The following is a 57,671-nucleotide window of genomic DNA, read 5'->3' as shown; positions in this document are numbered from 1 at the left end:
AGAATTTGACGGACGAGCAGGCAACTGAATTGATCGGCGTGGACCGTGAATCTCACCAACGGGATTTATTAGAGAGCATCGATAACTGCAACTTCCCGAAATGGAAAATGTATATCCAAGTGATGACTGAAGAGCAGGCATTGAATATGCCTTATAACCCGTTCGACTTGACGAAAGTCTGGTATAAAGGCGACTTCCCTCTTATCGAGGTTGGCGAATTCGAATTGAACCGTAATCCGGATAACTACTTTGCAGAAGTGGAACAAGCCGCGTTTACACCAGCAGCGATCGTACCGGGCATCGGCTTCTCACCTGATAAAATGTTGCAGGCACGACTATTCTCTTATGGTGACGCCCAGCGTTATCGCCTCGGCGTTAACCATCATCAGATTCCGGTCAACGCTCCAAAATGCCCGTTCCATAGCTTCCATCGGGATGGCGCGATGCGAGTGGATGGCAACCACGGCAGCAGAACTTCCTATGAACCGAACAGCTTCGGAGAATGGAGAGAACAGCCTGATTTCAAAGAGCCGCCGCTTAAAATCTATGACGATGCAGCACACTGGGATTTCCGTCAGGATGACGATGATTACTTCACGCAACCGGGCAAGCTGTTTAATTTGATGGACGATGAACAGAAGGAATTATTATTCGGTAATACCGCCCGCAACCTTGGCGATGCCCCAAATGAAATCAAATACCGCCATATCCGCCACTGTTACCAAGCAGATCCCGCTTATGGCGCAGGCGTGGCTGCTGCACTCGGCATATCAATGGACGATGTATTGGTTAAACAAGAAGTTACAAGCAATTGAGATTAAAAAATGCCAACGAAAGGATTTCTCCTATCGTTGGCATTTTTCTTGCCGCAAATCAATATTTATATATGACCGCAAAATCTTCTGTAGCTCCATTGAATAAATCGGCCAACCCCTCCATATCCTAGGGGATATACGCCAATTATGTCAGGAGTGATACATATGGAGACGGTCAAGGCGATGCCAACATCTAAGGACAGGTTATTAAATACGTGCTTTCTTCTATTTTGCCTATGCATGATCGATGCAATCTTTACTGATTTCGGCATCCGTTACGGTCATATTGAAGAAGCGAATCCATTAGTCCGTTCCCTGTACGATATAAATATCATTGCATTCTATTTGATGAAGTCAAGTCTTCCAATTATACTCTTCCTATTTATGAAATACATGAAGCCGTCAGTAATAGTAAGAAATCTACTCATTGTTGCATTGATCATCTATACAATCGTTATCTTCATCCACATTTCCTGGATCATTATCGTCACTGCATTCATTTAGCAGATGGGCTAATTGCATTGAATATATTTGCAACGAGCAAACCGGTGATGAGAGCGATGACGCTCATTACAAACGGCGTCCCGCTTTCAGGGATGCCCGGGTAAATGACAAATATCGAACCGATGATCAAGCCGATAATGATTGCAAACATGGCATGAGTGAATTTATTTAATAAATAATGGATTGCCTTGCTGCTAATAATGAAGCCAACAATGACTCCAGCCCCTATAACGATGATGATTGGAATGTTAAAGGTGGAAAGTGCATTAATTGCCGTCGAGTAAACACCGAGCAGCAGTAAAACAAACGAACCGCTCACGCCCGGCAACAGCATCGCCATGCTTCCTGCCCATCCTGCCAAAAACAATCCGACCGTGTTCTGTAAGGTTAACGTTGTAATGGTTCCCGTTTCTGCCGGCTTGATGAATACTGTTGCAGCCAAAGCGGCACCGACTAGCAGCAAGAGGATGAAATGGCCGATTTTAAAGTTCTTCCTGACACCCGCCTGCCTTGAAATGTACGGCACGACACCGATAATCAGGCCCAAAAAGAAAAATTGCGTAGGTTGGGGGTATTCTTTCAACAAGAAGTCGATGACCCTGCTGAAGAGCAACAATGTCAAGCCGACGCCGATGCCTAACGGTAGTAAAAAGCCGATATGCTTTTTCCACTCACGGCTGAAAAAGCCGCTGATTGCAACTAATAATCGATCATATATACCAAGAATGAACGCGATTGTCCCCCCGCTCACTCCCGGAATCAAGTCGCTGATTCCCATCAGGAAGCCGCGATAAATATTTTTCCATTCCATACTGCAGTTCCTCCAATATCTTTTCACTGATAGTAGTATACCATTTACCGTTTGCCGTAAGCCATATAAAGTCCATTCCAATGTTTTTTAATACTCCAAAAATCACCCAAAATTACTCTGAATAAAAAACGCTCGGGCGTAATACCACACCCAAGCGTAAATAATTTATTATAGAGCAGCAGTTGCCTCGTTGCGTTTAGCTGCAATCGCTTCAATTCTGTTGTTGAATTCATCCACCGTCAAATTCTGTTCAACAAAATAGCGGTTGCGCGGATGTGTTCGGCATTCGTCCGAACAGCTGCGCATATAGAAATGCTCATTTTCTTCTGAGCATAATATTTTTGCATTGCACTCAGGATTGGCACAGTTCACATATCTCTCGCAAGGTGAACCGTCAAAATGATCGCGACCAACGATGACATGTTCAACTTGATTGATCGGAACCGCAATCCTTTCGTCGAATACGTAGCATTGACCGTCCCAAAGCTGGCCTTTCGCTACTGGATCTTTGCCGTAAGTGACAATTCCGCCCTGTAGATGGGCAACGTCCTCGAAACCTTCACGCTTCATCCAGCCTGTGAACTTCTCACATCTGATTCCGCCTGTACAGTACGCAAGAACTTTCTTCCCTTCAAACATTTCCCTGTTTTCTTGGACCCATTGCGGAAGGTCACGGAATGTCTCAACATCCGGTCGAATAGCGCCTCTGAAATGACCAAGATCATACTCGTAATCATTTCTCGTATCCAACACAATCGTGTTTTCGTCTTGCATCCGCTCCAGGAATTCTTCAGGCTTCAAATATTCGCCAGTCAATTCCAACGGGTTGATGTCTTCCTCCAAGCTCAGGTTTACAATTTCCTGACGATAGCGGACGTGCATCTTCTTGAACGCATGTCCATCTGTTTCATCGATCTTGAACCAAAGATCTTTGAAGCGTTCATCGCTATGCATCTTCTCCATATAAGCATCCGTCTGTTCAATCGTACCGGAACATGTACCGTTGATGCCTTCTTCGCCGATTAAAATACGGCCTTTCAATCCCAATTCCTTACAAAACTCCAAATGTTCGGCAGCAAATGTTTCTGGGTCTTCAATGTGTACGTATTTATAGTACAACAATACCCGATATGCTCCTGTTTCCATTTCTTCGACCACCTTCTGTTTGTTTTCTTTGCAGTAGAAATAACAGCTTGATCGGTTTAACAATATTTGATTGTAAACACTTAACAGCTCACCCGCATTTGCAAGATCCGGGCATCAGACAGTATACCATATAATCGTGCTTCAAAAAAGAAGTTTTCCTTCTTCTTTTTTATGCGGCAACTCATTTCAATTGCCCTTATTTACCCATCCACAACCAGGACATAAGTGTTGTATACTACTAGTATGAAAGATTCGACATTTTTCCCGATTATCCGAAACTATCCATAGATTTGCTCCGTCTAACTTTACAGGAAGCTCAATCAGGAAGGTTGATAGAATTCTTACTAGAAAATAAAAAAGGAGCCTCACAAAATGAACAGAAAGCGTCAAAATGCACGATCTGTATGGATTGACATCACTTTTTCCACCGCCATTGTCCTATTGACAGTAAGCGCCATACTTCTCGTTTTCATGACAGAGAATGGCAGCACCGCTTCACAGCCTGATGAGAAGGAAACGACTTCCTCCATTCCTGTGGAAACGGAACAAATAGATTCCAACTATCCAGGCATCAAAATCATTACAAAAACATCAAACGACAAAAACGCTCCTTATGCCATCCAATATCCGCAAAGCATACATACTATTTTCAATACGGAAGTCAAAAACTATATTGAGGAAGTCCAAGATAGATACCTTGAAACGATCATTGAGAAAAAACGGCTTGATGAAAAAACGTCAGGGGAACTGAACGTCTCCTATGAAACTCTGCCCCATGCTTCTGGGAATTACTCCTTTGTCTTTCTCAATAGCAGCAGCTTCAGCGATTCGGAATCAGGCAAAATGGAAATCCGCTCATTCCATTTGAACCCCGAGACGGGAGAAAGCTTTTCCATTAGGGACTTATTTGCAGGAGATTCCAACCGTCTGCAGACACTCGCTTCATCAGTGCGTCGGGCAATTCAAAAAGATGATTCGTTGCAGGAACATATTATTGAGGATGCATTGGAAAAATATACAGAGCCAAGATGGATGAATTACCGAAATTTCGCCATTACGGATGATGCACTCATCATCTACTTCGATGAAAACACGATAGCGGATAGATTGGTTGGACCACCAATCGTCTCCGTTCCTATCGATGCTATAGACGAATTGCTAGCTTCGGCGTTCAAGCCCGAAGACGTGGAAGATGCGATTGAAAGCCCAAATCAAGGTTCAATGGATTCATCGAATGAAGAACAAAACGACGGGCATTCCGACAAATCAACAGAATCGGATATAGAAGGCGATGAACAATCTAAGGATTCTCCTCTAGAGGGAACCGTTGGTAAAAAAGTCGCTCTGACATTTGATGATGGTCCGGATCCCAAAGTGACGAGACAAATTTTAGAAATCCTTCAAAAGCACGATGCAAAAGCAACCTTCTTCATGCTCGGCAGCCGTGTCGAATATTATTCTGATATTGTCAATGAAATGAAGGAAGCCGGACATGAATTAGGTAACCATACTTGGAACCATGCAGATTTGACAAAGTTAAGCCCTGAGCGCATTGCAAAAGAGATTGATAAGACCTCCGCAATCATCGAGGATGTGACCGGACAAAAAGTCGAAGCATTCCGACCTCCCTATGGAGCCGTCAATGACGCCGTCCACAATATTACCGGATTGCCGATTGTATTATGGGATGTAGATACGCAAGATTGGAAGTATCGCGATTCCGCTAGAATTCTTCAAGTCGTGAAAGAGAATGTGAAGGATGGCAGCATTATACTAATGCATGACATCCATCAATCGACTGCCGATGGACTTGATGCCGTTCTGACGTATTTGAAAAATGAAGGTTTTGAATTCGTTACTGTTAAAGAATTGGAAGAGACAACCCCCTGAACAGATATTTGTTCAGGGTTTTTTCTATGCTTCATGTATATTTTATTTCCGATTACTGTTATAATGATATTAGAACAGAATGGAGGGTCTTACATGTTCATTCAAATCGAACCGACCTCAGAAATACCGATATATACCCAATTGGCGAATCAATTGATTGAGTTGATTGCTTCAGGGGCAATAAAGGCTTCCGAAGCTTTGCCTTCCGTCAGATCCCTAGCAGCAGATCTTGGCGTAAATATGCATACAGTGAACAAAGCGTATCATGAACTGGAAAAGAAAAATATAATTGAAATCATTCCAAAATCCGGAGCTATCATCAATTCGATATCCGCAAACGGTCCGACCGATATGCAAATGGACCTTATCAAGCTGCATCTGAAACCGCTTATTGCAGAATCAATCGTATATGGCATGGACAAGGAACAGATTTTATCAATCACTTCTTCTATCATTTCGGAAATTACGGAGGGATGAACAATGGTACTTTCATTATTCTTGGTAATCATCTTATTTTTGACCGTTATGCAGGCAGCTATTCCTTACCTTTTGAAAAATACGATTGTTTTCGGAGTGACGATACCTGAGGGTTATACGGATGACAAAGCGCTCGTAATGTTCAAAAAAACCTATTCTGCAACAATTTTCAGCATTGGTTTGATAGGTCTCCTCATTTATGTATTTTGGACACTCGGGAATCATTTGCCAGAAGAAAAGATCGTTTTCATCGGATTGATCCTTCAGTTCGGAATCCTCTTGATCAGCATGGGCCTTTACTTGTATTTTCATATTAAGACGATGAAAAGAAAACGGGAAAATAAATGGGGAGACAACTTAAAAAGAGTGCGTGTCGCAGATTTGACGAGCCGTTCCAATGATGAGATGCTCCCTTCCCTCATGTTTGCATTGCCTATACCCATTACACTTTGTTTGATCGTCTATACAGCGATTCAATACGGCGCCATGCCGGATATGATACCGACCCACTGGGGCCCTAACGGACAACCGGACGCATTTACTGTGAAAAGCCCTTTTTCCGTTATTGCGATGCTGCTCATTCTAGCAATCATGCAGGTTATGATGCTTGCAATCAATTATTTTACAAAGAAGTCCGGTGTGAAATTGAATGCGTCAAAGAGGAGTACTTCGCGCATCCAACAATTATCGTTCAGAAAGTACACAAGCTGGCTACTGTTTTTGGTATCCATTTCAATGACGGTCCTTTTCGGCTTTTTCCAATTGACAACAATCCATGAAAATTTGGGAGGGCCTACCCTCATGATGGTGATGCCTTTAGGATTTCTTTTTATTATGCTAATCGCAACTGCAGTTTACGCATTCAAAGTCGGCCAAGGGGGTTCTCGTGTCCAACTGGAATTTGACGAGGAACCAATCGAAGGTGTAACGGATTATGACGATGACGCCTATTGGAAAGCAGGCGTATTCTATGTAAATAAAAATGACCCCTCCATCTTTGTAGAAAAAAGATTCGGGGTCGGATGGACGTTGAACTTCGGAAATCCGATCGGTTATTTGATCATCATCGGTCCATTGCTTGTCATATTGGGAATTGCATTTTTACTCGATTAAAAAAACCGGCTTTCGCCGGTTTTTTTAGTTGAAGACACTTGTACTGTGCAATGGCTGCAGTCTTGCTTTCGGATCGATGAATGCTTTCGCATGGTTCACGGCTGTTGGAGCTTCCCCTAAACCGACAGCAATCAGCTTCACTTTTCCGTCATATGTCGTGACGTCCCCTGCTGCATATATGCCTTCTATATTCGTTTCCATTCTGGAATTGACGACGATTGAGTTGCGGTCCATTTCAAGCCCCCACTCCTTGATTGCTCCGAGGGATGAAATATTTCCATAATTAACAATGACGTGATCTACGTGCAATGCTTCTTCCGAACCGTCCTTTTGGGCGATGATCACTTCATTGACGATGCCATCTTCCCCGACAATCGACTTGACAGCACGGGAAGTGAGAACATTGACTTTCGATGACATCAATTGGTTCACGCTAGTTTCATGTGCGGTAAACCGCTCGCGCCGGTGGACAAGGGATACATTCGAGGCGATATCTTCAAGCATCATTGCCCAGTCTACTGCCGAATCACCGCCGCCGCATACAAGCACGTCTTTTCCTTTGAACATGGATAGGTCTTTAATTCCGTAATGTAATGTCTTTCCTTCAAACTCAGCTTCTTCAGCCAATCCGATTTTACGTGGTTGGAAAGCGCCGATGCCTGCTGTCAAAAGGATTGTGCGTGTCAAATGGACTCCTTTATCCGTTTGGAGGATGAAATGGTCCCCATCACGTTTCACGGAAAGCGCAGTTTCACCTAGATGGATTTCAGGTTTTGAATAATGTGCTTGCGTAACAAGGTTTGCGACAAGATCCTTCGCAAGGATTTTTGGGAAGCCGCCGACGTCATAAATGAACTTATCCGGATACAGCTCAATTAACTGTCCGCCAAGCTGCGGCAAGCTGTCAATGATTTTAACCGACATTTCCCGCATGCCCGCGTAGAACGAAGCAAAAAGTCCTGTTGGTCCCCCGCCTATAATTGTAATATCGACTATCTCATTGCTCATCTATAAACACTCCAATGTACTTTGAATTTGGATGGATGTAAGATAAATCCGTTTAATCAGTTTCCCCTACATATCTACTCTACACATTATCTATTATTTTTCAATAAAAAACACATAATTTGACTTGATGTCATCGGATTTCAAACCGATAAATTCATTGATTCGTTGAAAAAGCACCCATCGTAAGAAGGGAGCCGTTTCAACGATTTTTTCTTACTCTTCTTCTAATTGTTCCTCACAGAAGGCGCCTAGCTGGACGATTTCTTCATCATCAAGATCAAAATCAATCATCGCCTCTGTCGACCGTTCGAAAAGATGATACGATGCCACTTTCCCTACTTCCCCATCGACGACATAAATGACCCGAATGCCAGTCCCCTTTTCATTATAAAGCTCATCTTCTTCGTCGAATTTTACATATATGCGAAATTCGTATCGATTTCCTGTTAGTATGCCTGTCGGATCGATGAGTTCGATCATGCTATATTCAATTATTTCCACTTGGTCTCATCCTCACATAATGTATTCATAATCCATCTTACAGCAAACTGGACGAAATGGTCACGTAATCACTTTCATCAGATAATCTATACAGACCTGCAAAATTTCTTTTGCATTTTCACAATGATTAGTTAACAATGAAGAGAGTGAATTATATTCACATTATTAAATCACGGGGGAATGACGATGCTTACTTTTGAAGAATTTGAGTACAAAAGACCTGACATGAACAGCATCAAACAAGAGTTCAATGGTCTGCTGGAACAATTCAGTTCAGCAAAGTCCTTTGAAGAACAGAATGGTGTAATTGAAAAGCTGAATGCCATCGGAAGCGATTATTCCACGCAATCAAACCTGATGTACATCCGTTCATCCATCGATACGAATGATGAGTTCTATCAAAAGGAACGGGAGTATTTCGATGATATAGGACCTGAATTCCAGGAACTCGGGACCGCATTCTATAAAGAGTTGGTGAAGACACCTTATCGGAAGGAATTAGAAGAAAAATGGGGTACCCAGCTGTTCGCCCTTGCGGATAATGCAATCAAGTCCTTTTCGCCGGAAGTCCTTCCCCTTCTTCAACAAGAGAATAAACTTACTTCCGAGTATGCAAAGCTCGTCGCTTCCGCTCAAATCGAGTTTGATGGAAAGATATTGACCCTAGCGCAGCTCGGCCCGTACGCTGAGTCAACTGACAGAGGCGTCAGGAAGTCTGCAATGGAGGCTTCCTATTCGTTCTATGCGGAAAACGGTGATGCGTTTGACCGCATCTATGATGATCTCGTCAAAGTGAGACATGAGATCGCAACAAAATTAGGATTCAAGAACTTTGTGGAGCTAGGTTATGCGCGGATGAACCGGATCGGCTATGACGCAGATATGGTGAAAAACTTCCGTGATCAAGTGCGGGATTATATTGTTCCCCTCGCTTCGAAGTTATACGAGCGCCAGGCTGATCGTATCGGTGTTGATGAATTGAAGTTCTACGACCAGTCCCTTAACTTTTTGAGTGGGAATGCCACACCTAAAGGTTCCTCCGAATGGATCATTGAAAACGGAAAAAAAATGTACGAAGAACTTTCACCTGAAACTGATGAATTCTTCAAGTATATGACGGAAAAGCATCTTCTCGATCTTGAAGCGAAGAAAGGGAAAGAGTCTGGCGGATATTGCACGTTCATCGATAATTATGATTCACCTTTCATCTTTTCGAACTTCAATGGTACTTCAGGTGATATCGATGTGCTCACTCACGAAGCCGGGCATGCTTTCCAAGTGTATTCAAGCCGTAATATCGGTATTCCTGAATACGTCTGGCCGACGCATGAAGGAGCCGAAATCCATTCCATGAGTATGGAATTCTTCACTTGGCCATGGATGGAGTTGTTCTTTGAAGAAGATACAGATAAATATAAGTTTGCCCACTTGAGCAGCGGTCTGTTATTTTTACCATACGGCGTGGCGGTAGATGAATTCCAGCATGCCATATATGAAAATCCTGAAATGACGCCCGAAGAACGTAAAGCGGAATGGAAGCGGATTGAAAAGTTGTACTTGCCGATGCGTGATTACGATGGCAATCCTTATTTGGAGGCAGGTTCTATCTGGCAGCGCCAATCGCATATTTACGAAGTTCCATTCTACTATATCGATTACACGTTGGCTCAAATCTGCGCGTTCCAATTTTGGAAGCGTTCGTTTGAGGATCGCGATTCTGCTTGGAAGGATTATTTGCATTTATGTAAGCTTGGTGGATCGAAGCCGTTTACAGAGTTGGTGAAAGAGGCTAATTTGCTATCGCCTTTTGAGGATGGCTGTGTCGAATCAGTAGTTGGTACGATCGAAACGTGGTTGAATTCAGTGGACGATAAAGCTTTATAAAATTCGAAAGGGCTGCCGGAATAGGCAGCCCTTTTCAAATCGGATTACATCAATCCGATCGCATTCCCTTTTTCGTCTATATCCATTTGAAGAGCCGCCGGTTTTTTTGGCAATCCCGGCATCGTCATAATATCTCCCGTCAGGCAGACAAGAAATCCTGCGCCGAGCTTCGGAATGATTTCACGGATAGTAATTGTAAAATCTGTAGGCCTACCGAGTTTCTTAGGATCATCCGAGAAGGAATATTGGGTTTTCGCCATACAGACAGGAAGGATATCCCACCCATTTTGTTCGATCTGCAATAAATCTTTCCTCGCTTTATCAGTGAGGATGATTCCCTTTCCTCCATAAGCCTTTTGAACAATCGCCGTTATTTTATCAATGACAGGCTGTTCCACATCATATAGAGGTGCAAATTCATTCGGTTCCTCCAACATTTCTAAAACGTGCTTCGCCAAATCCTGGCCGCCTGCTCCGCCCTGTCCCCAAACGTCCGTCAGCGCCGCACGGACACCTTTCCCTGCACACCATTTCAGAATGAAATCAAGTTCAGCTGCAGAATCTGTAATGAACCGGTTCAATGCGACGACGGGCTGTACACCGAACGAACGGACTGTCTCCACGTGTTTTTCCAAATTGACAATGCCATCCATGACTGCTTGGACATTTTCCTTCCCAAGATCTGCCTTCGCGACTCCGCCATGCATTTTTAAAGCACGGATCGTCGTCACTAGAACGACCGCATCCGGTGCAAAACCGCCTTTACGCGCTTTGATATCCATGAATTTCTCGGCGCCGAGATCTGATCCGAATCCCGCTTCGGTCACAACGATATCAGCCAATTGTCTAGCCGTATTCGTTGCCATCAATGAGTTGCAGCCATGCGCAATATTTGCGAACGGTCCGCCGTGAATCAAAGCTGGCGTCCCTTCAATCGTCTGCACTAAATTTGGTTTGAATGCTTCCTTCAACAATAAAGTCAAAGCGCCTTCTACACCCAAATCCCTCACGGTGACCGCTTCTCTCTCATACGTATACCCGACCACCATCTGAGATAGGCGTTCCTTTAAATCTGTCAAACTTGTCGCCAAGCAGAACACGGCCATTATTTCGGAAGCGACGGTAATATCGAAGCCATCTTCCCTCGGCACACCTTGCCCGGGACCTCCGAGACCGATTGTAATATGGCGCAAGGCACGGTCATTCATGTCCATTGCTCGCTTCCAAGTAATCCTGCGCGGGTCGATCTGCAATGCGTTTCCTTGATGGATATGATTATCGATCATCGCACTAAGAGCGTTATTCGCAGTCGTGATTGCATGGATATCGCCGTTGAAATGCAGATTGATTTCTTCCATTGGCAGCACTTGTGCATACCCGCCGCCCGCAGCGCCGCCCTTCACACCCATGACAGGCCCCAGGGATGGCTCACGGAGAGCGATCATCGATTTTTCACCCAGTCTTGCCAGGGCATCCGCAAGCCCTACTGTCACTGTGGATTTCCCTTCACCCGCAGGCGTTGGACTGGTTGCAGTCACGAGCACGACTTTTCCAAAGGATTTTGCGGCAGGCAATTTGGATACATCAATTTTCGCTTTGTACCGTCCGTATGGTTCGACTGCCTCTTCGGGAATTCCCGCATTCCTTGCGATATCGCCTATCGGCTGCATCACAGCAGAAGCAGCAATCGCTAGATCCGTTAATGGTTTTGCTTTTTCAGTCAAAATGTCCACACCCTTCTCTATGCCTTAACTATTAATTGATTTATAATTATAGCTTCAATTTGCTTACTCTTTTATGCGTAAAACAAGCTTTCCAAACTGTTCACTGTTCTCCAAGTCCCTGAAAGCTTCCAATCCATCCTCGAGACGATATATTTTGTCAATGACAGGTTTTATCCCATATTCTTCGACATGTTCCAACATCTCCCGAAGCTCTTCCCTGCTGCCCATCGTCGAGCCAAACAACTGGTATTGTCCATAGAAGAACTTTCGAAGATCCAGTTCAATGACGTCTTCCGTCGTGGCACCGAATACAACAATCCTTCCTCCAGGTTTTAAGACGTCTAATGACCGGTTGAATGTTGCCTTACCGATGCTTTCTATTACAAGGTCAATCGTTTCATCCGCCAGAACCTCTGTCCAATCACCATTCGTATCTATTGCTACATCAGCGCCGAGCTCAAGTGCCTTCTTACGCTTTTCTTCAACACGTGAACTGACGATGACGCGAGCTCCGGCATTTTTAGCAAACTGGATAAGATATGTCGCAACTCCGCTACCGGCCCCCGGAATAAAGACGGTATCCCCTTTCTTCAATTCCCCTTGTGTAAACAAAGCCCGATAGCCTGTTAATGCGGCTAATGAGAGAACTGATGCCTCTTCCATTGATAGATTTGCTGGTTTCTTTTCAATCTGCTCAGCAGAAATGACAATTCTCTCAGCGAATGTACCATGATCGGGCATGCCTAAAATGTCAAACCCTTCAGGCGGGGCAGCACTTTTCCCGAACCAGCGCAGTGATGGATTGATGATCACTTCATCACCGATCTCCCAGCTGTCCACCCCTTCACCTAAGGACTCGATAACGCCAGCCCCATCAGAGCCGAGAATTAAAGGCTCCTTCATATCGCCACGCCGTTCAGGTATTTTAATATCCCTCCGATTCATACCAGCGGCATGCAATGTTACGACGACTTCACCTATACTTGCAATCGGCTCTTCCATCTCATCGATTTTCAATTGACCATTTACATGAATGAGCGCTTTCACAACACAACCCCCGTTTAAAATATTCTATGAATTGTATACTATTCCATCATACAACATCCACCAGTTATTTTCATATGGATAATAAAAAACGCAAAGAAGAAATCTTCTTTGCGTTTTATGGTTTGATATTCAATTTGATGATTTCATTGTAACGACAATCACTTCGGGGCGATTGAATACCCGTATCGGAGCAATGCTGTTACCTAGACCTCGGCTTACAACCATGGACGTTTTATCCATTTCATAGACGCCTGACGTGTATTTCGGAAACCACCCTTGACCAGGTGCTACCAATCCTCCAATGCCCGGTATTCTCAGCTGTCCACCATGGGCATGCCCGCTGAAAACTAGATCGATTTGACAGTCTACATATACATCAAAATGTTCCGGCCTATGCGAGAGAAGAATCTTATACATATCATCAGGAACATCCTTAAAAGCATTTCCTATGACTTGTTCCACATAAATTTGCTCATCAAGATTGCTGGACAATGGGTCTTCGATTCCACCGATGGCAATCTGTTCACCTTTTTGACTGCTAATTGTCACCGATTCATTTGATAATACCTTGACACCTAATCCCGCCAGTTCACTTTTAATGCGCTCTTCGTCGTTTGTAGAAATTTCATGGTTTCCGGTTACGAAATAGAAAGGCGCTACATCATATAACTGCTTGATGATTTCTAAACTATGCTCCAAGTCATATCGGTTACCATCGATGAAATCCCCGGTAATGAAAATGGCATCAGGAGACATGGCTTTAACCTTATTCACTAAGTCCAGATTATTAACCCCAAACTCTGAATCATGGATATCGGATAGTTGGACAATTCGATATTGATCGAAGCTCTCGGGGAGACCAATAGCGTTAATCTCCACCAAAGTCACTCCGATTGTCGTATTCTCTTTATAAATATATATGCCGAAGAGCAGGAAAAGAATGAAGAATAATATGATGCCTTTGTATTTCCTTCGTTTGCGTAAGTGCATTTATATTACTGCCAACGTTTCTTAATTTTAGCAAGCTCCAATAATTCGAGTACATCCTTTTTTGGTAATTCCGTCAATATGGATAGGAGTTCACGTTCTGCTAATCTTCTTCCTCGGCCGCTGCGATAACGATCTTTATTCTCAGCGTCTACAGAGTTATATAGATCATCCAGCTTTTCGTCCTGTTCATCCGTATCTTTAGCGATGATCAAGTTTTCACGCAGTCGCTCATAAAGCATATCTACGTTCGATGAGTTGTTTGCAGTAAATGCCCTAGATGTTTTAGGGTCCCCTAGAATCAATTCATCAGTTGAGACGTTGAATCTCTCAGATATTTTCGCAATCCAAGCGGCGGAAGGGGCATTCTTACCTTTCTCCCAGTCTTTTATTCTACTGGCGGATGTACCGATTGCTGCTCCAAAAGCCATCATAGAAAGGCCTCTCTGTTCTCTCAAGGTCTTTAGTCTTACGCCGAAATCTTCTTTACTCCAATCATTCACGGTGATGCCTCCTCCTATTTACTTATCTCTATATTATTTTTCTTAGTTCCTTATGTCAATCTTAATTTATATTTCTATTAAATTATTAGTAGCCTGTTTGTTGACGCTTGTAATTCTCCTCATTTTTATCAACATAAGCTTTCATTATTTCTTCATATGAAATTTCAAGCCGGTTCGCTATAGCACCATAATGAATCCAAATATTTTTATAGCTTTGCATATCAGTTGCCACTAAAAATTCTTGAATTGCATTTACCGTTTGTAAGAAGAGTTCCGTCAAATCCCCATCAACTTCAACTATCGGCCATACCTCTAAACTGTCTAGCTCTTTTTCAATTCCGAGCGACAGAAGAAAATGGATGGAGTCGACATATTCTTCTAAAATAACGTTCCGCTCTGATGGTCCTTTTGAGCTCCAAAACTTAAAACACTTTGTTTCGTTGGCCAGTTCTGCAAGCTCGACGAGAAGAGCCAACCCTTTTTCTTTGAAAACATCTTCGGTTACAAATTGATTCTTTTGAATGTAAGCGTCAAGTTGTCGCTGCATAGTGAATAATGTTGCCAATTCCATAAAAAAACCTCCAAAATCATAAGTATCTTGAAACCAAACTGAATCTCATCCGTATAAGTAGAAGACTATATCTATTTTTAGTGAGGGGATGCTGTTATGGGATTGTTGATTCGCTTTGTCATCATTGCATTCATCGTCTATTTATTTTATCGCGGTATCCGTTATTTATTGGATCCGAAACGGAAATTGGACGAGGCGTATGAACAAGAGCAATATTACTTCTATGATGATGTGAAAAATGTAAGAAAGAACTTTTTCATCACATATAAAGGTGCCCTCTTTGAAGGTGAAAAATATTTAGGAACTACGGAAAATTCCTTTGATGTTGTGTCCATTTTCGTTTGGGTGAAGGATGAGGCAAAGCTTCAAGGGTTTACGAAAGATGATTTTTACTTCTTGGCCTCTGAAATCAGTTCCAATTATCCCAAGGCTGAAATCAGTTGGAAAAACCCGATTGAAGCATTAATGAATGCCCGTTGATCTAGCGGGCTTTTCTTATTTTCAGACCCTATCTATTCCGAATGGATCAATGCCTAACAGATAAATGATGATCCCTATGTAAAATAGCGCGAGCAGTAGAAAACCGATCCGGAATTCTGTGTGGCGTGTTTTATGGCTGAATGCCATCATCCCCAAATATGAACCGATTCCTCCGCCCACAATGGCAAATAGCCATAATGTTTTCTCCGGCACTCTTCGTCCCCGCTTCTTCGATTGTTTCTTATCATAGCCCATCATTATAAATGACCAAATTGATATAAATGTAATCCATGTGATTAGTAGTGCATTCATATAGTCAACTCCCTATCTTCTATTCTACACTTTATTGATTGGACATAGGAAGAAGAACTATGATAAGTTCATTAATTTTCTTTTATTTTTTAAACCACAACAAAATGCCCCGCTGCCGATTGACGGCGCGGGGCAATATGTTGGTAAATCGCTTATTTCGCGACTGACTGTTTTGCTGTTTCTGCAAGTTGTGCAAATGCTTGTGCATCTGTCACTGCAAGATCAGCAAGCATTTTGCGGTTCACTTCGATGCCAGCCACTTTAAGACCGTGCATCAATGTGCTGTATGAAAGACCATTCATACGTGCTGCTGCGTTAATACGTGTAATCCATAGTTTACGGAAATCACGTTTTTTCTGACGGCGGTCACGGTATGCATAGTTGAATGATTTCATGACCTGTTGGTTTGCTACTTTGTAAAGTCTATGTTTTGATCCAAAATAGCCTTTAGCTAATTTCAATACTCGATTACGGCGCTTGCGCGTCACTGTTCCACCTTTTACGCGTGGCATAGTTCATTACCTCCTGCTATTCCTAAAGAATGTTTTAATAGTTAAAAGATTATTTCATGTATGTGATCATTTCACGGATACGTTTGTAGTCGCCAGAAGAAACAAGTGAAGCTTTACGCAAGTGGCGTTTCGCTTTTGTAGACTTGTTGGCAAAAAGGTGACTTGTGTACGCACGGCCGCGTTTCACTTTACCAGTTCCAGTTTTCTTGAAACGTTTCGCGGATCCGCGGTGAGTTTTCATTTTTGGCATGATCTGTTCCTCCTAAATCGTTCGCGTTACTTTTTTTCGGCAGTCGGGGCAAGTATTAGGAACATGCTCCGGCCTTCCATTTTCGGTTTTACTTCAACCGTTGAAACTTCTTTACATTCTTCTGCGAAGCGGTCCAAAACACGTTGACCGATTTCCTTGTGCGTAATTGCACGACCACGGAAACGGATTGACGCTTTCACTTTGTCCCCTGCTTGCAGGAATTTGATACCGTTACGAAGCTTCGTTTGGAAATCATGTTCGTCAATAGTGGGGCTTAACCGCACTTCTTTGAGGTTGATGATTTTTTGGTTCTTTCTAACTTCGCGTTCTTTCTTTTGTTGTTCAAACTTGAATTTGCCGTAGTCCATGACACGAGCTACAGGCGGCTTTGCTGTTGGAGCGACAAGGACAAGATCCAAGTTCGCGCGTGTTGCAATTTCAAGAGCCTCGGTGCGTGTTTTGATTCCAAGCTGGTCGCCGTTGTGGTCAATCAGACGAAGCTCGCGGGCACGGATGCCCTCATTTACGTACATGTCTTTGCTAATAGTAATCCACCTCCGAATGTTGTATCGCGAATACACGGTTTGGGTATACCGTCTGGCATTGCGACGGTCCCATGGTTCATTCGTTTAATAAGAGCCGGACAATAAAAAAAGTAGACAAAAGTAACTTTTGTCTACCCGCTTATGTGTACATGCAAATAATTGCACGGCACGTTCACTTATGTGCAACCTGTCAACAACGTTATGCGTCGATCAGGTGAGAAGCGGGCAGCTCCTTCTTATACCACAAACTGTATTCATTAACCTTAATAAGTCTACCATCTTGAACTTTCGTTGTCAACAAAAAACTTATAAACAAAAAATGCAATACAGTTGATTTCCGCTTCGGGCGGACGCTTTCCGGGGGGCACGGCTTCAGCCTCCTCACTGCGCTTCGCTTCGTTGCGGGGTCTTCAGCTCATGCTGATCCCCCAGGAGTCGCCGCCCTCCGCTTCAATCAACGGAAAGTAATCTTACTGAATATCCCTGTTTTAAAGTCTTTCTAAAAACGCATAAAACAGTTCAAACGTTTAAAAATGCCCGTCAACATGCATAAATGCTACTTTGATAATAATTTTTAAGTGCTTTTATTTGTTTAAAGGCATTTGGCGCGTTTTTGGGTGTTGATTTTACTATTTACATGCCCGCGTCCAAGGATTAGCTATCGTGGGATACGTCTGCTTTCAATAACTTCAAGAAATCTGCAAATGGCATGCTTTCGGATTTTTGTTCGCCGTATTTTCTTACGTTGACTTCGCCGGATTCGACTTCTTTGTCTCCAAGGACGAGCATGTAAGGGATCTTTTGGACTTGGGCTTCGCGAATCTTGTAGCCGATTTTTTCGTCACGGCTGTCTAAGTCGATTCGGAATCCTGCTGCCATTAGTTTTTCGCGCACTTCATTCGCGTAGTCGAAATGTGCTTCCGGGGAAACTGGAATTACTTCTACTTGAACTGGTGCCAGCCATGTCGGGAATGCACCTTTGTATTCTTCGATCAGGAATGCGACGAATCTTTCCATTGTCGAGACGACACCGCGGTGGATGACGACTGGGCGATGTTGCTTGCCGTCTTCTCCGACGTACGTGAGGTCGAATCGCTCAGGAAGAAGGAAGTCAAGTTGGACAGTTGAAAGTGTTTCTTCCATGCCGATAGCTGTTTTCACTTGAACGTCGAGTTTCGGACCATAGAAAGCAGCTTCACCGTCCGCCTCCACGTAAGGAAGTCCCATTTCGTCCATCGTTTCTTTCAACATGCTTTGTGCGCGTTCCCACATTTCGTCATCGTCAAAATATTTTTCAGTATCTTCCGGATCGCGATACGATATACGGAACGAGTAATCTTCAATGTTGAAGTCTTTGTAGACGTCGATTACGAGTTGAACGACACGCTTGAATTCTTCTTTGATTTGATCCGGGCGTACGAAGATATGGGCATCATTCAGCGTCATGCCACGGACACGTTGCAGACCGGATAAAGCACCTGACATTTCATAACGGTGCATCGTACCGAGCTCCGCAATCCGGATCGGCAAGTTCCTATAGGAATGGATGCCGTTTTTGTAGATCATCATATGATGCGGACAGTTCATCGGACGGAGGACGAGATCTTCATTATCCATGCTCATGACAGGGAACATGCCGTCCTGATAGTGCCCCCAGTGTCCTGATGTCTTGTAAAGCTCGACACTTCCAAGCACCGGTGTATAAACGTGATCATAACCGAGCTTTTCTTCTTTATCGACGATATAGCGCTCGATGATGCGGCGAATTGTGGCGCCTTTCGGAAGCCATAGCGGAAGTCCTTGGCCAACCTTTTGGGAGTTCATGAATAAATTCAGTTCTTTTCCGATTTTCCGATGGTCGCGTTCTTTTGCTTCTTCTAACATGCGAAGATGTTCTTGAAGCTCTTCCTTTTTGAAGAAGGCAGTACCGTAAATCCGTTGAAGCATTTTGTTTTTCGAGTCGCCGCGCCAATACGCACCCGCGATGCTCAATAATTTGAACTCTTTCAGTTTGCCCGTCGAAGGGACGTGAACGCCACGGCATAGGTCGAAGAATTCGCCTTGCTCATAGATGGATACTTGCTCGCCATCCGGAATTGCTTCCAACAGTTCGATTTTGTATGGATCATCAATTTGCTTGAAGCGCTTTTCGGCCTCGTCGCGAGACACTTCAATGCGGTTGATTGGTAGATTTTCACCAATGATTCGCTTCATTTCCTTTTCAAGTTCGGGAAGGTCTTCTGCTGTAATCGGTGTTGGTGAATCGATATCATAATAGAAACCGTTATCGATGACTGGGCCGATGCCTAGTTTGGCGTCCGGGAATTTCCTTTTAACTGCCTGTGCTAATAGATGTGCAGTACTATGACGTAGGATTTCCAACGCCTCAGGTGATTGCGGTGTAATGATTGCAATATCACCATCTTCTTCAATCGGTGTTTTCAAGTCGATGAGCTGTTCCCCGACTTTTCCTGCAAGTGCGCTTTTTCGCAGCCCCGGACTGATAGAGCCCGCCACGTCTTCTGTTGTTGTGCCTTGCGGAAACTCTTTTATCGCTCCATCCGGAAATTTCAATTGAATATTTTCTGCCATTATAAACACTCCTCACTTATTTTTTTGAACAAAAAAAGGCCCCATCCCTATAAAGGGACGAAGCTGTTGCTCGTGGTTCCACCCTTCTTCCTTCCATCCGGCCATATAACCGGAAAGATGAAGCTTGAAACGGCTAACGGGCCGGGGTCCGTCATCGGCTATGGAAATTCATTCACCGATGCTGCTCCAAGGTGGTAAATCAATCCTCTGCACTTCAGGGCTTCCAGCCAAATGACCCTGATCTCTGTTAGTGGATGAATTGATTCATGTCCTCTTCAATGCATTTGCATAAATAATTGTAGATATAATATTCATTAGTATAAGGAAAGACTCAGACAATTGCAAGTGGATAAATTCCCCTCACCCGTTTCTTCGGTTTTTCCCTTTCAATTGGACGGGTTTGCTGATCATTTTAATCCGTTCCATGAGCCTCTGCGCTTTGACAGCTTCCTTTTCGCCGCGTTGTGTATAAGTCAAATGATGTTCAAGCTCGTCGTGGTTAAGATTCGAGGTGAAGAATGTCGGCAATTTTTCAGCCATGCGATATTGCAAGATCGTGCCGAGCACTTCATCTCGCGCCCATGCGGACATAGATTCGGCACCGAAGTCATCCAGCATGAGTACGTCCGCCTTTTTTACAAAGTCGATTTTTTCGTTCAACGTCTGATCTTGGATTGATTGCTTGATTTCTCTTAAAAACTCAGGAATATACACAACAACCGTCCGGATGTGTCGGTTGGCAAGTTCGTTCGCCAATGCTCCGAGCACATACGATTTGCCGGTTCCGAACGGTCCATGGATATAAAGGCCGCGTTCGGGCAATTTGTTTGTGCTGCTTAGTTCATTCAAAAACTTCCATGCTTCCTCTACAACAACGATCCTGCTCGTATGATGCCCCAAATCGACATCTGGAAGGCGCGCATCCATGACATCTTTTGGCATATACATACTATCGATCATATTCGCGATATTTCGGCTTTCATCGTCAATCAGCTTATTCGGGCATTTTATGTAGTCGATGTCGATGAAACCTTGTGTGAGAATAAGTTTCGGCTCGAATCCCTTCATCACATTTATACAGCCATTGATATTGGGGCATTTGTCGCATTTGTGTGATGCGGAAACATATTCGAATAGTTTTCCTAGGCTTTTTTCTACGACGGATTTGTCGATTTCATCGGAATGTTCCTCGATGAACTTCTGGACTCCAGGAGATTCCATCACTTCATTGCGCACTTGCTCATATCTTGCGGCCAAGTCCGAAGAATTGATAACACGCTTCAATGTATTTCCAATTCGTTCCATCTTATTTTCCCTCCAATCTCATGGCATCTAACTTAGCTTGCAGTTCACGGCGCTTTTCATCAATAGCAGGATCCGCCTCATCCTTCGACACATTCTGCTCCTCTGGCTTGTTGAACCATTCCGGCACCTTCTCTTCCCTCACCGGTTTCCGGCCACTTGTTTTTCGGCTGCCTTCCTTCTGCCATTTGATATATTGATCATGCTCTTTGCGGGAGATTTCCATCGCCTGTTTTGCGGTTTCTATCTTTTTATTCGCCCAGTGCGAAGCGATCCTCTCCGCGTAGTTCTTTGTAATCTTCCCGTCATTACGGATGATTACGTAATGCAATAAGACATTTACAACTCCAACTGTAAACCCGTGCACCGTCACAAGCCTTTCAGCTAGCTGGACATCCACCGGGAGCGGTTCATTTCCCGTATAGTCTTTCAGCATTTCACGGGGTGATGTGTTCTCCATATAAACGAGCAGTTCATCTTCCCTAGTGAGAGGCTCGGAAGTGACATGTTTCTTTTCCTTCTGGAATGTCTTTTCAATAGACGGGACATTTTGAGAAATGTTCATCTTATAAAAATCGACAGCCGCTTTCCGCAATCGGTCTTCTGGTAGCTTCAAGTTTTCATCAAGCGCCATCATAACGACCTTTTGCATATCGAGTGGTGTCAATGAATAGAGGAATGCTAATTTCTCGATCAATTCCTTCGATACTGAAGCGAGGGCTGATTTTGGCACCATCTGTTCTGAAAGTCCCGCACGGAATAGATTGAAATCGAAATCGGAATAAGCGAACGGGATGCCGGTCGGTTCGTTGCGTCCCGACATTTGACCTCCCTCATCCATCCCTTCCGATGAACTGTACCGAATAGGCTTGAACACATCCAAAAATGTGCGTGATACTTCTTTATATTGCTCATCCATCGGATCATCAACCAGAAAACGGGATCTTAGACTTCGATACGCCTGCTCACCGATTTTACTGAAAAGAAATGTAGATAATAGCGGATCATCAAAAAATGACTTCGCATCCAATGGCGGCAAAAGCTCGTAACAGAAAGTGCGATCCTGATCCATCTGTTTACAATAGGTACGAAGCAAGCCGATCGCCTCAAGGGAGATTCTAGCCTCAAATACTTTAACTAAAGGCATTGTTAATAAATTCATTAAATAATAATGGCTGAATTCGCTTTCCGTTTCGCGCTCTGCATCAGCCCAAAGAGACATGAAAAGACTCATGGCATCAGGACCGATCAATGGTTGGTAGAACAAAGTGAGGAGTTGCCGGTCATAATCCGAAAATGGGTGAGACAACTTGATTGTAAATGTATCGACTGGTTGCAATTCCTGGTACAGCATAATTTTTCGGAACCCCTCTTTCCTTCCTTAATTCAAAATCAGTTTTCATCCTTTTTCTTCTGCAAGCTCTGCAGTTCATCGATAAAAACGGTAATATCCTTGTATTGCCGGTAGACAGAAGCAAACCGGACGTATGCGACTTCATCCACATCGGCCAATTTCTCCATAACCATTTCGCCGACATCCTTGGAATCGATTTCGACAGTCCCTGAGCTTCGTAATTCTTTTTCTATCAAATAAACGATGTTTTTTACTGCTTCCAGATCAACCGGACGCTTTTCACAAGCACGGATTAATCCCCTCAACAATTTTTCACCGCTGAATTCTTCCCGCGTGCCATCCTTTTTCACGACGATGAGCGGCATCTCTTCCACTTTTTCGAATGTCGTGAACCGGAAAGCGCATTTCTCGCATTCACGGCGTCGTCTGATCGATCGATTCTCTTCAGCAGGTCTGGAATCGACGACCCGGGTGCCATTATAATGACAAGCTGGACATATCATTTTTGCTTCCTCCGCAATTCCGTATAGTATATCGATTATAACAGAAGTTCAATGAAAAAATGAATGGAATACAAAATCGTCCAAGCCGAGTAATCAGCCTGGACGATTTTCATTTTACGAATTAGGAATTAACTTTGGAGTTCAATGCAGTTCCAACTTTTATAGCCAATTCGACAACGCGGGCTGAGTAGCCCCATTCATTGTCATACCAAGCAAGCACTTTCACTTTGCGGTCGCCCATGACAATCGTCGAAAGACCGTCAATTGTTGCAGACTCAGTAGTCGTGTTGAAGTCGATCGATACAAGTGGTTCAGTCGTGAAACGAAGGATTCCAGCCATCGGACCTTCTGCAGCTTTGATGAATGCTTCATTCACTTCTTCCACTGTTACATCTTTTTGAACATCAACGACAAGGTCGACCAATGATACGTTCGGCGTTGGTACACGAAGCGCCATTCCATGGATTTTCCCTTCAAGCTCAGGCAGGACAAGCGATAACGCTTTAGCCGCACCAGTAGAAGTCGGGATGATCGACTGTGCACAAGCACGCGCACGACGAAGATCCTTATGCGGATTATCCAAGTTTTTCTGATCATTTGTATAAGCATGAACAGTTGTCATCAATCCGTTTTCAATGCCGAATGTATCATTCAACACCTTTGCAACAGGTGCAAGACAGTTTGTCGTGCAGCTCGCATTGGAAATGACATCATGTTTTTCAATATCAAGCTTGTCATCGTTCACACCAAGAACGATTGTAACGTCTTCATTTTTCCCTGGAGCCGTCAAAATGACTTTTTTTGCACCTGCCTCCAGATGAAGGGCAGCTTTGCTACGTTCATTGAATACACCAGTTGCTTCAATGACGACATCGACACCAAGCTCTTTCCAAGGCAACTTGGACGGATCGCGCTCAGCTATTAATTTGACCCGCTTTCCGTTGACAACAAGAGCTTCTTCCTCCACAACGACTTCACCGTCAAAAACTCCATGATTAGTGTCATACTTAATCAAATGGGCTAACGTTTCTGCCGGATAGGATGCATTTATTGCTACTACATCCACGTCATCCTTCGTGATAATTTGTCGGAATACCATGCGGCCAATCCGCCCAAAACCGTTTATCGCTATCGAAGTAGTCATGAAAAAATCCTCCTGCGTAATGTTATATACTTTTTATCGTTTATCCGTTAATTAGTATAGCACATTTTAACCGGGTGGAAAGAGTTTGTGAATGAAATAGCAATGTTCCACTTTTCAGAGAATAAAATGATTCAAGTTAAATTTCAGCTTTCCATTCAAGTAATATTCCATTGAGTTGAATTTCGGTCTCATCCATTGTTCCATCATTATTAATGACTGCATCCGCGCCCAATTCCTTTTCGGCAATCGGAAGTTGCGAGTTGATGCGGGCATCTGCTTCCTCCGTAGAATAGCCGTTTCTTGCAATCAGACGCTCCCTTTGAATGGAGGGTTTTGCTGATACGACAATTATTTTATCTACATACGACTGAAGCTTGCTTTCGAATAGGAGGGGAATATCCATGATGACCGTATTTGCCCCTTTATCCAACCATTCTTCCTTTTGCCGAATCATTTCCTTCCGGACAGCTGGATGGACGATCCCGTTCAGCACTTGCCGCTTTTCCTCGTCATTGAAGATGAGGCTGCCGAGCTTTTCTCTGTTCAGCGCACCGTCGGGCAGGAGTACATCCCCACCGAACTCCTGGGCAATTTGATCAAGTGCAGGACTGCCGGGCTCCACGACGAGCCTTGAAATTTCATCCGCGTCAACGATCGGATATCCTTTTTGTTTCAGCATCCGCGACACGGTACTTTTGCCGGTCGCAATGCTTCCGGTCAAACCGATGATCATTGGAATCCTCCCTTCCTCACCTTTGGCATTGGGGACAATATACAGAGGTCCTGCCGGCGATTTTCATGCATTTCGTCTCTTTTCCGCACGTTCCACACTCTTTCTTTCCATACATCTTCAAACGGGTCTGCATCGTTCCTGCTTCCCCATTAATATTCCGATAATCTGAGATAGAGCTTCCTCCCGCATCGATGCTTTCTTGCAAGACATCAACGATTTCCCGGAATAATTCCCGTTTCCTTTTTTCGCTTATCCGTTCCGTCGCCCTTCCCGGGTGGATCTTCATTCGGAATAGCGCTTCCGTTGCATAGATATTTCCGCAACCCGAAATGACATGGCCATCCATGATCACTTCTTTGATTGGCTTCCGCGCATATTTCGGTGTTGAAGCCATAGCGAGGAAATGGTCGGCGGCAATTGTGTCAAACGGTTCTGGGGCCATTTTCAGCAATGGCATATAATCCCCTTCCTTTTGCAACAGGCGCAATTCCCCGAATCGACGGATATCGGAATAGACGAGCAGTCCTCCATCCGCCATCTTGAGAACGACATGGATATGGTTCCTGAATTTCTGTTCCGTAACGTCTTCCAACGTGTCGACAATGAACCACGCACCCGACATGCCAAGATGGCTGACAAGCAAGTACGGCTGCCCGTCCTTTTCCAAATGGAAATAAATATATTTACTTCTTCTCGTGATGTCCACAATCGTCATGGAGGCAAGCTCTTCGATAAAATCTTCAAGGGTTTTCCCTTTGACAATCGCTTCCTTGCCCAATTCTTTGGATCTCCTTATTACATCGGAAACTTGCACTTCAGAAATGGTGCGCCCGATGGAGACGGACGATAATTCGCGGACGACACCTTCCACTTCAGGCAGTTCTGGCATTTCTATTCCTCACTTCGTTTCGTACCAAGAATGACCAAACGCCCACTCGGCCTTTAAAGGTACATCGAGTGCCAAAGCAGATTCCATCACTTCCGGTACGATTATCTTCAGTTTTTCGATTTCTTCCTCAGGCGCTTCAAAGATCAATTCATCATGCACTTGAAGGAGCATGCGCGTCTGCATGTTTTCCTCCTTCAATCTGGCATCCATATCGATCATCGCCTTTTTAATGATATCTGCGGCAGTCCCTTGTATCGGCGTATTCATAGCCGTTCTTTCTGCAAAGCTCCGCAAATTGAAATTCGAACTTGTAATATCAGGCAAGTATCTTCGTCTGTTCATCATCGTGACGACATAGCCCTTCATTTTCGCCTCGGAGACAATATCTTCCATGTATTGCTTTACGCCAGGGAACGTCTCAAGATACGTGTTGATGAATTTTCCTGCTTCCTTCCGGGTGATATTCAAGCTTTGGGACAGACCGTAATCGCTGATGCCATAGACAATTCCGAAGTTGACCGCCTTCGCAGTCCGCCTCATGTCTGAGGACACGGCATCTTTATCCACACCGAAAACGTCCATCGCTGTCTTTGTATGGATATCCTCCCCTTCCCGGAAAGCCGAAATCATTTTCTCGTCCTGGGACATATGGGCAAGGACACGCAATTCAATCTGTGAATAGTCAGCTGCGAACATAAGCCAGCCCGGTTCTGATGGAACAAATGCAGCACGGATCTTTCTGCCTTCCTCGAGACGGATCGGGATGTTCTGCAAGTTCGGATTGATGGAGCTTAATCGGCCTGTTTGCGTCAATGCCTGTTGGAATCGAGTATGGATTTTTCCGTCCTCGTGGATCTCCTTCGACAAACCTTCAATATAAGTCGAGTTCAACTTACCGAGCTGACGGTATGTCAAAATGAAACTGATGATTTCATGCTCGCTTTCAAGCTTCTCCAGCACATCTGCTGCAGTCGAATAGCCCGTCTTTGTTTTTTTGATCGGAGTTAACCCGATCTTCTCGAACAGGATTTCACCTAACTGCTTTGGAGAATTGATATTGAATGGTTGTCCAGCCATCTCATAGATGATTGATTCGAGTTCGGTCAATCTCGTGGAAAGCTGAAGTCCGATTTGCTGAAGGATTCCTAAGTCCGTTTTAACACCCGTCGATTCCATCTTCCCAAGAATTTTTGCAAGCGGCATTTCGAGTTCGCGATATAATCCGAACTGCTCGTTTTCTCGCAATTTATCTTCTAACACCGGCTTCAGCTTCCATACTGCTTGTGCTTTTCTGCCGGCATGGTCCGCAAGCGTTTTTTCGTCAGGCAATGCTTTTTTTGCGCCTTTTCCGTACACCACTTCATCAGGCTGCACATCCGAATAGTTGAATTCCTTTGCGACGGAAGCGACATCCGTATAAGAGGTAGATGGATTCGCAATATAAGTCGCTAGCAATAAATCAAATTCAAAGCCATTCACTTCGATGCCATATCGTAAGAGTGATGCAGAAGCAGATTTTGAATCGGTCGCAAGCTTCCTATTCTCTTCATTACCCAGCCATTCTTTTAGACGTTCGGATTGTTGCAAGACCGCGATTGGAATGAATATTGTTTGTTCGCCGTCCGTCATGCTGATACCTGTAACTTCCGAGGACAAGTAATTTTCATCCATCATTTCCACATGGACCGCCATTTCATCCGCGAGTTCTATTGTTTCAGGATCGGTGACGATTTGAACGTCGATTTCCTTTACAGGTTCACTTTCCGTTTGAGGAGCCATTTTTTCAAGCAACGTCTTGAACTTCAGTTCCTCATAAATCGTTTTGACGTTTTCTTCATCCGGTCCTGAGTATGTCAAGTCGTCCATCGAAATTGTAATCGGGGCATTCACTTCAATTGTCGCAAGCTTTTTGCTCATGAATGCCTGCTCTTCATTTTCCGTCAAGTTTTCCTTCAATTTCTTTCCTGAAACGGAATCCAGGGATTCATATACCTTTTCGACAGAGCCGTATTCCTTCAAAAGTTTAAGTGCCGTCTTTTCACCAACGCCCGGAACGCCAGGAATATTGTCGGAAGCATCTCCCATGAGACCTTTCATGTCAATAATCTGCGGTGGTGTAATGCCGTATTTCTCCATAACATGTGCTGGTGTATATTTTTCAAGGTCAGTAATCCCTTTTCGTGTAATGCACACCGTCGTATGGTCGCTCGCCAGCTGCGTTAAGTCCTTGTCACCTGAAATGATGATGACTTCCACGCCCTCTTCGTCACCCGACTTGCTTAATGTCCCAATAATATCATCCGCTTCATACTGATCGAGTTCATATTGCGGGATCTGGAAAGCGTCAAGTAGTTTCCGCAAGTAAGGGAATTGTTCTGAAAGCTCCGGTGGCGTCTTTTGACGGCCGCCTTTATACTCCGTGAATGTGGAGTGTCTGAACGTCGTCTTTCCGGCATCCCAGGCGACGAGCATATGTGTCGGCTTTTCTTCCGCCAGTATGTTTTGCAGCATCATAGTGAATCCGTACACTGCATTGGTATGAATGCCAGTATCGTTCGTCAATAAAGGCAAAGCAAAAAACGCACGATACGCCAAGCTATTTCCATCTAAAAGCACTACTTTCTTTTTCGTCACATGATTCCACTCCCTTATTCGTTCATCTAATTATAAGTCAAATTAATTTTTAACTTCCAGCTACCTGCCGTGGAAAAGCCGTAACGAAGAACGGCTTTTGCGAACAACAGCGAAGCTTTGAGAGCATATCCTTGCACTTCGCCACCTTCCACTCCAATCAACTAAAAATTGTTTCAGCTGAAAATGGCTAATTCAATCTCCAAAAAAAACGTTATCTCCACTTATCTTACCATGTTGACAAGTGTAACTACCAATAACGCTGTCCAAAGAACAATTTTCGTATTTGTGTTTTTCAAACATAAATAAGATGGGGAGAAAAGTGCAATTATCAAAGTAAATTACAGGTTAATTAGCATATATTTCAACAGTGAAATAACTAGATAAAAAACAAGTAAAAACGCTCAGAAATGAGCGTTTTTTTGGCGGAATATTTTACTATTCTTATTAAACTAAAGCACCCGTTAGTGAAGAAGAACGATGCATATTAGGTTCCAGATGCTCAACAAAAAAAAGCCAGGAAACGGCTATTTTTATTTGTGTATTTCTTTTCTTATGAATACAACTAACATTTTCACTCTTTCCGATTGCCTTTGTTTAACAGCTTACGGATAAAGTTATCCAATGTAATACCAAATAAAAACCAAAACAATATAGTTAAAACATACTTTATTTCTATTGAAATATTAGCAGGGTGTGTAAAGTTTTCAACAAACCAATGCGTTCCCATTATCTGAAACGGTGGACTTACTAAAAATAATAATATGGATTTATCATCATATCCCAATAAATTGATAAGGCATATACCGATAGCAATTATTGTGAGCCAAAAACTAAATTTATATTTTTTCATAAATCAGCCTCCATTCATCTATTTTTTTCTTGCTCTAAATTTCCTACTGGAACATCACGTTGTTCATTTTTTCCATTCTCCTTTTCGTTCTATTTTTTCATCCCTTGTTCAACTAAACTGCTGCGTTAGTTAAAGATGAATATTTTTAACCTTTACTAACAAACTCATAAACTTCTTGGACTGAATTACTGGATAATGTATAAATCGTGTGTGTGTCTTTTGTGTTCATTATGGTCCCGGAATCTTCAGTTATCCAAAGCAAATAGGATTCTTCACAAATACTAAATTTATATTGGGGATTTGTCATGTTGACAATACCAGGCTCTTTCTTTGAATCACTTACTGCTTTTGCGAAAATTCCCACTCCTTCTGTTTCTTTTAGCTCTAAGGAATTCGCTTTAGTGGTGGTGACTGTTTCAGAACTGCCTTCATTTTGACCTTTACTTTCTTGTTCTTCTGAGCAACCAGCTAATATGAAGCCACATATGACAAATAAAACAAATAAATTTTTCATTAATAACCCTCCTCTAAAATTAGACTTAAATTTTAAAATAAAGTTACATATCCTTATTCAACTAACCTCCCTCTATAAACATTGAAGTATCAACGGTTACATCACTTCGTGATGTGAGGAAAATTATTTTTTTGCTAACTTATTAACATAGATTTGAATTTATTGTTTTATTACCAAGATGAGTGTACGCTTCGCTGAAACTAATGGGAAACATTAGCTTTTCTTACCCATTTTTTGATGCACAATGGATCTCTGCGATGCTTATGATGACGTACCCTCCCATGTCTCTTGGCGTCTGTGCGCTAACATTCCTTCGTTCGGTCTATTCATAAGGCAGAGGCCTGCTAAGCTGCTCCAGGGACTCTTGGTCTGAGTTTTAGTACTGTGCTGGCTTCTCCGTGTCATTCTTCTTGTCATAGATAGATTGATTTGAAATGTCCTACGCTGCCGTTGCGAGACAGTGGAGATCGTTCATCATATGCCGCTCATCGAAATGAACTTTCTTCTTACAAATTCCATGTAATACTTTCAGTAATTTACCGCATAGCACGACCATCGATTGTTTTCCCCGCAGGGGATAATGTTGGCGAGTCGTGTAGTATTCATGTAGCCGTTTAAACGCTTCATTGTGCCTGATTAGTGGAACGATGACTTTAAATAGAACATTCCTTAACCTCTTTCGGCCTCGTTTAGAGATATGTTTTCGCCCCTTGTGTTGTCCGGAAGAATTTTCACGTAATGTTAATCCCGCGAGTTTGATGAGTTGGCGTGGATTTTCATAATGTGAAAAGCTACCGACTTCGGAGAGTAGATCAACGATTGTAGCATCCCCTAAGCCGGGTACAGTTGAGAGGTATACATACTCTCCTGTAGACTTAGCCAATTCGGCCAATTGGCTATTTACCTCTTCTATTTCTTCCTCTAACAATCGGTACTGACGGATGAGCGTGGCGATTTCGAATCGTGCCATCTGCGATCCTTCCGTCAACCCGATAGATTGGTTGGCTACATCAACCAGAAGTCTTGCCTTTGGTAATTGCGGCGCTCTCATTCCCTCTACCTGTCGGTAGAGAAAGACTAACTCTTCAGCCGTTTTCCCTACGATGTCCTGTGGCAAAGGTGTTTTCTCAAGCGTAGCGAATGCCATCTTCCCGAAAGTCGGATAGACCTGTGTAAACTCCGGGAAGTACCGATCAAGCCAGCGAATGATCCGGTTCTTGAGGCTCGACAAGTCCACTGTCAGCTTTGAACGAAGTGTAGAGCCAATTCGCAACTCTGCCTCTATATCCTTAAGAATGCGTGGATAGCTGAAACGCCCGTCCTTCATGAGCCGAGCAATGACGACGGCATCTTTCTTATCGTTCTTCGTCTGTAGGTTATCATCCAGTTCCTTTGACCGCTTGACGTGTAATGGGTTGACCATTACAAGCGGGATTCCATAGGAATCCAAGAAATAAGCAAGGTTCATCCAATAGTGGCCGGTAGGCTCAATCCCAACGATAACATCAGTTTTCTCATGTACTTTCATAGCACGAAGTACATTTTGATATAATGCTTCAAATCCTTCTCTGGATTGATGTACGGCAAAAGCTTTCTCAAGTACACGTCCGCGTTCATCTACAAAGCATGCGTAATGAGTACTCTTAGCGATATCCATGCCGACAATTAATGTGTTTTCAGTTACTTGATTTAGCTTTTCATTCCAATTAGAATACATAGAGTAGTCCTCCTGTTTGATGATGGGTCAATTCCACGTTGACACTCAGCATCATACAAGAGGGCTCTTTTTCTTTCAAGATGGTGCAAATCCTTCAAACAGGAATGCTGCTCCTTTAGTTGAAGAAGAAAAAAAGAGCCGTTTAAGCAGCCCTGATCTTCAAGTAAAGCACCCGTTTGTTCAATAAAGTTATTTAGAAATTCTCTCCCACTCGCTTAAATACATTTTATCTGATCGTTCAATCTCTTTGGGTAATCTGGTAATAAATTCCAAGCTATTCCCGTCTGGGTCATCAAAATAAATCATAGCGTGTGCTTGATTTGGTACAACTATTGGTTCCTTGGGGTCCAAGTCAAATTCTTCTTTCACTTCAATTCCACGTTCTTTTAACCAGACTTTTGCTGTTTTAATATCCTCTAAATCAACATTAAATGCAATATGCCTTAATGATACATGGTAAGGAATTTCTGATTCTTTCCCTTCCCATAAGCCAAGCCAACTCTCTCCCTCCGTAATCCAAAAAAAAGCCGCTTTATTGTACCTTTTATAAAGTTTGAGACCAAGTTTTTCATAAAACTCGATTGAAATTTGCAAATTCCTTACCGGTAAATGCGCTTCATATAAACCCTTTATCAAAAAACACCTCTTTTGCAATATTACATTCATAGTAACTGTTTTAAACAAATCCCACTTGATGCAAAGGACTAATCTTATTTAGATATATTCCATCACACAAATTCTTATTAAATTAAACTGCCACGTTAGTTTAACAAGAAGCGCATGTTGTTCACCTAAAGCGCCTAATTGTTTAATTTACTGAATTAAAATATTTCCTACGTATTGCGCGCTACCTGCGTTACTTTTAAATATAACCTCTAACACATAACTTCCTTTGTCGGATGGGAATCTAAATTCTCTATTGTCATTCATTTCTACTTCAATTTGTTTCCCATCACTTATTAGAACAGCTGTTATCTCTGGATCTGTCCAAATATCTCCACCATTTTTTTCATTTTCTTTAAAATCTAAAGTAGCTTCTTGATTTGCTGGAATCTTTATTTCATCCTGAGATAGTCCAAATTCCTGAACATCCTCTATTGTTTCGTGGACATCCTCACTTTGCGTTTGCCAACTGATATTGGCTTCTGTTAATTGTATATCTCCAATACCAAGGTATAGATGGGCAGTTGGGACACCCACATCATAATCTTCTCCAAAACAACCTGTTAGCGTTAAAGCAAAAAGTAATCCTATAAATAACTTCGAGTATTTTTTCATACTTCACCTCAAGATTTAATTTTCATTAAACAAAATGACTCGAATGTTGAACAGAAGTTATTCAACTCTATTCACAACTAATCTGCTTCGATTGGATTTTTCCAATAACACCTTCTTCAACCTGAAGAAGTACAATGAAGCATATTCAACATTGCTTAGATTTCTCCCCCGAATATATGAGAGAGGAATAAAACAAACAAAACACCCAGCAAAATAGAGATTAATGAAAGATATTTAATAAATCCTTTTTCTTTCTTAATGAAAGCGATAATTCCAAGTGTGATGCCTGTTAAATAGATACCAAAACCGATCGGTATGGCTATCATAGACCACTTTCCAAAAGTTATATTAATAGGTGGAAAAATCATATACGCAATAAAAATCCCGACAATAATTAATAGTATGGAAAACTTACTAAACTTTCTTTCCAATTTTTCACCCCCTCCCTTTCTCCAAGCGTTTTAGTTTCTCCTAATAAAACTAAACACTCCGTTAGTTTAATAAGGAAAAATGCTTTACTCCTTCTTGAAGTAAAGCGCTCGTTAGCTTAAAAAACTTTTTGATTCTAAGTCTATAATATCTACTAACTCATCTATTGTTCCAAAGCATTTTTCGATTTCAGGTAAATGATAAAATGTACTGGTTGTTTCAATGTTATCTACCTCTTTGTTCGTTGAATAAAGATAAATTTTTTTGTCATTCCCCATAGCAATACCTAATTCAATATGGCTTCCTTTTCCTGCTGGTAATAAAACAACAACAAAATCCGCTTCTATTACAGCCTTTTTCTCCTTTTGACCTATAGCCTTTAGTTCTTCCAATGTTCTTACGTTCTCATTTACAGTCCAGTCATATGTATGGATAAATCCTTTATCTTTTAACCTTTTGCTAACATATCTAACCTGTTCTATATTCTTTAAGCTTGATGCAATATAAAATTTCATAATTTCTCTCCTTTATATTATCAATTATTTTACTAACCCCTTCTTCAACTAAATTGCTGCCTTAGTTCAATAAGGAAAAATGCTTTACTCCTTCTTGAAGTAAAGCCCTCCGTTAGCACAATAAAATAGCTGCACTATTTGTTCCAGTGTTCATTTCTAAAGGGAGTAAATAGCCTCCCAAAAGGCACATCATTTATCCTTGCTATTAACAAACCCAGCTAAAGTGACAACAAACCCACCCAAGAATACGAAAAAATAAAAACCATTCATATTACTTGACGGGTCTAACATCAGGAAACCGCCTATCAAAATAATACTTATACCTAACAACATCCATTGAATTGATCTCATAATTATCTCCCCCAATTTGTTGCTTGAACCAAACGAAGAACGCTGAATAATAAAAAGGGCTGTCTGATGACAACTATTTCACTTAATACATACAACAACCAATACAAAAGATACGAATTTTATCCAAATCATAGAATATTCTCTTATTGAACTAACCTGCACCGTTAGTTCAATAAGAACATTGAGCTGTCTTAGTAGCTCAATGTTCTTCAAGTAAAGCACCTGTTAGTTGAACTTATTATCTATCTTCTTAACATTTACAGCTCGACGGGATTGTTCTTTTAAATTGGAGTTTTCTTCAAGGTCAAACAATACTGCGTCACCTTTGTTAAGAGATTTGAACCCATCCATTTGAATACTACTGAAGTGTACCCAAACGTCATCTTCGTCTTCAATTGAAATCCAGCCCCATCCCTCTTCTTCATGGTAAGTTTTACATACTCCCATTATGTTATATCTCATTATAAAGCCCCCTAAATCAGAAGTTGAAAACATTATGTTATTCTACTAACCTGCTGCGTTAGTTCAATAAGAAATGAGCCCCTGAGGAGCTCAACGATCTGTAAGTAAAATACCCGTTAGTATAAATGAAAAATGTTACATTTTTACTGTTTGCTCAAATACTCTCTCTTTAAAACCCCCATGATAATTATGTCATGCCATTTTCCATTTCTATATAAACTTTCACGCACTACTCCCTCTTTTATAAAACCAAGTTTATTATAAATATGTATAGCCCTCTTATTGAGAGAGAATACCCGCAGTGAAACACGATGTAAATTTAATTCTAAAAAAGAATATTCAAGTAACATTTTTAGAGCTTCTGTACCATATCCCTTACCCCAAAATTCTTTTTCACCAATATCGATAATACATTCAGCATTTCTATTTTTTGAATCGATATTTATTAGAGACGTTACACCAATTGCCGTATTCCCTTCACTCTCCTCAATGATATAGCTCTTAGAAGACGTTGAATTAAGAATAATATTTTCCACAAAATGTCTCGTTTCATCAAGAGAATATAAATCTAATGATGTGCTTGTTGTATTCATTACAGCTAAATCATTTCTCCAAGAATGATACTTTTCGATGTCACTTACCATCATTTTTCGAAACTGAAGCCTTTTTGAACTTAACAATTATGATCATCTCCTTAAATTTCATTTTGACTAAACTGCTTCTTTTGTTAAACATTAACAGCTAAGTTGAAACCAACCTGTTTCGCTTGGGAAATCCTCTCGAGATAAGAGTTGCCCAGTAATTACTTGACGATATGAAGTAATCGTACCATCGTGGGAAATGACATAGACCCTATCTTTTTTTAGTTGTCTACATTTCAAAATAAAACTACCTGCTAAATCTTCAAATGTTTGTTCAGCAATAGTATTTATACCATTGCTCCATAATTCCGCCGGACATTCTAGATCCAATTCAAAGGTTGGAAATTCATTTTTGATTTTCTCTAAAGCAAGGATTTTATCACAAGGTAACGTCTTTTTGTAAGGGAGAATAGGAAACATTCGTGGAGAAACTAATGGGCTTACAATCTTACGACAATTCACATTTTCACTAAAGATGACTGCGGTTTCCAGATTTCTTCTAACTGGGCTAATGAAAATGACATCCTCTTCAATTAAAGGGAATTGAGCTTTTAATTTTCTTGCTTGTTCAATACCTAAAGAAGTTAATGAAGGATCACTATACTGTAGGCTCCTAGGCAAATCCAATGTATGCTCCCCTTGACCATGTCGAATCATTATTAAATCCATCCCATCACCACCTATTCAGTTTTCCTCAACTAACCTAGCCACGTTAGTGAAAATACTCAATATGACTATACTTCTATTAAGTTGGCAATAATCCCTTTAATATTACTCTCTTAGGGGGAATGGAATTGTTATTGTCAAAAGCATGGTCTTCGTTTGAAGCTGATAAACGGATAGAGGGTTTTTCACCACAAACGTTGAAAGCATATCAGTTACAGTCTACGCTACTGATCAGTTATTTTAAGGATGTAGAGATGGACTTGCTGGATACGAATCAACTGAAGGAATATCTTGCCGTATCGGGTAAGCATTTAAAACCAGCCAGTTTTTTTTTCGTTGGTCACATGAAGAAGGCTACCTGAGTAAGAATCCAACTTCCAAGATTAAAGAGCCCAAAGTCGGTAAGCGAATACCCAAGCATTTAACCGAACGAGAGATAGAACACCTTCGTGAATCCTGTCATACCCCAATAGAAAAAGCGATTTTCGAATTCATGTTTTCTACCGGTTGTCGAATTGGAGAAATAGTTGCGTTAGAATAGAACAATATTAATTGGACAAACCAATCCGCGATCGTTAGAGGAAAAGGAGATAAGGAAAGGGAAGTTTATTTCAATACACGTTGCGACATATGGCTTAAACGATATCTTGAAAGCCGGAATGACAATAATCCTGCCATCTTTGTGACAGCAAGGCAGCCACATAAAATGAGTGTGGCCCAAATGCGATACATCATCAAGCGAATTTCAAATCAATGCGCCCCGTTAGTTCAATAAGAAATTCAGTCAAATCCCTTTAATTATCTAACGATAATAATTCTTCAATTTCTTTTGCGCCTCTTTGGTTTTCAGCTTCTTTAAACGCTAACAATGCTTTCTTAAAATAGATTACTGCCATTTCTCTGTTCCCGTTTGCCCTGTAAATCTCACCAAGCCCTCTCAATGCACAAGCAACACAAACTTTATCTCCAGATAATTCAGCGTGTTTGAGTGATTGTTGCATTAACGGTAACGCTTGGTCATTAAGATTTTTCAAATAGTATATATAGCCTCTTTCATATAAATTAACTGCTTCATTTAACTCAGTACCTAATTGATGTTCTCGTAACAAGTTTTTCTCATCTTCAAAGATTTGCAATGCTTCATCAAATTTTTTAGCCATTCTTTTACCATTCCAAGTTGGTGCATATACATTGCCAATTCAGTCTTATTCCCATTACAATCGCCATTTTAATAAGTTCTTTATAACAATTTCTTGCTTCGTCAAACTTACTCATATGTGCTTTAACATACCCCATACCAAATATTACGTCTTTATACAGCTCTGTATTTTTAGAAATCTCATCAAGACACTCGCTGTATATTTGTTCGGCTTTAGTAAAGTCTCCTTTATCGAATAAATCAAAGGCTAACCTAATCCTGTGTTGTAAGGTCTCCATATTCATATCAACCTCTTTTCAATGTTTTTCTTCAATTAACCTGCCGCGTTAGTTGAACAAGAAAAAAGAGCCCTCAAGTGCTAAACTATCTGCACTAAAAAGCACCCATTAGTTTATAAGAACAGAGACGCTCCTTAAACAATATCGCCCTATTGTAGGCAAGGATTGCACTAAACATTATCATTCTCCAGCCATTAACGCTGAATGTTTTCTAGTACCCGAGGTTTGTCTCCATTGTTTGAATACATGATGAAATACTCCTTCTCTTCTTCAATCAGGTTCCAAATCGCCCTTTCTTTTATCATTATCTTAAACGTTTCTTCTTTGCTTGGATCGTTCGAGTCATTTACTAAAATCCAAAATTCTTTGTTATTGTTTGACTGACCTTTTTCAATCACAGTTAACGATGAGGCAGTTGAAGTCCCTCCACAAGAGGCAAGTAATAACGTGGATAGGATAATGAATGTCCCAAAAGTCTTTTTCATAGATTTACCCCCAATGAACTAATAATGAATTCATCAATCTGGTCCGATTGTTGAACACAAGTTAAACAACACTCTTGAACTAACCTGCTTCGTTAGTTGAAAAAGAAAAAGAGCCGTTTAAGCAGCTCAGATCTACTAAAAGTACCCTTTACTTTCATAACTCTTTCTCTTTCCTATAAGTCGTTCAATAATAGAACATCTTTATCCACCTACAATAAATTTACCGATAATTGTCTCTCCATCAACATCATACAAAGGAATTTCTCTTTTTTTAACTTTAATAAGTTTAACTGCTTCTTCAGGAGTTCTAGGCTGCGGACCTTCCAAATCTACTTTTTTTGCATAACCTATTGTTCCGTTCTCACCTATTGCTAACTGTAAATCAGGTTCACCGAGAATAATCGTCGCGTCTCCCATATTTGGTCCATAAGTTTGTCCATTATCATTTAATGGATAGCCATCTTTTAAAATACTTTCCCTGGATGGTATAACTAAATCTAAGGCATCCATCTCTAATTCACTGCTATTATTATCTTCTGCCTTTAGTAATGTTTCTTGGTGTGAACAACCAACTAACAAAAGTAACCAAATTACTGCAAAAATAAATAAATTGTTCCTCATTTTCTCTCCCCTCGTATTATTTGATAACCTTCTTCTTTCAAACTGCCGCGTTTAGTACAATAATTTTATCTCCTATAATAATCCTCCTCTTAAACGCTTTTTCTTCAACTAACCTGCTGAGTTACTTAAATCACTGATCTAGCTTTAAATTTTTTAAATCCCCAACTACACAGCCCAAAAATTAGTCCTGATGTTAGGAAAAAAGAGTGAAACAACTTTGCTTCAGGAGAAAATGTGTTCATGCTTCCAAAAGATAATGTTACTAATAATGTTGGGATAAAAAATACAAGAATACACCCAACAGGATAGAGTAATCCTTTTATTTTTTTGAACCTATTATCAATAAAATAGATAATTCCTAAATAAATTGGAGTTGCAAGTAAAAAGAATACAATGCCACCCCAAAATAAAACAGCTTTCATGTCACCACCACTCAATGATTGTTCCCAAACAATTTTTAACGTCAGGATATAAGCGTAAAAACCTCCAATAAAAGACAATAATGAGGTGACTACATATAAACAAAAATTCACCATTCTATCCTCCTATAACTGCTCTGCGAATATAAAACTTAATTTCCTTCTTGAGCAAACCCGCCTCGTTAGGTCAAGAAATAGTGCCACACTCAGACTAGTAAAGCAGTCCTTTTGTACATTAATTTACATATATTAACTTATTCAACGCAATCAGAAAATAACCTTCTTATTGAACTAAACTGCCTCGTTAGTTTAATAAGAACATTGATTCGTCTTCGTAGCTTGTTCTTCAAGTAAAGCTACCCGTAAGTTGAAGAAGAAAAAAGAGACGCATATTATACAATCGCACCCGATTATTAAAAAGAAGTTTTAATGATTTGACTCTATAATTTCTCCATTGTCGGTACTTATATAGTAAACTTGGTTAAACATAGTTTCTTCGGGTGGTAATTCAGCAGTCTTTAAATAAACGGCGTAAACTAAAACGTCCCTATCGTATTTTAAAGAATACACGCTCCGAATTTCTGTCTTCCAATTCTTCGGAATTACTGGCGAGTCAAGCTTATCCAGATAAGCTTGGTCGAACGCAATTTTCTCTGCCTCAGTTTCTGTGATGTTTACAGGAGTCTCATACGGGTTTCTATATTTCGGATTTTGTAACTCATCTGTATTGGAATTGCTATCGCATCCACTCAGAATGAGAACAAAAAATACAATTACAAGATATAGCTTCTTAATATTAATCCCCCCATAAAATAATTTACCCTGCATCTCAACAATCTGGACCGATTGTTGAACACAAGTTAGACAACGCTCTTCAACTAACCTCCCTCATTAGTTGAATAAAACTCCCGTTAGTTTAAGCACATTACTTTACAAGGTTATCCAAATTCCTTTTCATCAGAGTAAAAACTACTGGATGTCCATAAAATTCGCCCTTATTTTCTTTCATTACCTCAAAGCCTTCTCTTTCATAAAAGGAAATATTAGGATTTACTTTATACACTGTTAAAGATAAAGTAGCGGGTTCTTTGAATTGCTCAAGTCCTGTTAGCAATAGTAACTTTCCAAGTCCTTTTCCTTGATGATTAGGATGAATATATAAGGACTCTAAGAATACATCTTTATCGGATAGATTTCCTGAGAAAAAAGCATATCCCATAATCTCTTCACCATTTTCAGCTACCAAATTTAGAGAGGAACTAAACCGATTATTCATCGCCTCAATAGAATAAGCATCCTTTAAAACTTTATCTTGTATTTCTTCTGGAATAAACCCACTATATGTATTCCTCCACGTAGCAAGTGCAATAGCCCTAACTCTTTCAACATCTGATAAGTCCATCTCTCTGATTACCATAATTCATCCCCTAAATTTATTTGGATACTGCCTGCTTAACTAAGTAATTCTTCATTTTTCTGCAAAAACCTTGTTCAACTAATCTGCTTCTTTAGTTAAATAAGAAAAAAGAGCCGTCTAAGCAGCAGATCTTGAAGTAAAGCAGCCGTTAAGGAGTACAGTGAAGCATATTCAACATTACTTAGATTTCTCCCCCGAATATATGAGAGAGGAATAAAACAAACAAAACACCCAGCAAAATAGAAATTAATGAAATATATTTAATAAATCCTTTTTCTCTCTTAATGAAAGCGATAATTCCAAGTGTTATGCCTGTTAAATAGATAGCAAAACCGATCGGTACGGCTATCATAGACCACTTTCCAAAAGTTATATTGATAGGTGGAAAAACCATATAAGCAATAAAAATCCCAACAATAATTAATATTATAGAAAGCTTACTAAACTTTCTTTCCAATTTTTCACCCCCTCTCTTTCTCTTTCTCTTTCTCTTTCTCCCAGCGTTTTAGATTCTCCTAATTAAACTAAACTGCCCCGTTAGCCATCCACGCAGCTAGAAACGCTGCACCACAGAGGGTGAAAATTGTTTCAGAACGGGTATAGATTTGTATGGCTGGCCAAGAAGGTCGATCAACTATGGTGCCATTGAGCCCATCCGTTAGTCTGACTCCAACGACCACGGTGCATCACAGACTGTCGCACTCTATACGAGTAGCACTCATGGGAGAGTAATCCTACCCTGGTTATTGCACCAGCCTTGCCTATAATATAAGTCGAATGGGGTTGGTTCCTGATTTAACGATCAACTTCAAATACACAATCTGAATGCTCAGCTTTTTTAAAAAAAGATTTTTCTGAGTCTCTTTTGAAGAAAATCGATCTGTTCTAGTAGCCCAATGTTCTTCAAGTAAAGCACCCGTTAGTCAATTTTTCTCTATTCATTTTTACGCCAAAGTCCGAACTCCTTGAACACCAAAGTTCGGACCATTTACTATTATTGATATTCATTCGCTACGTCCTCAATATATTGTTTCATTTCATCATACTTCGCCCACAATTCTTCAAAGTCTTTGGGACGTTCAGCGACACGCTGTTGTATAAGTATTTCGCTTGCGAGAAGAATTGTTTTTGATTGTATCTCACCTTCTTCGGAATCCAAGCTTTTTTCTTCTATCACATTAAGCGGGAAACTGTACATGACTTTATATGCCCTCAATGCGATTTGCTTTGCATTTTCATCGTACCTAGCTAATGGTTCTGAAAGGATTCCGACTGAAGCTGAAGCCCACGACTGCATATCCTCGAATCTTGATGCTTCGACCACTGTAGATTTCATGTCGTATAATTTGTACTCAAATTCTTCCTTATGCTTTACGTATCCATCTTTACCGTAGTTTTGAACTACGTTATCAGCCGACAATTGGAATGTATCAAATTCCTCTTTTAATCCTAATTCAGTGATTTCTTTTTCAAAGTAATTCGTATAGGCAATTGCTACGCTAGCAAGATGCGGTTCTGCATCATCACCATGATACAATTTACGCACTTCCGAACCTCTCTCCCAATCCGACCCTAAAGAATACAGATAATCCATTAAAGAAAAATATTCTGTATGTGTAACCGTTTTTCCCTTCAATTGTGCAAGCCGTTCTGCATCTTCAGGGCTGTGCTTCTTAGAAACCATCGTCCCATCAATTTGAGATAGGATTTCTCCTAACTGTTTGTGAAAGTTGTCCCATCGTTCTTCATTTCCTTCATTCACGTGATTCTTATTGAGTATTTCAAGCCCTAACAATTGCAATTTGTCGAAGTCTTCCTTTAACCCCATTTCCTCGATTTCATCTTGAAAGTAATCAGCGTAAACTAGTGCATCATTCAAAATTTCTGCCTTCATTTCCGATGTTTTAGCTTCATTTACCCATCTATCCGCAATGTCCGTTATATATTCTTTGACAGTTTGGTATTTTGAAAACGGTCCGGTTTTTGCTCTATATTCATCCGTGAATTTCTTTACAGATTCAGCAAGGACTTCTTTTTGTGACGGTACTTCTTCCGATTGTTCACTACATCCTGTCATTAACATTCCACCGACAACAATAGAACCGAAAGTAATGCATAGTTTTTTCAATCTATAATTCCCCTTTCGAATGTTATAAATATTCTATCAAAATAATCATATGCATTCAAGAAGAGCTGGTATATGTAGAATCGAATCATAATATTTGAAATTTTAGTAAGTATAACATTTCGCTTTTTTTCTTATTCAACTAACTTGCTCCGTTAGTTTTAGTTAAAGAAGAAAAAGAGCCGTCTAAGCAGCTCAACGATCTTCAATCAAAAGCACCCGCTAGTTTAAGAAGATTTTTCTCCTTCTTTCTTCCGCTTTCTTCTGTAAAAATAACGCCATACATAAAAGATAATCAAAAACGCTAACAAAGGAATAAAGTGATAATTCTGTTCGCCATAAAATATAAGGATGCTTGCTATGATAAGTGTTGGTACAACCAAATAAACATACATTCTTACTTCCTTGTTTTTAAAACTTAATTCATATCGTTCACTCATACACTCCAACTCCGTTCATTACTTTCTTCAATTGCCCTCTGCTTAGATCAATTAATTATATAAAAAGGGGCATTAATCCTTAATGGATCAACGTCCCTCTAATTATTTTCCTATTAAGTACGACAGGGTCCTAATTCGTTTTCGCTCCTTCTTTCTTGCCGATACTATATCCGAGTACAGAGCCTATGATAAGTGTAAATATAGGAATGCTTTCAAAATCTTTTACGATAAAACTTAATACTAACCACGCTACAATTGCACCCAATATTGCTATCGATAACTTTTTCAAAGTTGTCCCCTCACAAGTCTATGTTGTTTAAATTTTATATTAACGAAGGCGCTCGACTCCTGCGAACGCCGTTACGAAGCACGGCGTTTGCACAAGCGTAGCGTTGCGAGCAGTGTTGTTTGCGACCCTAAGGGAGCAGTGTTTTTTGCGACCCTAAGGGAGCGGAATGAAGATGCCTTAATTTCCGCAAAAGGCGCAGAAATACGGCAAATCGAACTCTTCGTGGTTCGATTGGCTCAAGCCATGCCCGCGGAAAGCGAGCGCCGAAACGGAAAGCAACAGTTTCCACTCTCTTTTATTCCAAGTATCCTGTCAATATTTTCGCGTACGGCGAGTCTGCCGGCATGATGATCATCGTGTCTTCCCCGATTGTCCGTGAATAGGACTGGAGGGTACGGTATAGATTGTAGAACTCTGGATCCTTTGAGAAGGTGTTGTTGTAGATTTTAGCAGCTTCTGCTTCCCCTTCGGCATGGATGATGGCAGCTTCTTTTTTTGCAGTCGCTAGCATCTCTTGCACGATACGGTCCGTTTCCGCCTCAATTGTCTTCTTTTCGGCATCTCCTTCTGAAAGGTATCGCTGGGCCGTTGATTCACGTTCCGAAATCATCCGTGTGTAGATGGAATGTTCGTTCTCCTCCGGAAGGTCAATCCGTTTCATCCGCACATCAATCACTTCTATGCCAAAATTACCTTCATCAAGAAATTCGTTCACTTTCTTCGTGACAAGGTCATTCAAGTTGCCTCGCTTTGAATTCTCCTCATTGACGACATCTACGTAATCCAACTTACCCATCTCGTTCCGAATGACGGAATAGATGAATTCCTCCATGCGTGCTTCCGCATTGATGATGTTTCGCGCATTGGATATCATCTTCCTAGCATCCGTAATTTTCCATACGGCATAATTATCAATGATAATCCGCTTTTTATCTTTTGTGCTGATTTCCGCTTCTGAAACATTATAGGTCATTTGATTTTTCGGCAAACTTGTCACTGATTGAATGAATGGGATTTTCATGTTTAAACCAGGCTCTTTAATAATTCTCGTTATTTCACCGAATTGGCGTACAACGCGGTATTCGCCTTCTTTTACAACGAATACATTGGCAAGCAGAATGATAGCAATCGCAAAGATAACTGTTAATGTAATTGCTGTTTTTACAAACTTTCTCGTATTGAATGGCTTTTTCGGAGTAATGACCTTATCCGATCCAGTCGCCTTTTTGTTTTGCCCACGTTGCATTTCCTTAAATTTATCTTCAATGCTTTTGAATGGATTGTTGTCGTTCGTCATCAGTTGCCTCCCCCTTCCGTTTTCTGCTCAGCAGGTGGTGGTGTTTGGTTTTCCAGTTGCTGCAATGGTAAATATTTCAACGTTTCACCATCATCGTTCATAATATAGATTTTAGCTTTTGGCAATACTTGCTCCAATGTTTCAATGATTAAACGCTGGCGGGTGATTGCCTTGCTTTTTGCGTATTCCGCATGCAAATCATTGAACAGGGCAACATCACCGTGAGCTTGCTCAATACGCGCTTTCTTTTGTCCGAGCGCGCGCGATTTAATTGCATCCCGCTCTCCAATCGCTTCACTTTCCCGCTGATTTTTGTATTTTTCAGCTTCATTTATTTTAGTGCTTTTTGTTTCACGGGCATCCGTAACAGCAGTGAATGCAGCACGGACTTCGGCATTCGGGAGTTCTACATCCTGTAATTTGACACCTTGAATGGATATGCCGATATCATAATTCGTCATAAGCGTTGTCAATAATTCACGCGTTTTCGCTTCAATTTCCGCTTTTCCATCTGTCAATGCTGAATCGATCGTCGAACTTCCGATGACCGATCTGATAGAGGCGGATGTTGCATCATGTAAAATTTCCTGTGGGTTTTGCGAGTTGAATAAATACTTTTCCGGGTCTGTAATTTTCCATTGGACAACTAAATCCGCAAGGACAATATACTCATCTCCGGTAATCATTTTTGTTTCCTTATCAAAGGAAACAAGCTCCCCATTTGGATCTTGTTTGTAACCGAACTGGAGACTGAATGTCTCTTTTGAAAGTTTCTCAACATGCTGAACCGGCCAAGGCATTTTGAAATGCAAACCCGATTCTGTTACAGGTGTACCCGCCTGACCGAAAGTGATGACGATTGCCTGCTCAGACTCGTCCACCGTGTACCACGTCGTAAACGCAATGATGAGCAATAACACTCCAGTAATTACAAGCCCTGCAGCCACCGATGCTCGGCGTGTACTCATTTGAATTCCCCCTTTATGTATGTATCTACTGTACTTACGGTCAAGGGGCAGTTTTGGTTTCAAAAAAATCCGCCTTAAGCGGATTTCTTTGGTAAACGTATAGTAAATATAGACCCGGCACCTAGTTCGCTTTCAACGGCAACCTTTCCACCATGCGCCTCAATCAGATGCTTAACAATTGCCAACCCAAGACCTGTGCCACCGGAATCCCTGCTTCGCGCACGATCCACTCTGTAAAACCGTTCGAACAGCCTTGGCAGCTCCGTCGGATCGATTCCCATCCCCTCATCCTTCACTTCAATAATTGCTTCATCGTAAGATTCCGATACATTGATGGTTATTGTCGTATGCTCTTTCGAATAATTGATAGCGTTGGTCAACAAATTCACCATCACTTGGATCAGTCTGTCTGCATCCGCGTCAATTACAATTTTTGATTGATTGTTTATGACAATGCCCATACTTTTCCTTTCAAGCAATCCGTTAATGATCTTTACCGCATTGTTAACGACATCAGGAACGAAGACCTTGCTATATTGCAGCTGAAAACCTTCTCTTTCAATTCCCGACAACTCCAAAAGGTCGTTAATCAATACATGCAAACGATCGCTTTCCTTTTGAATGATTCCAAGGAATTCCTTAGATATAGATGGATCATTCATTGCACCGTCCAATAAAGTCTCGGTAAATCCTTTAATGGAGGTGATTGGGGTGCGCAACTCGTGGGAAACATTGGCAACAAAATCTTTACGGATTTCCTCCAATCTTACGAGCTTTGTAATATCATGTGTCACGACAATGATACCAAGCCAATTTCCGTGACGCCCGATAACAGGCGCCCCATAAACATTAAAGTGGGATTGACCGTTCCGGATTTGCCTTTCGTGCACTTGCTCCGTCAAAAAAACGTCTTCAATCAATCTTTCAATGCCTTGTGGCAAGCCGATGTCCATGAACGTTTTTCCAATCAATTCATCCCGCTTAAATCCAAAGGTTTTTTCAAATACGCCATTTAAAAGATTGACAGACCCCTCCCTTCCGAACATTAGGAGACCATTGCCCATGCTTTCAATTAATGTTTTCAGCCGTTCCTTCTCCATTGCCCGTAATATGGAAGTCTCCTGCAAATTCCTCGCAACCTGATTAACCGCGATGCCGAGCGCATTATAACTCCCTAAATCATCAATCGGCGTCCTCGCCAAATAATCGCCGCGCGCAACTTTCTCGACCGTATTTGTCACTAGATCGATTGGTTTTGCATATTGCCTAATGACACGGGCACTTAGCATCAAGGACAGAATATACGTTATGGGTAAAATGACGAGTAGGAAGATCCAATACTTTTGTTGGACCCGCAATGTTATTCCATCGTCGATCATATGAAAAAACTGGCCAAGGACAACGCCAAGACCAGTCAACAGAATCAACAATATGATGGCAAAAGCGATAAAAAGTCTGGAGTTGAGACCTTTCATTTCAATTTCTGCTCCTCGAATTTATATCCGATCCCTCTAACCGTCTTAATGAAAATTGGTTTTCTCGTATTATCCTCAATCTTTTCCCGTAAATGACTGACATGCACATCAACAATCCGAGTATCTCCGGCAAAGTCGTAATTCCAAACTGCGCTCAATAATTGATCACGAGTGAGCACACGGTTTTTATTTTGCATGAAATAGACGAGCAGTTCAAATTCCTTCGGAGTGAATTCCAATGCTTCCTCATTCAGATAAGCTTCGTACTGCTCGGGATGAACAGTAAGGGATGCCGAACGGAGGATCTGCCCTTCATCCTCATTAATGCCAGTCCGCTCTCCACTGCGTCGTAGGACCGCCTTCACTCTTGCGATCACTTCACGGGGACTGAACGGTTTCGTCATATAATCGTCCGCTCCAATTTCCAATCCCAAGACTTTATCGGCTTCTTCACCTTTAGCTGTCAACATTATGATAGGCGTGTTAATATTCCGTTGCCTAAGGATTTTGCACACTTCTATGCCATCCATTTTCGGCAGCATGAGGTCGAGCAGAATTAAATCGGGATTTTCGTTTTCTACCTTCACTACCGCTTCTTCCCCATCAGCCGCCATGATTGTTTCGAAATTAGATTGTTTCAGATTATAATCCAATAATGTACGAATCGGCTGCTCGTCGTCTACAATCAAGATTTTCTGCATGACTTTCTTAATCCCCCTTAAATGCTCACTGTTTATATACTCTTTGTTCAAATTCAGAAGTTTTCCATTGCATCAGAAGTCAGGTTTTCACGGATGGATGGCGGAATAACCGTTACGGTGCCTGAAATGACGGTTTTCCCATCTTCATTCGCAGCTTCAACTTGAATCACAACGGACCCTTTCTCTATTTCCACGCGGATCACTTCAAATAGAAAATCGATTGTTTCATAATGATGTACATGATTAGGGAAGGCCAAATGCTGTTCCGCGACATGAGACCCCGGACCAGGCAAATATTTCGAAATGGCGGACGTGATGATTCCGTTTAACATGATCGTCGGCACAATCGGCTTGTCGTATTCGGTTCGGGAAGCATAATCATGCTGGATGTACAGTGGATTGGAGTCGTTTGTAAGACCTAGATAAAGTAGTAAATCCTTATCCTCAATCTTTTCGGTGAGCTTCAGCTTTTCACCTTCAACAATTTTATCAATTTCCCTGCCAATCCGTCTTTTTTTTCCTAAAATCAAGTGTATTCCCCCTTCATTTTCCCGCTCGGAATTAGTGTTATAGAAAGTGTATCAATTTTCACTCCAAAAGAGAAGAAACTTGGTTGGCATTAAAAAACCGGGAAGCATCAAGGCTTCCCGGTTCCATAAATATTATAGGTTTTTGATCAATTCATCAGCAAACTCGGACGCTTTCACTTCTGTTGCTCCATCCATCAAACGAGCGAAGTCATATGTGACAACTTTAGAAGCGATCGTTTTCTCTATAGAAGCAGTAATCATGTTTGCAGCTTCGTTCCATCCCATATGCTCAAGCATCATTACGCCTGAAAGAAGAACGGAAGAAGGGTTCACTTTGTCGAGACCAGCATATTTCGGAGCTGTACCATGTGTTGCTTCGAAGATTGCATGTCCAGTTAGATAGTTGATGTTAGCACCTGGAGCGATACCAATTCCACCGACTTGGGCTGCAAGTGCGTCAGAAATATAGTCGCCGTTCAAGTTCATTGTCGCTACAACATCGAACTCCTTCGGACGCGTCAAGATTTGTTGTAGGAAGATATCGGCGATTGCATCTTTAACGATGATTTTGCCAGCAGCTTCTGCGTCTGCTTGCGCTTTGTTCGCAGCGTCTGTCCCTTCCGCTTCCTTGATCTTGTCATATTCGTTCCATGTGAACACTTTATCACCGAACTCTTGCTCCGCAACTTCGTAACCCCAGTTTTTGAAAGCACCTTCAGTGAATTTCATGATGTTCCCTTTATGAACAAGAGTCACGGACTTACGGCCTTCTTTAAGCGCATAATTGATTGCACCACGAACAAGGCGCTTTGTACCTTCTTCGGATACAGGCTTAATACCGATACCGGAAGTTTCAGGGAAACGGATGTTTTTTACACCCATTTCGTCTTGTAGGAATGAAATCAATTTCTTAACTTCATCTGTACCTTCTTGGTATTCAATACCAGCGTAGATATCTTCAGTATTTTCACGGAAGATGACCATATCGCAGTCTTCCGGGCGTTTAACAGGTGATGGAACCCCTTCGAAATAACGAACAGGACGCAAGCATGTGTAGAGGTCCAACTCTTGACGAAGCGCTACGTTCAGAGAACGGAAACCGCCGCCGATCGGAGTTGTCAAAGGACCTTTGATAGCGATAAGGTACTCATCGATTGTGTCAAGCGTTTCTTGTGGTAGCCATTCTCCAGTTTCGTTGAATGCCTTTTCTCCTGCAAGAACTTCTTTCCATTCGATTTTCTTTTGGCCGTCATATGCTTTATCGACCGCCGCCTCCATAACGCGAGAAGCCGCATGCCAAATATCAGGGCCAGTACCGTCTCCAATGATGAATGGGATTGTTGCGTGATCTGGAACGTTAAGAACTCCGTCAGTTACTGTAATTTTAGCCATTTTACTTTCCTCCATTTCAAGATGAGGGGGCCGATAGTTGTCCTATCTCCCCGATGTATCACTTGTGATTCCGGTCGATAAGATCGGGATACAAGTTATCTTTCGTTGATTGGCACGTATTTCTGCATGTCTGGTCCGATATACTCCGCACGTGGACGGATCAGTCTATTATTGGAGTATTGCTCCAAGATGTGGGCCGTCCAACCTGAGAATCGGGACACTGCAAAGATAGGTGTAAATAGATCATGATCAATGCCAAGCGAATGATATACCGAAGCCGAATAGAAATCCACGTTCGGTGGTAAATTTTTCTCGCCTGTCACGATTGATTCGATTTCAAGGGACATATTATACCATTTCTCTTCTCCGCGGAGTTCTGTCAATTTTTTTGACATCTCACGGAGATGCTTCGCACGCGGGTCGCCTTTACGGTATACACGGTGGCCGAAGCCCATGATTTTCTCTTTATTGTCAAGTTTTTCTCTAATGTAAGATTCGACTTTTTCTTCTTCACCGATTTCCATGAGCATCTTCATTACCTGCTCATTCGCACCACCGTGAAGAGGGCCTTTAAGTGCTCCGATTGCAGCCGTTATGCCGGAATACATATCGGAAAGTGTTGCTACACAAACACGCGCAGTGAAAGTGGATGCGTTCAATTCATGGTCAGCGTGAAGCACTAATGCTTTATTGAATGCTTCGACAGCGATGTCTTCAGGCTCTTCACCTGTCAACATATATAAGAAGTTTGCTGCATAGCCAAGTTCCAGTTTAGGAGCAACGGGCTCTTGACCTTTACGGATGCGAGAGAAAGCAGTAACAATGGTTGCCACTTTCGCTTGAAGCTTGATTGCTTTTACATAATTGGCTTCATCAGACATATCTTCAGCGTTTTCATCGTATAATCCGAGTAGGGAAATTGCTGTGCGCAATGCCGCCATCGGGTGTACTTCGCCAATCGGATATGTCTTAAAATGATCGAGTACAGGCTGTGGAACCGACATATTATCCGCAAGTTGCTGCTTTAATTCTGCTAGCTCGTCCGCTTTTGGCAGACGTTGGTGCCATAAAAGATAAACAACTTCCTCAAAGCTTGCATTTACTGCCAGATCATCGATATCGTAACCGACGTATGTAAGAGTGTCATCAATTATAGAACTGATGGCGGATTGTGTCGCTACGATTCCTTCCAAACCTTTTGATGCTGTCATTTAAATCGCTCCTTCAGTCAATATTGCCGTTTCATCTACTAAAACTTTCAAATTACGGCAAATCTACTTTTTATTTAGTACTGTCTGAAACGCTTACAATCCCATTATAGTCAAATAGTACAGTTTTGTGAATGGAAACGCTTGTTTTCTTCATAAATTAATAGAAAAAGGATGAAAACTTGCTAAAAAGTCATATAAAACAGCAAACTCTCCAACCATTGGCCATGAAATGGATTCCTGCCATACTTGCAGGAATCTTCATCTTTGCAGTTCCACCCGTCGGAATCGCTATCATCATCGCCTATTTTACTTCTCCTATTTTACTAGCAGTCCGGGCAATGACAAAACTTCCTTTAACGATCGCAACTTTTTTCGTCATGCTTTCAATTTTATTCATTTTCAGCTCGTTTAGTTTCATCGCATTGCATGGACTTATGGATACCGTGCCTCTTATGGAAAAACACTTGTCAACATTTACTGGTAAAACAAATTTGACAGGGAAAATCCTTTCATTCCTTGAGGAGAAGATTATTGACTATGGACATGCGTTGCTCGAATACGCAATTACATTTACCGCCACTTTTTTCCAACGAATTTTCAGCATGTTCATCTTTCTCGTCGCTTATTTTTTTGCATTGCGCGAATCAGGTAAAAACAAGTTTTGGTTTCTAGTCTATTTCCCCGTCGGCATGCGTGCATCAGCCAAACGTATTTTCACCAAGTCCGGCGAATTGTTCGGTACTTTCGCATTTGTTGAAGCCCGATTGTTTTTATTGACGTTCATCATCCTAATCATCGGGTTCTCACTTCTCGGCTTTGAATCGCCGATAGGCACAGCATTCCTTGTATCCATCGCCGATAGCTTGCCATTATTAGGCATAGGTCTATTTCTGATTCCGATGTCGGCATTCTTTCTCTACTCAAACCAACTGTTCATCGGTGTATCGCTCGCCTTGCTATATATTTTCGTCGTTGTAACGAGGCAATTAGCTGAATCCTATATGTGGGCTTCCGCATTTCGCGTAAAGGCGATCCATGCTTTTTTCATCACCGTATGTTCATTGTACTTATTCGGGTTACCAGGCATTCTGTTAACTCCATTTCTTCTGTTCGCAGCCCTTAAACTGAAAAAGCATTCGTCTTTCACCGAATGACTATCCTGCCCTGTTTCATTTTTTTGTAAATCCAACCGATGATAAATGGCCGGATTATTTTCCGAGGTCCTTTGAACAACAGCAAAAGTCCCGCAATATCCGTAATGAACCCGGGCATGATCAATAAAATAGCGCCAAAGAAAATACAGACGCCATCAATCACGGCATTTCCAGGGGCCTCCATCGTTCCCATCCTGTTCTTCAAATCAGCCAGTGCCTTAAAACCTTGCCTCTTTGCAAGGTAAGCCCCTCCGATCCCACTGACAAGGATAAGCAGAAGTGTCGGCATGATTCCGATTGTGTTTCCCGAATAGAGCAATATCATTATTTCCGCAGCTGGTACGAGGATAAATAACGGCAGCAGCCATTTCATTCCACAACAACTCCAATCCTAAAAAGGCCGCTTCCGAACCAAATTGGAAGACAGCCTAAATACATTTTTTTATAATACTCTTGCATGTCCATTATAAATGACTCCGGATTCCGCATCCATCGTAATGTCTTTTCCAGTGACAATAATCTCAGTCGCCTTCTCGACTCCGACAATGACAGGGATGCCTAAACTAAGACCGACGACAGCCGCATGACTTGTCAAACCGCCCTCTTCTGTTATTAGACCTGCGCACTCTTCAATTGCAGGCATCATATCGCGGTCGGAAGAATAGGTGACAAGGATCTTCCCTTTCATGTTATGCGCCAATGCTTCCTGGGCGTTATGAGCGACAACCGCTTGTCCGAAAGCGACTGATTTTCCTATTCCCTGCCCTTTCGCCAGCAGATCCCCGATAACATGGATTTTCATCAAATTCGTCGTTCCTGCTTCGCCGACCGGTACGCCTGCCGTAATAATGACAACATCACCATGAGTTACATATTGGTGCTTCACACTTTCCTCGACCGATTCCTGCAAAATCTCATCAATGGAATTCACTCTTTTGCCGATGACCGGATAGATTCCCCATACAAGCGACAATTTCCTTGAGCATTCATCTGAAGCGGTAATCGCAATAATTGGGCACCCCGGGCGATATTTGGCGATCATTTTGGCGGTGTGACCGCTTTCCGTAGGAGCTAGCACTGCTTTCACCTTTAAATTGATGGCTGTATACGCAGCAGCCTGTCCGATTGCTTCCGTCATATTGCCGTGTTTTTCTCGGCGGCGTGTAGAAACGACTGAACGGTAATCGACTGCGTTCTCAGCTGTTTTCGCAATCCTGTCCATTGTACGGACGGATTCAACCGGATAGAGTCCCGCTGCCGTTTCCCCGGATAGCATGATTGCATCCGAACCGTCCAAGATTGCGTTCGCAACGTCACTAGCCTCAGCTCGTGTAGGACGTGGATTCCTTTGCATGGAATCGAGCATCTGTGTCGCAGTGATGACAGGCTTGCCAACCTGATTGCACTTTTCGATCATGTTTTTTTGGACAATCGGAACTTCCTCTGCAGGGATTTCCACACCTAAATCGCCACGTGCAACCATCAATCCATCGGATACCGTCAAGATTTCATCCAAATTGTCGACGCCTTCTCCGTTCTCAATCTTGGGAATAATATGGATATGTCCTCCATCATTTTTCTCAAGTAATTCCCGTATCTCCATAACATCCGACGCTCTTCGCACAAAAGAGGCTGCGATGAAATCGACATTTTCCTGGATGCCGAACAAAATATCTTCTTTGTCCTTCTCGGTAATTCCAGGAAGCTGTACCGAAACGCCTGGAACGTTCACGCCTTTTTTATTTTTTAACGTCCCTGAGTTGACAACAATCGTATGGATCAAACCTTTTTCTAGATCCTTTCCGACGACCTCCAATTGAATCAACCCATCATCCAATAGAATGACAGATCCTTTATCCACGTCTTCGATAAGCTTCTCATATGTAACTGAAAAAACATTGTCGTTCCCTTCCACTTCAGACATCGAAATATCGACGTGCTGGCCGGTGATCAATTCGACTTGTCCATTTTTCATCGAGTGAGTCCGAATCTCAGGACCTTTCGTATCAAGTAGAATTCCGACTACTTTGCCTGTCTTTTTCGATGCTTCCCTAATGGCTTGAATCCGGGCTTTATGCTCTTCATGCGAACCATGTGAAAAGTTAAGCCGTGCTACGTTCATACCTGCCTCGATCAACTGTTCAAGTAACTCCGGTGATTCGCTGGCTGGTCCGATTGTGCACACAATTTTTGTCTTTCTCATCACAAAACGCCCCTTCGTATTGTACTCGTCATATAGAGTAGTTTGGTCAAATCGACAATTCTTTGGATAACTTATACAGTTCCATATCCAAAGCATGGTCTGTTGGTGCAAATACCACTTCTAAGTCATAGTCTACCACCTTATGGTTTTGCATACCAATAGCTACACCGCCACGTCCTTCACTCAACACTTCGACAGCCCTTGCCCCATATTGGCTTGCAATGACCCGATCGCGGGCGGACGGGGAACCCCCGCGTTGGATATGTCCGAGGACGGATACCCGCGTTTCAATTCCCGCATTCTCCTTCAACAAGTCTGCTAAAGCCGAACCGGACATGACACCTTCTGCGACAACGATGATACTATGTTTCTTCCCACGGCCAGTACCGCTCTTCAATCGCCGTACGATTTCATCCATATCATAGCCTTCTTCAGGTATAAGAATCGTTTCTGCACCACCTGCGAGCCCTGACCAAAGTGCAAGATCACCGGCATCCCGACCCATCACTTCAATGATGAAAGTGCGTTCATGCGATGTTGCGGTATCCCGGATCTTATCGATTGCATCTATGACTGTATTCAGTGCAGAGTCAAAACCGATTGTAAATTCCGTGCCATTAATATCATTGTCGATTGTGGCAGGAACACAAACACACGGAATTCCCATCTTCACTAATTCAAACGCACCTCGGAATGATCCATCCCCACCAATGACGACGAGGCCATCGATATGATGTGCCTTCAACTGGCGAACCGCTTCATTACGCCCTTCCTCTGTCATGAACTCCGGAGAACGGGCGGATCTTAGCATTGTACCACCACGTTGGATAATGTCGCCGACAGAACCGAGTTGCAACAATTCAATCTTTCCTTGGATGAGTCCTTGATAACCATTGAAAACCCCAGCAATTTCAAATCCGTCATGAATCGCTTTCCGTACAACCGCACGGACAGCGGCATTCATGCCGGGTGCATCTCCCCCACTTGTCAATACACCGATCTTTTTCAAATGGATCACCCCTTCGTGTTTAGTTCACTATGTATTGTAAATGATTTCTTATAACACGAAAAGATGCGGGGGAAACCCGCACCTTATCATTCTGAAAACACACCGATATTACGAAACTTATTATAACGGTCATCTATAATTGCATTGACATCCATTTCACAGAGCGAGTCTAATGAAGACTTCAATACTTTTCTCATTTCTACAGCCTGCGCTTTCGGATCACGATGTGCGCCACCAAGCACTTCTGGAATAATCTCATCAATGATTCCCATTTCCTTTAAATGTGGAGCAGTGATTTTCATCGCCTCTGCGGCCTGTTTGGATAGGCTTGCATCCTTCCAAAGAATGGACGCTGCACCTTCAGGGGAGATGACGGAATACGTCGAATGCTCCAACATATGGATATGATTAGCGACACCTAACGCGAGCGCGCCTCCACTGCCGCCTTCTCCAATGACGATCGAAACTACCGGCACTTTCAATCCTGCCATTTCAATGAGATTGCGGGCAATCGCTTCACTTTGTCCGCGTTCTTCAGCCGCTTTTCCGGGATAAGCACCTTTCGTATCGATAAAGCAGATGATCGGACGGCCGAACTTTTCAGCCTGTTTCATTAACCGCAATGCTTTTCGATACCCTTCCGGATGGGGCATCCCAAAATTGCGTTTCACATTTTCTTTTGTGTCTTTCCCTCGCTGATGACCAATCACTGTAACTGGCATCGATTCGAAAAATCCGATTCCGCCTATGATTGCCGCGTCGTCCCCAAACGAGCGATCTCCGTGCAGTTCCATGAAATCCTCGAACAGTTCAGCGATATAATCCTTAGTCGTCGGTCGTTCCGGGTGCCTTGCCACTTGAACGCGGTCCCAAGGCTCCATATTGCTATAGATTTCAGTCTCTAAATTGCTTAATCTCGTTTTCAATTTCCCGATTTCATCGGAAAGATCAACTTCATTGGTTGAAGTGAATTCTTCAAGTTCATCGATCTTCTCCCGAAGTTTCACAATCGGTTCCTCAAATGCCAATGTCTTGCTCATGTTTATTTTACCTCCCTTACGTGCAGTCCGACCAGTTTAGAAAGGGTCTCCGTCAATTCACGACGATCGATGACTGCATCGAGTTGTCCATGATCCAAAAGGAATTCGGCTGTCTGGAAATTGTCCGGCAGCTTTTCCCTTACAGTCTGCTCGATCACCCGTCTCCCCGCAAATCCGATTAGGGCCTTAGGTTCAGCTAAGTTAATATCGCCAACAGACGCGAAGCTTGCGGATACTCCTCCAGTTGTCGGATAAGTCATGACCGAGATGTACAGCAATCCTTTGTCAGCATGGCGTTGCAGAGCAACACTCGTTTTCGCCATCTGCATTAAGGACAATACACCTTCCTGCATACGTGCTCCACCGCTCGCAGAGAAGATGATGACGGGAATACTTTTATCAGTAGCGGCTTCAATTGCCCGTGTGATCTTTTCGCCGACAACCGATCCCATTGAGCCCATTCGGAAATGAGAGTCCATTATCGCAACTGCAACTTCATTTCCTCCAATTTTCCCAATTCCAGTAAGAACCGCCTCGTTTAATCCGGTCTTTTCCGAATCCGATGCAATCTTCTCGGTATAGGACGGGAATTTCAATGGATTTTCCGACTTTAAATGGTCGTCCATCGATTCAAAAGTGTTTTCATCAAAAAGGCATTCGACACGCTCCCATGCCGTCATCTTAAAATGATGATCGCATTTCGGACAAACTTTTGCTGTTTTTATTAGATCTTTCGTCAGGATGATCTGCTTGCAATCCGGACATTTCGTCATGATCCCTTCCGGCACATCGTTTTTCGCATCAGCCGAAGGTATCGTTATCGCCTGCTTCTTTTTTGTAAATAATTCACGGATCATTCTTCGTTTTCCCCCTCGATATGTTCAATCCACTTGTTATAGTCAGTTAGTGCGTTTAGTACGTCTCCTTCAATCAAATGCTTGAGCAACGATCTCACAATGTCGTTTTCAATGCCTACCGTCATTTGCTCGTATGGAACTTTGCTATATCGTTTCAGTATAAACCAAATTTTCAATGATAATCGGTTGTCAGTCGCGACAATCATTTCCCGAATTATATCCTCCCGGAAAACTTCGCCGTCTTCGTCGAGCTTCATGATCAGCCCTTCCCAAACAGGCAAATTACGTTTGTGTACATCCTCGCAGATTGTTTGAATTGCCGCTTTTTCATGGATAATTCGTGTATCCGTTACATCCGTTGCCGCTTTTGGCTGTTGCATGACAAACGTCGAAAGCACTTCCACAAGCTGGTGCTTTTTGAAATCTGCAAGGAATGTCCCTTCACCGCGGCGAGTTTCGATTAGCCCAAGCAGCTCAAGGCTTCTTAGTGCTTCGCGGACTGTCGACCTTCCGACTTGCAGGCGTTCTGCCAAGACACGTTCAGATGGTATTTTGTCACCCGACTTGATGCCTTCTGCCTTGATCATCAGCCTGAGTTCGTCAACGATGTCCAGGAACATTTTAGATGATGGTTTTGTATTTTGCATACGGCCGCCCCTCTTGGAATTAGTAATCCGAGTGGTCTGACCACTTCTTTTACTAGCATACAGAAAAGTGATCTCATCGTAAAGAGATATCTGGGAATTAATGATGAAAAGACAAAAAGAGACATGATTCAACATGTCTCTTGTAAAGTTTGATAAGTTGATCTCCACTCCTGGCGGACGCTTTCTTACCTGTAGTCAAGTGTTTTACTAGATTTTTTCACTGCTTGAATGAAGGTGTAGGGTCCTGTCAATATACTGTTGCTTTCCGTTCCGGCGCTCGCTTTCCGCGGGCATGGCTTG

Annotated in this window: 63 protein-coding genes (1 of these 63 running past the window's edge); 9 read left to right on the top strand and 54 right to left on the bottom strand. The window is 42.0% G+C overall.

All coding sequences use genetic code 11. The features are described from left to right. Together M3191_RS14800 and M3191_RS14795 are read left to right on the top strand one after the other, a co-directional pair. Positions 1 to 815, top strand: partial view of a catalase gene (locus M3191_RS14800; protein ID WP_251701148.1) — the 3' portion only. 682 nt of this gene lie to the left of the window's left edge; 815 of the gene's 1,497 nt are visible here — the last part of the coding sequence; its start codon lies off the left edge, out of view; its stop codon occupies positions 813 to 815. Between the two features lie 165 nt (positions 816 to 980). Then, the gene (locus tag M3191_RS14795) at positions 981 to 1,319 is read left to right on the top strand and encodes a DUF5658 family protein (RefSeq protein WP_251701147.1); all 339 of its coding nucleotides are present in this window, start codon (positions 981 to 983) and stop codon (positions 1,317 to 1,319) included. On the opposite strand, the gene M3191_RS14790 is transcribed toward M3191_RS14795, so the two are convergent. Further along, positions 1,312 to 2,130, bottom strand: a complete 819-nt coding sequence (locus tag M3191_RS14790; RefSeq protein WP_251701146.1) for a DUF368 domain-containing protein — start codon at positions 2,128 to 2,130, stop codon at positions 1,312 to 1,314. The genes M3191_RS14795 and M3191_RS14790 overlap by 8 nt on opposite strands. A gap of 168 nt (positions 2,131 to 2,298) precedes the next feature. Beyond that, positions 2,299 to 3,276: a rhodanese-related sulfurtransferase gene (locus tag M3191_RS14785; RefSeq protein ID WP_251701145.1), complete on the bottom strand. Its 978-nt coding sequence runs from the start codon at positions 3,274 to 3,276 to the stop codon at positions 2,299 to 2,301. A gap of 372 nt (positions 3,277 to 3,648) precedes the next feature. Here M3191_RS14785 and M3191_RS14780 point away from each other — a divergent pair, with 372 nt between their 5' ends. The 3 genes from M3191_RS14780 (at position 3,649) to M3191_RS14770 (ending at position 6,756) form a co-directional block, all read left to right on the top strand. Further along, positions 3,649 to 5,166 carry a polysaccharide deacetylase family protein gene (locus tag M3191_RS14780; RefSeq protein WP_251701144.1) on the top strand — a complete coding sequence of 506 codons (1,518 nt, stop codon included), beginning with the start codon at positions 3,649 to 3,651 and terminating at the stop codon, positions 5,164 to 5,166. Between the two features lie 93 nt (positions 5,167 to 5,259). After that, complete coding sequence (locus M3191_RS14775) at positions 5,260 to 5,643, top strand: GntR family transcriptional regulator (protein WP_251701143.1); 384 nt, start codon at positions 5,260 to 5,262, stop codon at positions 5,641 to 5,643. Positions 5,644 to 5,646: 3 nt separating this feature from the next. Continuing rightward, complete coding sequence (locus M3191_RS14770) at positions 5,647 to 6,756, top strand: DUF1648 domain-containing protein (protein ID WP_251701142.1); 1,110 nt, start codon at positions 5,647 to 5,649, stop codon at positions 6,754 to 6,756. A 24-nt stretch (positions 6,757 to 6,780) separates the two neighbouring features. On the opposite strand, the gene M3191_RS14765 is transcribed toward M3191_RS14770, so the two are convergent. Beyond that, complete coding sequence (locus M3191_RS14765) at positions 6,781 to 7,764, bottom strand: NAD(P)/FAD-dependent oxidoreductase (RefSeq protein ID WP_251701141.1); 984 nt, start codon at positions 7,762 to 7,764, stop codon at positions 6,781 to 6,783. A gap of 213 nt (positions 7,765 to 7,977) precedes the next feature. Next, on the bottom strand, positions 7,978 to 8,265 hold the full coding sequence (locus M3191_RS14760; protein WP_251701140.1) for a DUF6509 family protein: 288 nt from the start codon (positions 8,263 to 8,265) through the stop codon (positions 7,978 to 7,980). Between the two features lie 186 nt (positions 8,266 to 8,451). Between M3191_RS14760 and M3191_RS14755 the strand changes: the two genes are divergently transcribed. Continuing rightward, entirely contained in the window at positions 8,452 to 10,149 is a 1,698-nt protein-coding gene (locus M3191_RS14755; protein WP_251701139.1) for a M3 family oligoendopeptidase, read from the top strand. A 44-nt stretch (positions 10,150 to 10,193) separates the two neighbouring features. On the opposite strand, the gene M3191_RS14750 is transcribed toward M3191_RS14755, so the two are convergent. The 5 genes from M3191_RS14750 to M3191_RS14730 all read right to left on the bottom strand — a co-directional run bounded on the left by M3191_RS14750 (position 10,194) and on the right by M3191_RS14730 (position 14,981). Then, entirely contained in the window at positions 10,194 to 11,873 is a 1,680-nt protein-coding gene (locus tag M3191_RS14750; RefSeq protein WP_285853394.1) for a formate--tetrahydrofolate ligase, read from the bottom strand. Between the two features lie 63 nt (positions 11,874 to 11,936). Beyond that, the gene (locus M3191_RS14745; protein ID WP_251701138.1) at positions 11,937 to 12,920 is read right to left on the bottom strand and encodes a zinc-binding dehydrogenase; all 984 of its coding nucleotides are present in this window, start codon (positions 12,918 to 12,920) and stop codon (positions 11,937 to 11,939) included. Positions 12,921 to 13,049: 129 nt separating this feature from the next. Next, positions 13,050 to 13,910 carry a metallophosphoesterase gene (locus M3191_RS14740; RefSeq protein ID WP_251701137.1) on the bottom strand — a complete coding sequence of 287 codons (861 nt, stop codon included), beginning with the start codon at positions 13,908 to 13,910 and terminating at the stop codon, positions 13,050 to 13,052. 5 nt (positions 13,911 to 13,915) lie between these two features. Continuing rightward, the gene (locus tag M3191_RS14735) at positions 13,916 to 14,410 is read right to left on the bottom strand and encodes a helix-turn-helix domain-containing protein (RefSeq protein WP_251701136.1); all 495 of its coding nucleotides are present in this window, start codon (positions 14,408 to 14,410) and stop codon (positions 13,916 to 13,918) included. Between the two features lie 85 nt (positions 14,411 to 14,495). Beyond that, on the bottom strand, positions 14,496 to 14,981 hold the full coding sequence (locus M3191_RS14730) for a dUTP diphosphatase (protein WP_251701135.1): 486 nt from the start codon (positions 14,979 to 14,981) through the stop codon (positions 14,496 to 14,498). Positions 14,982 to 15,077: 96 nt separating this feature from the next. Here M3191_RS14730 and M3191_RS14725 point away from each other — a divergent pair, with 96 nt between their 5' ends. Beyond that, the gene (locus M3191_RS14725; protein ID WP_251701134.1) at positions 15,078 to 15,461 is read left to right on the top strand and encodes a sigma-w pathway protein ysdB; all 384 of its coding nucleotides are present in this window, start codon (positions 15,078 to 15,080) and stop codon (positions 15,459 to 15,461) included. A 21-nt stretch (positions 15,462 to 15,482) separates the two neighbouring features. Here the strand turns inward: M3191_RS14725 and M3191_RS14720 are convergent, their stop codons facing one another. The 23 genes from M3191_RS14720 to M3191_RS14610 form a co-directional block, all read right to left on the bottom strand. Continuing rightward, positions 15,483 to 15,773, bottom strand: coding sequence for a DUF1294 domain-containing protein (locus M3191_RS14720; protein WP_251701133.1), 291 nt, complete (start codon positions 15,771 to 15,773; stop codon positions 15,483 to 15,485). Between the two features lie 152 nt (positions 15,774 to 15,925). Then, the gene (gene rplT, locus M3191_RS14715) at positions 15,926 to 16,285 is read right to left on the bottom strand and encodes a 50S ribosomal protein L20 (RefSeq protein WP_251701132.1); all 360 of its coding nucleotides are present in this window, start codon (positions 16,283 to 16,285) and stop codon (positions 15,926 to 15,928) included. 49 nt (positions 16,286 to 16,334) lie between these two features. Then, positions 16,335 to 16,535 carry a 50S ribosomal protein L35 gene (gene rpmI / locus M3191_RS14710; RefSeq protein WP_251701131.1) on the bottom strand — a complete coding sequence of 67 codons (201 nt, stop codon included), beginning with the start codon at positions 16,533 to 16,535 and terminating at the stop codon, positions 16,335 to 16,337. Positions 16,536 to 16,561: 26 nt separating this feature from the next. Then, positions 16,562 to 17,068, bottom strand: a complete 507-nt coding sequence (gene infC / locus M3191_RS14705) for a translation initiation factor IF-3 (RefSeq protein ID WP_251701130.1) — start codon at positions 17,066 to 17,068, stop codon at positions 16,562 to 16,564. A gap of 666 nt (positions 17,069 to 17,734) precedes the next feature. Next, a complete protein-coding gene (gene thrS, locus M3191_RS14700; protein WP_251701129.1) occupies positions 17,735 to 19,672 on the bottom strand; it encodes a threonine--tRNA ligase in 1,938 nt (645 codons plus the stop codon). Positions 19,673 to 20,032: 360 nt separating this feature from the next. Continuing rightward, complete coding sequence (gene dnaI, locus M3191_RS14695) at positions 20,033 to 20,977, bottom strand: primosomal protein DnaI (RefSeq protein WP_251701128.1); 945 nt, start codon at positions 20,975 to 20,977, stop codon at positions 20,033 to 20,035. A gap of 1 nt (position 20,978) precedes the next feature. Next, positions 20,979 to 22,328: a replication initiation and membrane attachment family protein gene (locus tag M3191_RS14690; protein WP_251701127.1), complete on the bottom strand. Its 1,350-nt coding sequence runs from the start codon at positions 22,326 to 22,328 to the stop codon at positions 20,979 to 20,981. A 38-nt stretch (positions 22,329 to 22,366) separates the two neighbouring features. Next, positions 22,367 to 22,831, bottom strand: a complete 465-nt coding sequence (nrdR, locus tag M3191_RS14685) for a transcriptional regulator NrdR (protein WP_251701126.1) — start codon at positions 22,829 to 22,831, stop codon at positions 22,367 to 22,369. 121 nt (positions 22,832 to 22,952) lie between these two features. Next, a complete protein-coding gene (locus tag M3191_RS14680; RefSeq protein WP_251701125.1) occupies positions 22,953 to 23,975 on the bottom strand; it encodes a glyceraldehyde-3-phosphate dehydrogenase in 1,023 nt (340 codons plus the stop codon). Positions 23,976 to 24,111: 136 nt separating this feature from the next. Continuing rightward, entirely contained in the window at positions 24,112 to 24,708 is a 597-nt protein-coding gene (coaE, locus tag M3191_RS14675) for a dephospho-CoA kinase (RefSeq protein WP_285853393.1), read from the bottom strand. A gap of 16 nt (positions 24,709 to 24,724) precedes the next feature. Next, on the bottom strand, positions 24,725 to 25,597 hold the full coding sequence (mutM, locus tag M3191_RS14670) for a bifunctional DNA-formamidopyrimidine glycosylase/DNA-(apurinic or apyrimidinic site) lyase (protein ID WP_251701124.1): 873 nt from the start codon (positions 25,595 to 25,597) through the stop codon (positions 24,725 to 24,727). 9 nt (positions 25,598 to 25,606) lie between these two features. After that, positions 25,607 to 28,231 (bottom strand): DNA polymerase I, encoded by a 2,625-nt coding sequence (gene polA / locus M3191_RS14665; protein WP_251701123.1) that lies wholly within the window; start codon positions 28,229 to 28,231, stop codon positions 25,607 to 25,609. A gap of 571 nt (positions 28,232 to 28,802) precedes the next feature. Continuing rightward, the gene (locus M3191_RS14660; protein WP_251700480.1) at positions 28,803 to 29,081 is read right to left on the bottom strand and encodes a hypothetical protein; all 279 of its coding nucleotides are present in this window, start codon (positions 29,079 to 29,081) and stop codon (positions 28,803 to 28,805) included. Between the two features lie 145 nt (positions 29,082 to 29,226). Further along, positions 29,227 to 29,595 (bottom strand): hypothetical protein, encoded by a 369-nt coding sequence (locus M3191_RS14655; RefSeq protein ID WP_251701122.1) that lies wholly within the window; start codon positions 29,593 to 29,595, stop codon positions 29,227 to 29,229. Positions 29,596 to 30,034: 439 nt separating this feature from the next. Next, entirely contained in the window at positions 30,035 to 31,312 is a 1,278-nt protein-coding gene (locus M3191_RS14650; protein ID WP_251701121.1) for an IS110 family transposase, read from the bottom strand. Positions 31,313 to 31,501: 189 nt separating this feature from the next. After that, positions 31,502 to 31,948 carry a VOC family protein gene (locus M3191_RS14645; RefSeq protein WP_251701120.1) on the bottom strand — a complete coding sequence of 149 codons (447 nt, stop codon included), beginning with the start codon at positions 31,946 to 31,948 and terminating at the stop codon, positions 31,502 to 31,504. Positions 31,949 to 32,125: 177 nt separating this feature from the next. Further along, complete coding sequence (locus M3191_RS14640) at positions 32,126 to 32,590, bottom strand: hypothetical protein (RefSeq protein ID WP_251701119.1); 465 nt, start codon at positions 32,588 to 32,590, stop codon at positions 32,126 to 32,128. A 155-nt stretch (positions 32,591 to 32,745) separates the two neighbouring features. Next, the gene (locus M3191_RS14635; RefSeq protein WP_251701118.1) at positions 32,746 to 33,021 is read right to left on the bottom strand and encodes a hypothetical protein; all 276 of its coding nucleotides are present in this window, start codon (positions 33,019 to 33,021) and stop codon (positions 32,746 to 32,748) included. A 111-nt stretch (positions 33,022 to 33,132) separates the two neighbouring features. Further along, the gene (locus M3191_RS14630) at positions 33,133 to 33,534 is read right to left on the bottom strand and encodes a nucleoside 2-deoxyribosyltransferase (protein ID WP_251701117.1); all 402 of its coding nucleotides are present in this window, start codon (positions 33,532 to 33,534) and stop codon (positions 33,133 to 33,135) included. A gap of 189 nt (positions 33,535 to 33,723) precedes the next feature. Then, positions 33,724 to 33,885: a hypothetical protein gene (locus M3191_RS14625; RefSeq protein WP_251701116.1), complete on the bottom strand. Its 162-nt coding sequence runs from the start codon at positions 33,883 to 33,885 to the stop codon at positions 33,724 to 33,726. A 225-nt stretch (positions 33,886 to 34,110) separates the two neighbouring features. Further along, positions 34,111 to 34,347, bottom strand: a complete 237-nt coding sequence (locus tag M3191_RS14620; RefSeq protein ID WP_251701115.1) for a cold shock domain-containing protein — start codon at positions 34,345 to 34,347, stop codon at positions 34,111 to 34,113. A 143-nt stretch (positions 34,348 to 34,490) separates the two neighbouring features. Next, the gene (locus M3191_RS14615) at positions 34,491 to 35,027 is read right to left on the bottom strand and encodes a GNAT family N-acetyltransferase (protein ID WP_251701114.1); all 537 of its coding nucleotides are present in this window, start codon (positions 35,025 to 35,027) and stop codon (positions 34,491 to 34,493) included. Between the two features lie 54 nt (positions 35,028 to 35,081). Next, entirely contained in the window at positions 35,082 to 35,657 is a 576-nt protein-coding gene (locus M3191_RS14610; protein WP_251701113.1) for a histidine phosphatase family protein, read from the bottom strand. 125 nt (positions 35,658 to 35,782) lie between these two features. Here M3191_RS14610 and M3191_RS18725 point away from each other — a divergent pair, with 125 nt between their 5' ends. Continuing rightward, on the top strand, positions 35,783 to 36,016 hold the full coding sequence (locus M3191_RS18725; protein WP_353056535.1) for an integrase: 234 nt from the start codon (positions 35,783 to 35,785) through the stop codon (positions 36,014 to 36,016). A gap of 432 nt (positions 36,017 to 36,448) precedes the next feature. Here the strand turns inward: M3191_RS18725 and M3191_RS14600 are convergent, their stop codons facing one another. The 16 genes from M3191_RS14600 to citZ all read right to left on the bottom strand — a co-directional run bounded on the left by M3191_RS14600 (position 36,449) and on the right by citZ (position 50,461). Continuing rightward, positions 36,449 to 36,814 (bottom strand): tetratricopeptide repeat protein, encoded by a 366-nt coding sequence (locus tag M3191_RS14600; protein WP_251701112.1) that lies wholly within the window; start codon positions 36,812 to 36,814, stop codon positions 36,449 to 36,451. Between the two features lie 4 nt (positions 36,815 to 36,818). Next, complete coding sequence (locus M3191_RS14595) at positions 36,819 to 37,091, bottom strand: tetratricopeptide repeat protein (protein WP_251701111.1); 273 nt, start codon at positions 37,089 to 37,091, stop codon at positions 36,819 to 36,821. 194 nt (positions 37,092 to 37,285) lie between these two features. Next, positions 37,286 to 37,576: a hypothetical protein gene (locus M3191_RS14590; protein ID WP_251701110.1), complete on the bottom strand. Its 291-nt coding sequence runs from the start codon at positions 37,574 to 37,576 to the stop codon at positions 37,286 to 37,288. Between the two features lie 201 nt (positions 37,577 to 37,777). Then, a complete protein-coding gene (locus M3191_RS14585) occupies positions 37,778 to 38,197 on the bottom strand; it encodes a metal ABC transporter substrate-binding protein (protein ID WP_251701109.1) in 420 nt (139 codons plus the stop codon). A 125-nt stretch (positions 38,198 to 38,322) separates the two neighbouring features. Continuing rightward, entirely contained in the window at positions 38,323 to 38,730 is a 408-nt protein-coding gene (locus tag M3191_RS14580) for a hypothetical protein (protein ID WP_251701108.1), read from the bottom strand. An 811-nt stretch (positions 38,731 to 39,541) separates the two neighbouring features. Beyond that, positions 39,542 to 40,033 (bottom strand): GNAT family N-acetyltransferase, encoded by a 492-nt coding sequence (locus M3191_RS14575; RefSeq protein WP_251701107.1) that lies wholly within the window; start codon positions 40,031 to 40,033, stop codon positions 39,542 to 39,544. Positions 40,034 to 40,214: 181 nt separating this feature from the next. Continuing rightward, on the bottom strand, positions 40,215 to 40,490 hold the full coding sequence (locus M3191_RS14570; protein ID WP_251701106.1) for a hypothetical protein: 276 nt from the start codon (positions 40,488 to 40,490) through the stop codon (positions 40,215 to 40,217). 537 nt (positions 40,491 to 41,027) lie between these two features. Beyond that, positions 41,028 to 42,161, bottom strand: a complete 1,134-nt coding sequence (locus tag M3191_RS14565; RefSeq protein ID WP_251701105.1) for a hypothetical protein — start codon at positions 42,159 to 42,161, stop codon at positions 41,028 to 41,030. 224 nt (positions 42,162 to 42,385) lie between these two features. Continuing rightward, on the bottom strand, positions 42,386 to 42,598 hold the full coding sequence (locus M3191_RS14560) for a hypothetical protein (RefSeq protein ID WP_251701104.1): 213 nt from the start codon (positions 42,596 to 42,598) through the stop codon (positions 42,386 to 42,388). 584 nt (positions 42,599 to 43,182) lie between these two features. Then, complete coding sequence (gene hflC, locus M3191_RS14555; RefSeq protein WP_435368168.1) at positions 43,183 to 44,184, bottom strand: protease modulator HflC; 1,002 nt, start codon at positions 44,182 to 44,184, stop codon at positions 43,183 to 43,185. Continuing rightward, on the bottom strand, positions 44,184 to 45,152 hold the full coding sequence (hflK, locus tag M3191_RS14550) for an FtsH protease activity modulator HflK (protein WP_251701103.1): 969 nt from the start codon (positions 45,150 to 45,152) through the stop codon (positions 44,184 to 44,186). Before hflK ends, hflC begins: the two co-directional genes overlap by 1 nt. A gap of 74 nt (positions 45,153 to 45,226) precedes the next feature. Continuing rightward, positions 45,227 to 46,627 carry a two-component system histidine kinase PnpS gene (gene pnpS, locus M3191_RS14545; protein ID WP_251701102.1) on the bottom strand — a complete coding sequence of 467 codons (1,401 nt, stop codon included), beginning with the start codon at positions 46,625 to 46,627 and terminating at the stop codon, positions 45,227 to 45,229. Continuing rightward, positions 46,624 to 47,328 carry a response regulator transcription factor gene (locus tag M3191_RS14540; protein ID WP_251701101.1) on the bottom strand — a complete coding sequence of 235 codons (705 nt, stop codon included), beginning with the start codon at positions 47,326 to 47,328 and terminating at the stop codon, positions 46,624 to 46,626. The genes pnpS and M3191_RS14540 overlap by 4 nt, the downstream gene beginning before the upstream one ends. A gap of 53 nt (positions 47,329 to 47,381) precedes the next feature. Next, positions 47,382 to 47,858, bottom strand: a complete 477-nt coding sequence (locus M3191_RS14535; protein WP_251701100.1) for a MaoC/PaaZ C-terminal domain-containing protein — start codon at positions 47,856 to 47,858, stop codon at positions 47,382 to 47,384. A 132-nt stretch (positions 47,859 to 47,990) separates the two neighbouring features. Continuing rightward, positions 47,991 to 49,250, bottom strand: coding sequence for an NADP-dependent isocitrate dehydrogenase (gene icd / locus M3191_RS14530; protein ID WP_251701099.1), 1,260 nt, complete (start codon positions 49,248 to 49,250; stop codon positions 47,991 to 47,993). A 95-nt stretch (positions 49,251 to 49,345) separates the two neighbouring features. After that, positions 49,346 to 50,461 carry a citrate synthase gene (gene citZ / locus M3191_RS14525; RefSeq protein WP_251701098.1) on the bottom strand — a complete coding sequence of 372 codons (1,116 nt, stop codon included), beginning with the start codon at positions 50,459 to 50,461 and terminating at the stop codon, positions 49,346 to 49,348. Between the two features lie 179 nt (positions 50,462 to 50,640). Between citZ and M3191_RS14520 the strand changes: the two genes are divergently transcribed. Further along, positions 50,641 to 51,615, top strand: coding sequence for an AI-2E family transporter (locus tag M3191_RS14520; RefSeq protein ID WP_251701097.1), 975 nt, complete (start codon positions 50,641 to 50,643; stop codon positions 51,613 to 51,615). Here the strand turns inward: M3191_RS14520 and M3191_RS14515 are convergent. The 6 genes from M3191_RS14515 to M3191_RS14490 form a co-directional block, all read right to left on the bottom strand. Continuing rightward, positions 51,605 to 51,988: an FxsA family protein gene (locus M3191_RS14515; RefSeq protein WP_251701096.1), complete on the bottom strand. Its 384-nt coding sequence runs from the start codon at positions 51,986 to 51,988 to the stop codon at positions 51,605 to 51,607. The genes M3191_RS14520 and M3191_RS14515 overlap by 11 nt on opposite strands. Before the next feature lie 69 nt (positions 51,989 to 52,057). Beyond that, on the bottom strand, positions 52,058 to 53,818 hold the full coding sequence (gene pyk / locus M3191_RS14510) for a pyruvate kinase (protein WP_251701095.1): 1,761 nt from the start codon (positions 53,816 to 53,818) through the stop codon (positions 52,058 to 52,060). A 46-nt stretch (positions 53,819 to 53,864) separates the two neighbouring features. Further along, positions 53,865 to 54,827, bottom strand: coding sequence for a 6-phosphofructokinase (gene pfkA / locus M3191_RS14505; protein WP_251701094.1), 963 nt, complete (start codon positions 54,825 to 54,827; stop codon positions 53,865 to 53,867). A gap of 86 nt (positions 54,828 to 54,913) precedes the next feature. Next, on the bottom strand, positions 54,914 to 55,867 hold the full coding sequence (locus tag M3191_RS14500; RefSeq protein WP_251701093.1) for an acetyl-CoA carboxylase carboxyltransferase subunit alpha: 954 nt from the start codon (positions 55,865 to 55,867) through the stop codon (positions 54,914 to 54,916). Between the two features lie 2 nt (positions 55,868 to 55,869). Beyond that, on the bottom strand, positions 55,870 to 56,724 hold the full coding sequence (accD, locus tag M3191_RS14495; protein WP_251701092.1) for an acetyl-CoA carboxylase, carboxyltransferase subunit beta: 855 nt from the start codon (positions 56,722 to 56,724) through the stop codon (positions 55,870 to 55,872). Beyond that, complete coding sequence (locus M3191_RS14490) at positions 56,721 to 57,371, bottom strand: FadR/GntR family transcriptional regulator (RefSeq protein ID WP_251701091.1); 651 nt, start codon at positions 57,369 to 57,371, stop codon at positions 56,721 to 56,723. Before M3191_RS14490 ends, accD begins: the two co-directional genes overlap by 4 nt. Between the last annotated feature and the right edge of the window lie 300 nt (positions 57,372 to 57,671).

The sequence above is a fragment of the Sporosarcina luteola genome (assembly GCF_023715535.1).
GTDB classification, from domain to species: domain Bacteria; phylum Bacillota; class Bacilli; order Bacillales_A; family Planococcaceae; genus Sporosarcina; species Sporosarcina luteola_B.
This window is presented reverse-complemented; position numbering and strand designations above follow the sequence as displayed.

Excerpts from the sequence above, each read along its gene's own strand:
- M3191_RS14490 (WP_251701091.1), bottom strand. The coding sequence starts at position 57,371 with ATGCAAAATACAAAACCATCATCTAAAATGTTCCTGGACATCGTTGAC.
- M3191_RS14755 (WP_251701139.1), top strand. The coding sequence starts at position 8,452 with ATGCTTACTTTTGAAGAATTTGAGTACAAAAGACCTGACATGAACAGC.
- M3191_RS14660 (WP_251700480.1), bottom strand. The coding sequence starts at position 29,081 with ATGAAAAAATATAAATTTAGTTTTTGGCTCACAATAATTGCTATCGGT.
- M3191_RS14575 (WP_251701107.1), bottom strand. The coding sequence starts at position 40,033 with ATGGTAATCAGAGAGATGGACTTATCAGATGTTGAAAGAGTTAGGGCT.
- hflC (WP_435368168.1), bottom strand. The coding sequence starts at position 44,184 with ATGACGAACGACAACAATCCATTCAAAAGCATTGAAGATAAATTTAAG.
- mutM (WP_251701124.1), bottom strand. The coding sequence starts at position 25,597 with ATGCCAGAACTGCCTGAAGTGGAAGGTGTCGTCCGCGAATTATCGTCC.
- pyk (WP_251701095.1), bottom strand. The coding sequence starts at position 53,818 with ATGAGAAAGACAAAAATTGTGTGCACAATCGGACCAGCCAGCGAATCA.
- M3191_RS14790 (WP_251701146.1), bottom strand. The coding sequence starts at position 2,130 with ATGGAATGGAAAAATATTTATCGCGGCTTCCTGATGGGAATCAGCGAC.
- dnaI (WP_251701128.1), bottom strand. The coding sequence starts at position 20,977 with ATGGAACGAATTGGAAATACATTGAAGCGTGTTATCAATTCTTCGGAC.
- M3191_RS14600 (WP_251701112.1), bottom strand. The coding sequence starts at position 36,814 with ATGGCTAAAAAATTTGATGAAGCATTGCAAATCTTTGAAGATGAGAAA.
- M3191_RS14655 (WP_251701122.1), bottom strand. The coding sequence starts at position 29,595 with ATGAAAAATTTATTTGTTTTATTTGTCATATGTGGCTTCATATTAGCT.
- M3191_RS14775 (WP_251701143.1), top strand. The coding sequence starts at position 5,260 with ATGTTCATTCAAATCGAACCGACCTCAGAAATACCGATATATACCCAA.
- M3191_RS14625 (WP_251701116.1), bottom strand. The coding sequence starts at position 33,885 with ATGAGATCAATTCAATGGATGTTGTTAGGTATAAGTATTATTTTGATA.
- M3191_RS14500 (WP_251701093.1), bottom strand. The coding sequence starts at position 55,867 with ATGAGCAAGACATTGGCATTTGAGGAACCGATTGTGAAACTTCGGGAG.
- rpmI (WP_251701131.1), bottom strand. The coding sequence starts at position 16,535 with ATGCCAAAAATGAAAACTCACCGCGGATCCGCGAAACGTTTCAAGAAA.
- M3191_RS14730 (WP_251701135.1), bottom strand. The coding sequence starts at position 14,981 with ATGGAATTGGCAACATTATTCACTATGCAGCGACAACTTGACGCTTAC.
- M3191_RS14585 (WP_251701109.1), bottom strand. The coding sequence starts at position 38,197 with ATGAGGAACAATTTATTTATTTTTGCAGTAATTTGGTTACTTTTGTTA.
- citZ (WP_251701098.1), bottom strand. The coding sequence starts at position 50,461 with ATGACAGCATCAAAAGGTTTGGAAGGAATCGTAGCGACACAATCCGCC.
- rplT (WP_251701132.1), bottom strand. The coding sequence starts at position 16,285 with ATGCCACGCGTAAAAGGTGGAACAGTGACGCGCAAGCGCCGTAATCGA.
- M3191_RS14540 (WP_251701101.1), bottom strand. The coding sequence starts at position 47,328 with ATGCAGAAAATCTTGATTGTAGACGACGAGCAGCCGATTCGTACATTA.
- nrdR (WP_251701126.1), bottom strand. The coding sequence starts at position 22,831 with ATGATATGTCCAGCTTGTCATTATAATGGCACCCGGGTCGTCGATTCC.
- M3191_RS14770 (WP_251701142.1), top strand. The coding sequence starts at position 5,647 with ATGGTACTTTCATTATTCTTGGTAATCATCTTATTTTTGACCGTTATG.
- M3191_RS14720 (WP_251701133.1), bottom strand. The coding sequence starts at position 15,773 with ATGAATGCACTACTAATCACATGGATTACATTTATATCAATTTGGTCA.
- thrS (WP_251701129.1), bottom strand. The coding sequence starts at position 19,672 with ATGGCAGAAAATATTCAATTGAAATTTCCGGATGGAGCGATAAAAGAG.
- M3191_RS14640 (WP_251701119.1), bottom strand. The coding sequence starts at position 32,590 with ATGAAAAAATACTCGAAGTTATTTATAGGATTACTTTTTGCTTTAACG.
- infC (WP_251701130.1), bottom strand. The coding sequence starts at position 17,068 with ATGTACGTAAATGAGGGCATCCGTGCCCGCGAGCTTCGTCTGATTGAC.
- M3191_RS14785 (WP_251701145.1), bottom strand. The coding sequence starts at position 3,276 with ATGGAAACAGGAGCATATCGGGTATTGTTGTACTATAAATACGTACAC.
- M3191_RS14690 (WP_251701127.1), bottom strand. The coding sequence starts at position 22,328 with ATGCTGTACCAGGAATTGCAACCAGTCGATACATTTACAATCAAGTTG.
- hflK (WP_251701103.1), bottom strand. The coding sequence starts at position 45,152 with ATGAGTACACGCCGAGCATCGGTGGCTGCAGGGCTTGTAATTACTGGA.
- M3191_RS14620 (WP_251701115.1), bottom strand. The coding sequence starts at position 34,347 with ATGAGATATAACATAATGGGAGTATGTAAAACTTACCATGAAGAAGAG.
- M3191_RS14560 (WP_251701104.1), bottom strand. The coding sequence starts at position 42,598 with ATGAGTGAACGATATGAATTAAGTTTTAAAAACAAGGAAGTAAGAATG.
- M3191_RS14590 (WP_251701110.1), bottom strand. The coding sequence starts at position 37,576 with ATGAAAAAGACTTTTGGGACATTCATTATCCTATCCACGTTATTACTT.
- coaE (WP_285853393.1), bottom strand. The coding sequence starts at position 24,708 with ATGATCATCGGTTTGACCGGAAGCATTGCGACCGGCAAAAGTACCGTG.
- M3191_RS14780 (WP_251701144.1), top strand. The coding sequence starts at position 3,649 with ATGAACAGAAAGCGTCAAAATGCACGATCTGTATGGATTGACATCACT.
- M3191_RS14650 (WP_251701121.1), bottom strand. The coding sequence starts at position 31,312 with ATGTATTCTAATTGGAATGAAAAGCTAAATCAAGTAACTGAAAACACA.
- pnpS (WP_251701102.1), bottom strand. The coding sequence starts at position 46,627 with ATGAAAGGTCTCAACTCCAGACTTTTTATCGCTTTTGCCATCATATTG.
- M3191_RS14795 (WP_251701147.1), top strand. The coding sequence starts at position 981 with ATGGAGACGGTCAAGGCGATGCCAACATCTAAGGACAGGTTATTAAAT.
- M3191_RS14765 (WP_251701141.1), bottom strand. The coding sequence starts at position 7,764 with ATGAGCAATGAGATAGTCGATATTACAATTATAGGCGGGGGACCAACA.
- accD (WP_251701092.1), bottom strand. The coding sequence starts at position 56,724 with ATGATCCGTGAATTATTTACAAAAAAGAAGCAGGCGATAACGATACCT.
- M3191_RS14740 (WP_251701137.1), bottom strand. The coding sequence starts at position 13,910 with ATGCACTTACGCAAACGAAGGAAATACAAAGGCATCATATTATTCTTC.
- M3191_RS14515 (WP_251701096.1), bottom strand. The coding sequence starts at position 51,988 with ATGAAATGGCTGCTGCCGTTATTTATCCTCGTACCAGCTGCGGAAATA.
- M3191_RS14610 (WP_251701113.1), bottom strand. The coding sequence starts at position 35,657 with ATGGATTTAATAATGATTCGACATGGTCAAGGGGAGCATACATTGGAT.
- M3191_RS14595 (WP_251701111.1), bottom strand. The coding sequence starts at position 37,091 with ATGGAGACCTTACAACACAGGATTAGGTTAGCCTTTGATTTATTCGAT.
- icd (WP_251701099.1), bottom strand. The coding sequence starts at position 49,250 with ATGGCTAAAATTACAGTAACTGACGGAGTTCTTAACGTTCCAGATCAC.
- M3191_RS14725 (WP_251701134.1), top strand. The coding sequence starts at position 15,078 with ATGGGATTGTTGATTCGCTTTGTCATCATTGCATTCATCGTCTATTTA.
- M3191_RS14630 (WP_251701117.1), bottom strand. The coding sequence starts at position 33,534 with ATGAAATTTTATATTGCATCAAGCTTAAAGAATATAGAACAGGTTAGA.
- M3191_RS14680 (WP_251701125.1), bottom strand. The coding sequence starts at position 23,975 with ATGACTACTTCGATAGCGATAAACGGTTTTGGGCGGATTGGCCGCATG.